This window comes from Paraburkholderia sp. MM5384-R2, assembly GCF_014201025.1.
In the GTDB taxonomy this organism is placed as follows: Bacteria; Pseudomonadota; Gammaproteobacteria; order Burkholderiales; family Burkholderiaceae; genus Paraburkholderia; species Paraburkholderia tuberum.
Window position 1 is genome coordinate 170,228 of sequence record NZ_JACHDI010000003.1, and the last position, 57,671, is coordinate 227,898.

At 65.1% G+C, this 57,671-nt stretch carries 42 protein-coding genes, 1 tRNA gene and 1 pseudogene (1 of these 44 cut by a window edge); 24 read left to right on the forward strand and 20 right to left on the reverse strand.

Translation table 11 applies throughout. From position 1 onward, the window contains the following. Positions 1-1,326: the 3' portion of an autotransporter assembly complex family protein gene (locus HDG37_RS06945; protein WP_184045583.1), read on the forward strand. The gene continues 528 nt to the left of window position 1, outside the view; 1,326 of the gene's 1,854 nt are visible here — the last part of the coding sequence; its start codon lies off the left edge, out of view; the stop codon is at positions 1,324-1,326. Positions 1,327-1,371: 45 nt separating this feature from the next. After that, the gene (locus HDG37_RS06950; RefSeq protein ID WP_184045585.1) at positions 1,372-5,706 is read left to right on the forward strand and encodes a translocation/assembly module TamB domain-containing protein; all 4,335 of its coding nucleotides are present in this window, start codon (positions 1,372-1,374) and stop codon (positions 5,704-5,706) included. Positions 5,707-5,803: 97 nt separating this feature from the next. On the opposite strand, the gene metG is transcribed toward HDG37_RS06950, so the two are convergent. Next, entirely contained in the window at positions 5,804-7,936 is a 2,133-nt protein-coding gene (gene metG / locus HDG37_RS06955) for a methionine--tRNA ligase (protein ID WP_184045587.1), read from the reverse strand. Between the two features lie 351 nt (positions 7,937-8,287). Then, entirely contained in the window at positions 8,288-8,941 is a 654-nt protein-coding gene (locus tag HDG37_RS06960; protein ID WP_184045589.1) for an OmpA family protein, read from the reverse strand. A 340-nt stretch (positions 8,942-9,281) separates the two neighbouring features. Here HDG37_RS06960 and apbC point away from each other — a divergent pair, with 340 nt between their 5' ends. The 5 genes from apbC (at position 9,282) to HDG37_RS06985 (ending at position 14,941) form a co-directional block, all read left to right on the forward strand. Then, entirely contained in the window at positions 9,282-10,370 is a 1,089-nt protein-coding gene (gene apbC / locus HDG37_RS06965; protein WP_184045591.1) for an iron-sulfur cluster carrier protein ApbC, read from the forward strand. A 129-nt stretch (positions 10,371-10,499) separates the two neighbouring features. Further along, positions 10,500-11,036, forward strand: coding sequence for a superoxide dismutase family protein (locus tag HDG37_RS06970; RefSeq protein WP_090803451.1), 537 nt, complete (start codon positions 10,500-10,502; stop codon positions 11,034-11,036). A 210-nt stretch (positions 11,037-11,246) separates the two neighbouring features. Then, positions 11,247-11,816: a dCTP deaminase gene (gene dcd / locus HDG37_RS06975; protein ID WP_184045593.1), complete on the forward strand. Its 570-nt coding sequence runs from the start codon at positions 11,247-11,249 to the stop codon at positions 11,814-11,816. A 90-nt stretch (positions 11,817-11,906) separates the two neighbouring features. Continuing rightward, positions 11,907-14,192, forward strand: a complete 2,286-nt coding sequence (locus tag HDG37_RS06980) for an arginine/lysine/ornithine decarboxylase (protein WP_018419715.1) — start codon at positions 11,907-11,909, stop codon at positions 14,190-14,192. Beyond that, complete coding sequence (locus HDG37_RS06985) at positions 14,177-14,941, forward strand: lysozyme inhibitor LprI family protein (RefSeq protein ID WP_260332785.1); 765 nt, start codon at positions 14,177-14,179, stop codon at positions 14,939-14,941. Before HDG37_RS06980 ends, HDG37_RS06985 begins: the two co-directional genes overlap by 16 nt. Positions 14,942-14,972: 31 nt before the next feature. Here HDG37_RS06985 and HDG37_RS06990 read toward each other — a convergent pair whose 3' ends face one another. The 4 genes from HDG37_RS06990 to zwf all read right to left on the reverse strand — a co-directional run bounded on the left by HDG37_RS06990 (position 14,973) and on the right by zwf (position 20,318). Further along, a complete protein-coding gene (locus HDG37_RS06990; protein ID WP_184045595.1) occupies positions 14,973-15,899 on the reverse strand; it encodes a bestrophin family protein in 927 nt (308 codons plus the stop codon). Between the two features lie 151 nt (positions 15,900-16,050). Next, positions 16,051-17,967, reverse strand: coding sequence for a bifunctional transcriptional regulator/glucokinase (locus HDG37_RS06995; RefSeq protein WP_184045597.1), 1,917 nt, complete (start codon positions 17,965-17,967; stop codon positions 16,051-16,053). Next, the gene (gene pgl / locus HDG37_RS07000; protein WP_184045599.1) at positions 17,945-18,661 is read right to left on the reverse strand and encodes a 6-phosphogluconolactonase; all 717 of its coding nucleotides are present in this window, start codon (positions 18,659-18,661) and stop codon (positions 17,945-17,947) included. Before pgl ends, HDG37_RS06995 begins: the two co-directional genes overlap by 23 nt. Before the next feature lie 193 nt (positions 18,662-18,854). Next, on the reverse strand, positions 18,855-20,318 hold the full coding sequence (gene zwf, locus HDG37_RS07005; RefSeq protein ID WP_184045601.1) for a glucose-6-phosphate dehydrogenase: 1,464 nt from the start codon (positions 20,316-20,318) through the stop codon (positions 18,855-18,857). 599 nt (positions 20,319-20,917) lie between these two features. Between zwf and HDG37_RS07010 the strand changes: the two genes are divergently transcribed. The 4 genes from HDG37_RS07010 to HDG37_RS07025 all read left to right on the forward strand — a co-directional run bounded on the left by HDG37_RS07010 (position 20,918) and on the right by HDG37_RS07025 (position 25,375). Further along, positions 20,918-22,165 carry an ABC transporter substrate-binding protein gene (locus tag HDG37_RS07010; protein WP_184045603.1) on the forward strand — a complete coding sequence of 416 codons (1,248 nt, stop codon included), beginning with the start codon at positions 20,918-20,920 and terminating at the stop codon, positions 22,163-22,165. Between the two features lie 215 nt (positions 22,166-22,380). Beyond that, positions 22,381-23,319, forward strand: a complete 939-nt coding sequence (locus HDG37_RS07015; RefSeq protein WP_184045605.1) for a carbohydrate ABC transporter permease — start codon at positions 22,381-22,383, stop codon at positions 23,317-23,319. Further along, entirely contained in the window at positions 23,309-24,166 is an 858-nt protein-coding gene (locus HDG37_RS07020) for a carbohydrate ABC transporter permease (protein ID WP_184045606.1), read from the forward strand. The genes HDG37_RS07015 and HDG37_RS07020 overlap by 11 nt, the downstream gene beginning before the upstream one ends. A 93-nt stretch (positions 24,167-24,259) precedes the next feature. Continuing rightward, entirely contained in the window at positions 24,260-25,375 is a 1,116-nt protein-coding gene (locus HDG37_RS07025; RefSeq protein ID WP_184045608.1) for an ABC transporter ATP-binding protein, read from the forward strand. A gap of 84 nt (positions 25,376-25,459) precedes the next feature. Here HDG37_RS07025 and HDG37_RS07030 read toward each other — a convergent pair whose 3' ends face one another. The 4 genes from HDG37_RS07030 to trxB all read right to left on the reverse strand — a co-directional run bounded on the left by HDG37_RS07030 (position 25,460) and on the right by trxB (position 29,260). After that, positions 25,460-26,380, reverse strand: coding sequence for a LysR family transcriptional regulator (locus HDG37_RS07030; protein ID WP_184045610.1), 921 nt, complete (start codon positions 26,378-26,380; stop codon positions 25,460-25,462). Between the two features lie 130 nt (positions 26,381-26,510). Continuing rightward, complete coding sequence (locus tag HDG37_RS07035; RefSeq protein ID WP_184021154.1) at positions 26,511-27,170, reverse strand: glutathione S-transferase family protein; 660 nt, start codon at positions 27,168-27,170, stop codon at positions 26,511-26,513. 117 nt (positions 27,171-27,287) lie between these two features. After that, positions 27,288-28,055, reverse strand: a complete 768-nt coding sequence (locus tag HDG37_RS07040) for a Smr/MutS family protein (protein ID WP_184045612.1) — start codon at positions 28,053-28,055, stop codon at positions 27,288-27,290. A 203-nt stretch (positions 28,056-28,258) separates the two neighbouring features. Continuing rightward, on the reverse strand, positions 28,259-29,260 hold the full coding sequence (gene trxB, locus HDG37_RS07045) for a thioredoxin-disulfide reductase (RefSeq protein ID WP_184045614.1): 1,002 nt from the start codon (positions 29,258-29,260) through the stop codon (positions 28,259-28,261). A gap of 391 nt (positions 29,261-29,651) precedes the next feature. On the opposite strand from trxB, the gene HDG37_RS07050 reads away from it, so the two are divergent. Both HDG37_RS07050 and lolA read left to right on the forward strand, forming a co-directional pair. Further along, positions 29,652-31,961, forward strand: coding sequence for a DNA translocase FtsK (locus HDG37_RS07050; RefSeq protein WP_184045616.1), 2,310 nt, complete (start codon positions 29,652-29,654; stop codon positions 31,959-31,961). Between the two features lie 151 nt (positions 31,962-32,112). Beyond that, positions 32,113-32,856: an outer membrane lipoprotein chaperone LolA gene (gene lolA / locus HDG37_RS07055; RefSeq protein WP_184045618.1), complete on the forward strand. Its 744-nt coding sequence runs from the start codon at positions 32,113-32,115 to the stop codon at positions 32,854-32,856. A gap of 358 nt (positions 32,857-33,214) precedes the next feature. On the opposite strand, the gene HDG37_RS40255 is transcribed toward lolA, so the two are convergent. Further along, a complete protein-coding gene (locus HDG37_RS40255; RefSeq protein ID WP_184045620.1) occupies positions 33,215-33,487 on the reverse strand; it encodes a hypothetical protein in 273 nt (90 codons plus the stop codon). Between the two features lie 447 nt (positions 33,488-33,934). Then, positions 33,935-35,251: a putative hydroxymethylpyrimidine transporter CytX gene (gene cytX, locus HDG37_RS07065; protein WP_184045622.1), complete on the reverse strand. Its 1,317-nt coding sequence runs from the start codon at positions 35,249-35,251 to the stop codon at positions 33,935-33,937. A 212-nt stretch (positions 35,252-35,463) separates the two neighbouring features. Here cytX and HDG37_RS07070 point away from each other — a divergent pair, with 212 nt between their 5' ends. From HDG37_RS07070 to HDG37_RS07085, 4 genes are all read left to right on the forward strand, one after another. Further along, entirely contained in the window at positions 35,464-36,777 is a 1,314-nt protein-coding gene (locus tag HDG37_RS07070) for a replication-associated recombination protein A (protein WP_184045624.1), read from the forward strand. Positions 36,778-36,841: 64 nt separating this feature from the next. Next, entirely contained in the window at positions 36,842-38,137 is a 1,296-nt protein-coding gene (gene serS, locus HDG37_RS07075) for a serine--tRNA ligase (protein WP_090803484.1), read from the forward strand. 203 nt (positions 38,138-38,340) lie between these two features. Beyond that, positions 38,341-38,431, forward strand: a tRNA-Ser gene (locus HDG37_RS07080). Between the two features lie 738 nt (positions 38,432-39,169). Further along, positions 39,170-40,561, forward strand: coding sequence for a hypothetical protein (locus HDG37_RS07085; protein WP_184045626.1), 1,392 nt, complete (start codon positions 39,170-39,172; stop codon positions 40,559-40,561). A 134-nt stretch (positions 40,562-40,695) separates the two neighbouring features. Here the strand turns inward: HDG37_RS07085 and HDG37_RS07090 are convergent. Further along, positions 40,696-41,355: pseudogene (locus HDG37_RS07090) on the reverse strand (methyl-accepting chemotaxis protein); the annotation flags it as partial. Positions 41,356-41,840: 485 nt separating this feature from the next. Here HDG37_RS07090 and map point away from each other — a divergent pair. The 5 genes from map (at position 41,841) to minE (ending at position 45,501) form a co-directional block, all read left to right on the forward strand. After that, positions 41,841-42,626 (forward strand): type I methionyl aminopeptidase, encoded by a 786-nt coding sequence (gene map, locus HDG37_RS07095; protein WP_184045630.1) that lies wholly within the window; start codon positions 41,841-41,843, stop codon positions 42,624-42,626. A 91-nt stretch (positions 42,627-42,717) separates the two neighbouring features. After that, positions 42,718-43,251, forward strand: a complete 534-nt coding sequence (locus HDG37_RS07100; RefSeq protein WP_184045632.1) for a GNAT family N-acetyltransferase — start codon at positions 42,718-42,720, stop codon at positions 43,249-43,251. A 210-nt stretch (positions 43,252-43,461) separates the two neighbouring features. After that, positions 43,462-44,310, forward strand: coding sequence for a septum site-determining protein MinC (gene minC, locus HDG37_RS07105; RefSeq protein WP_184045634.1), 849 nt, complete (start codon positions 43,462-43,464; stop codon positions 44,308-44,310). 106 nt (positions 44,311-44,416) lie between these two features. After that, a complete protein-coding gene (minD, locus tag HDG37_RS07110) occupies positions 44,417-45,232 on the forward strand; it encodes a septum site-determining protein MinD (RefSeq protein ID WP_184045636.1) in 816 nt (271 codons plus the stop codon). Positions 45,233-45,246: 14 nt separating this feature from the next. Then, positions 45,247-45,501 (forward strand): cell division topological specificity factor MinE, encoded by a 255-nt coding sequence (gene minE / locus HDG37_RS07115; RefSeq protein WP_008922443.1) that lies wholly within the window; start codon positions 45,247-45,249, stop codon positions 45,499-45,501. A gap of 72 nt (positions 45,502-45,573) precedes the next feature. Here minE and HDG37_RS07120 read toward each other — a convergent pair whose 3' ends face one another. Continuing rightward, positions 45,574-47,010 carry a chloride channel protein gene (locus tag HDG37_RS07120; RefSeq protein WP_260332787.1) on the reverse strand — a complete coding sequence of 479 codons (1,437 nt, stop codon included), beginning with the start codon at positions 47,008-47,010 and terminating at the stop codon, positions 45,574-45,576. Between the two features lie 219 nt (positions 47,011-47,229). On the opposite strand from HDG37_RS07120, the gene waaC reads away from it, so the two are divergent. Then, a complete protein-coding gene (waaC, locus tag HDG37_RS07125) occupies positions 47,230-48,234 on the forward strand; it encodes a lipopolysaccharide heptosyltransferase I (protein WP_184045638.1) in 1,005 nt (334 codons plus the stop codon). 521 nt (positions 48,235-48,755) lie between these two features. Then, entirely contained in the window at positions 48,756-48,890 is a 135-nt protein-coding gene (locus tag HDG37_RS39100; protein ID WP_260321106.1) for a hypothetical protein, read from the forward strand. A gap of 34 nt (positions 48,891-48,924) precedes the next feature. On the opposite strand, the gene HDG37_RS07130 is transcribed toward HDG37_RS39100, so the two are convergent. The 6 genes from HDG37_RS07130 to ppc form a co-directional block, all read right to left on the reverse strand. After that, positions 48,925-49,104, reverse strand: coding sequence for a hypothetical protein (locus HDG37_RS07130; protein ID WP_018419748.1), 180 nt, complete (start codon positions 49,102-49,104; stop codon positions 48,925-48,927). A gap of 220 nt (positions 49,105-49,324) precedes the next feature. Continuing rightward, positions 49,325-50,632 carry an MFS transporter gene (locus HDG37_RS07135; protein WP_184045640.1) on the reverse strand — a complete coding sequence of 436 codons (1,308 nt, stop codon included), beginning with the start codon at positions 50,630-50,632 and terminating at the stop codon, positions 49,325-49,327. A 358-nt stretch (positions 50,633-50,990) separates the two neighbouring features. Continuing rightward, on the reverse strand, positions 50,991-51,524 hold the full coding sequence (locus HDG37_RS07140; protein ID WP_184045642.1) for a TonB C-terminal domain-containing protein: 534 nt from the start codon (positions 51,522-51,524) through the stop codon (positions 50,991-50,993). A gap of 362 nt (positions 51,525-51,886) precedes the next feature. Continuing rightward, complete coding sequence (argH, locus tag HDG37_RS07145; RefSeq protein ID WP_184045644.1) at positions 51,887-53,293, reverse strand: argininosuccinate lyase; 1,407 nt, start codon at positions 53,291-53,293, stop codon at positions 51,887-51,889. Positions 53,294-53,433: 140 nt separating this feature from the next. Continuing rightward, positions 53,434-54,246 (reverse strand): helix-turn-helix transcriptional regulator, encoded by an 813-nt coding sequence (locus HDG37_RS07150; RefSeq protein WP_184045646.1) that lies wholly within the window; start codon positions 54,244-54,246, stop codon positions 53,434-53,436. A 165-nt stretch (positions 54,247-54,411) separates the two neighbouring features. Further along, complete coding sequence (gene ppc / locus HDG37_RS07155) at positions 54,412-57,657, reverse strand: phosphoenolpyruvate carboxylase (RefSeq protein ID WP_184045648.1); 3,246 nt, start codon at positions 57,655-57,657, stop codon at positions 54,412-54,414. Between the last annotated feature and the right edge of the window lie 14 nt (positions 57,658-57,671).

Consider the following 57,671-nt stretch of genomic DNA (forward strand, 5'->3'; position numbering starts at 1 on the left):
CACGAGGGCCAGCCGTTCTCGCAGGGCGCCTGGGACGACGCGAAGAACGCGTCGCTGCACGAGCTGCAATCGCGCCGCTACCTCGCCGCGAAGATCTACCACTCGGAGGCGCTGATCGATCCGCGCACGCACACGGCGAAGCTGTCGGTGATCTACGACAGCGGGCCGACCTTCACGATGGGCCAACTCGACGTGCAGGGCACGAAGCGCTATCCGGAGCGCATCGTCCACAACGTCAATCCGATCTCGCCGGGCGACATCTACGACACGCGCACCGTCGCCGAACTGCAGCGGCAACTGCAGAACACGCCGTACTTCGCGAGCGTCGCGATCGACCTCGACAACGACCCCGCCAAGCCGCTCGACACGCCGGTGCACGTGAAGGTGTCGGAGTTTCCGTATCACAGCTTCCGCGGCGGCGTCGGCTATTCGACCGACAACGGCCCGCTCGTGCAGGGCGGCTACACGTATCTGAACACGTTCGGCGCGGCGTGGCCGTTCACCGTCGAGGGCCGCGCCGACAAGACGCAGCAATACGGGCAGATCCAGCTGTCGATGCCGCCGGGCCAGCACGGATGGACCAATAGCGTGCTCGCGTCGTACACGACCACCGACGTCTCCGACACGCGCATCTACAGCATCCGCGGCGGCGTGCAGCGCTCGCGCACGTCGCAGTTCCTCGACTACAGCTATTCGCTGCTGTTCTACGACGATCAGCTCGACCAGAACGCGGCGCCGCCGAGCCGGGCGCACGCGCTGGTGCCGGGGTGGTCGTGGACGCGGCGCGACACCGACGACCCGCTGTTCCCGCGCCGCGGCAACCTGATCCACGTCGAGGCGGGCTTCGCGGTGAAAGGTCTGCTCGCCGACCAGTCGTTCATCCGCGGCTACGCGCGCGGTCAGCAGTATTTCCCGATCGGCGTCGACGACATCGTGCTGATCCGCGCCGAGCTCGGCGGCGTATTCACGAGCGGCAGCTCGAGGGGCATTCCGGCGTCGCTGCTGTTCCGCGCGGGCGGCTCGAACTCGGTGCGCGGCTACGGCTTCCAGAGCATCGGTAACAACGTCGCCGGCTCGATCCTGCCGACCAAGTACCTGGTGACGGGCGCGGCCGAATACCAGCACTGGTTCTCGCACAACTGGGGCGCGGCCGTGTTCTTCGACATCGGCACCGCGACCGACACCTGGGGCGAAAAAGTTTTCTATCCGGGCGCCGGCGTCGGCGCGCGCTGGCGCAGCCCGGTCGGCCCGGTCAATCTCGATGTCGCTTACGGGATCCGCGATAACCGGGTGCGGCCGTATATCACGCTCGGCATCGCGTTCTGACGTTTTGACGACAACCCACTACCTTATTTGCCACCGTATTCACGCATGACCACCGACGTCATCGCCCCGCCCCCCGCGCAGCCGCCCGGCGCCATGCCGCCAGCACCGCCGGATGGGCAGCAGCCGCCCGACACGCCGCCGAAGCGGCGCTGGGGCCGGCTGCTGCTGAAGTCGGTCGCGGGCACGGTGGTCATGCTGGTACTGCTCGCCGCACTCGCGGTCGGTCTGCTGTACGGGGCGCTGACGACCGAGCGCGGCACCGCGTACGCGTGGCACGCGGCTGTGAAGCTGCTCGGCGGCCGGCTCGCCGGCACGCTCGACGGCGGCACGCTCGCGCGCGGCGTGCAACTGCGCGACGTGCGCTGGCGCAGCCTCGACGGCAGCGGCACCGACATCGAGATCGACCGCGTCGCGGGCAGCTGGGCGCTCGCGCGCGAGCCGTGGCGGTTCACGATCGACTACCTGCACGTCGGCACGATCGAGGCGCGCGTCGGCCCGTCGTCGTCGAGCACCGGCGAGCCGCTGAGCTTGCCGCAGGATCTGCAGCTACCGATGCAGCTGGAGATCCGCGACGTGCAGGTCGAGCGGCTGCTGCTGCACCAGGGCGCGTCGACGACGGAGCTGTCCAGCTTCGCGTTTCATGGGCGCAGCGACGGGCGTCATCACGAGGCCGCGATCGATCGGCTCGATACGCCGTTCGGGGCGCTGACGGCAGCGGCGAAACTCGATGGCGTGCGGCCGTTTCCGCTCACCGGCGAAGTCGGTTATGCGGGCAAGATCAACGATGAAGCGGTGCAGGTGGCCGGCCACCTGAGCGGCACGCTCGAGCAGCTCGTCGCCGAGCTCGATGCGAGCGGCATGAAGCTCGCCGGCCACGCGCGGGTCGAAGCGGCGCCGTTCGCCGCGGTGCCGTTGCAGCGCGCGACGCTGAGCTTCGATCATGTGAATCCGCAGGCTTTCGCGCCGGGTGCGCCGCTGGCCGATCTGGCGGTGCGCGCGGAGCTGCAGCCGGTCGAGCAGGGCGCGGCGACCGCCCCTGGCACAGCCGGCGCGGCGAAACCGTCGGCCGCCAGCCATCCGCACCACATCTTCGGCGACCACCACGCGCCGGCCAAACCGGCGGCGGGTTTCGCCGTCGCCGGCCATGTCTCGATCGTCAACGCGAAACCCGGCGCAATCGACCAGAAACTGCTGCCGCTGATCGATGCGAACGCCGACGTGCGCCTCGACGCCCACACGCAGAGCATCTCGAACCTGAACGTGCGGCTCGTGCGCAACGCGACGCTCACCGGCGGCGGCGCGCTGAGCGGCCGGCACGGCCGGCTCGATCTGAGCGTCGCGCGGCTCGACCTGAACGCGCTGCAGGCGACCGTGCGGCCGACTCAGCTGTCCGGCCCGATCGGCATCCGCCTGAACGACGACATCCAGACCCTGACGCTCGATCTCGCCGACCCCGCCGCCGCGCTGCGCGCCCAGGGGAAGATTACGTTCGACCCCGCACGCATCAGCTTCAACGACGTGCGCGTCACGTCGGGCCGTGGCCGCATCGATCTATCGGGCGCGCTGAAGCACGATGACAACTCGACCTACAACCTGAAGGCGCAACTGACCGATTTCGATCCGCTGTCGCTGACCTCGCAGATGCCCGCCCGCACGCCTGTCACGACATCCGGCGCGTCCGCCGCGAGCGGCGCGCAACGCGAGCGGCAAGCGCAAGCCGCGGCGCTCGTGGGCAGCACCGCCGGCGCGAAGAGCGCGGCGCCCGGCGATCAGGCCGCCGCCATCGCGAAGAACACCGCGCAAGCCGCGGCGCAGACCGAAGTGCTCGAGCGCGGGACGCCAGCGCCCGCGCATCGCGCGGGCCCTGCGCCACGCGCAGCCGCGCATGCAGGTCCGCCAGCGCGGAGGATCGAGGCGCGCGTGAACGCCACGGTCACGGCAGCAGGTGTGCTCGCACCGGTCTTCACGACGCGCGCCGAATTCACGCTCGGTCCGAGCGTCTACAACGACCTGCCGCTCACGGGCGGCGGCATGATCCAGCTGGCCGGCTCGCGAATCCTGCCGAGCCACGCGAATCTTTCGGTGGCGGGCAACCGGGTGAATCTGCAAGGCAGCTTCGGCGCGGCCGGCGACCGGCTGCGCTTCGGCATCGACGCGCCGCAGCTCGATCGGCTCGGCTTCGGCCTCGCGGGCGCGGTCGCCGCGGACGGCGACGTTACCGGCTCGTTCGCGCATCCGAACGTCACGCTGAATTACAAGGCCGACAGCGTCGTGTTCGCGAGCAACCGCATCGGCCATGCGGAAGGCCATGCCGAGTTGCGCGACGGCGCGAACGGCGCCCTCGCGTTCACGACCGACGCGCGCAATGTCAACGCGGGCGGCGTCGACCTCGCCACGCTGACCGCCCGCCTGTCCGGCACACGCGCGAACCACACGCTCGAAGCCGCCGCGACCGGCAAGCTGCAGGGCCGACCGCTCGATCTGACGCTCGCCGCCAACGGCAAGCTGACCGACACGCGCGACGGCTCGCGCTGGGACGGCACCGTCACGCGTCTGCAGAATCGCGGCACGCCGGCGCTCAATCTCGAATCGCCGCTCGCGCTCAGCGCCGGGCCGGGGCACCTCACGCTCGGCGCGACGCGCCTGACGATCGAAGGCTCGGTGCTGACCCTGAAGTCATTCGCGTTCGATCACGGCCGCATCCAGTCGGCCGGCAGCCTGACCGATCTGTCGCTCGCGCACTTGCAGGAGCTGCGTCGCCAGATCACCGGCGAGCCGCCCGCCGTGCGCACCGACCTCGTGTTCGACGGCGACTGGGACTTCTCGCTCGGCGCGACGGCGAGCGGCCACATCGAGCTGCGCCGGCGCAGCGGCGACGTGACGGTCGAGATCGGCCGCGGGCTCTCGTCGATGGGCATTGGCGACATCCGCGCGCGCGCCGAATTCACCGGCGGCAACCGGCTCAACGCGACCGTGCATGCGCAGGCGAGCCGCGTCGGCGTGATCGATGCCGACGCGCACACGCCGCTCGTGCTGCGCGACGGCATGTTGAGCGTCGATCCGCAAAGCGCGCTGTCGGGCAACGTGAACGCGAACGTGCCGTCGCTGCGCACGACGGGCGGCCTGCTCGGCCCCAGCTATCTGCTCGACGGCCATCTCGCGCTGAAGCTCGCGCTCGGCGGCACGGTCGCGAAACCGAACGTGAGCGGCTCGCTGACCGGCGACGGTCTGTCCGCGACGGTCGTGAGCCAGGGCGTGCAACTGAAGGACGGGGTCGTGCGCATCGCGCTGTCGCAGAACATGGTGGACTTCCAGCAGGTCGAGTTCCACGGCGCGAGCGGCACGCTGCGCGCGACCGGCCGCGTGCGTCTCGACAGCTCGGAGCCCGACATGACCGCGAGCATCGTCGCGGACAAGCTCGATGTGTTCGCGTCGCCGGACCGCCATCTGTCGCTGTCGGGCAGTGCGAACGTCTCGAACGGCGGCGTGGAGCGCGGCCCTGTGATCGACGGCAAGTTCGTGGTCGACAGCGCGCGGTTCGATCTGCCCGAGCAGGCCGCGCCGAGCCTCGGCGACGACGTCGTGATCATCCGCCCGGACGGCACGCGCTCGGGCGGCCGGCCGCGTCCGAGCGAAGGCGGCCAGCCGCCGGCGAGCCCGTTCGCGCCACGCGCGAACATCGAGATCGGCCTCGGCAAGGACTTCCGCTTCCGTGGGAAGGGCGCCGATCTCGGCCTCGCCGGCACGATCACCGCGACGAGCGCGCCGAATACGCCGCTGCGCGCGGTCGGCAACGTGCGCGTCACGCCGGGCTCGACCTACACCGAATTCGGCCGCAAGCTCGCGATCGAGAACGGCTTCTTCACGTTCAACGGGCCAGTCACGAATCCGGGCATCAACATTCTCGCGATGCGCCGCAACCAGCAGGTCGAGGCCGGCGTACAGGTGACGGGCACGCTGCAGGCGCCGGTCGCGCGGCTCGTGTCGGAGCCAAGCGTGCCGGACAACGAAAAACTGTCGTGGCTGCTGTTCGGCCACGGCACCGACCAGGGCAATAACCTCGGCCAGCAGAGCACGATGACGACCGCGCTCGCGCTGCTCGGCAGCGCGACGGGTCAGCGGATCGCGCAGACCGTCGGGCTCGACGAGTTTTCGATCGGCCGCAGCGACGTCGGCCTGACCGATCCGCAAGTCGTGATGGTGTCGAAGGCGATCAACGAGCGGCTCGTGATCGGCTACGAGCAGGGGTTGCAGTCGGCGAGCAATGCGATCAAGGCGACGATCAATCTGACGCGATACTGGTCGCTGGTCGTGTATGGCGGCACGTTCTATGGCGCCGACGTGCTGTACACGCGGCGCTTCGACCGGATCTCGTGGTGACGCGGGCAACATAAAAAAACGGCACGCCTGGAAGCGTGCCGTTTTCGTCATACCTGCCTGCGGCGAGGTGGGGCGGGGCGCCCAAAGGCGCCGCGCGTTACTTCACGCGCATGCCGGGCTTCGCGCCGCTATGAGGCTCGAGCACGTAGAGGCCCGGTTCGGCCTTCTCGTCCGCCGCCGATGCCGCCAGCACCATGCCCTCGGACATGCCGAACTTCATCTTGCGCGGCGCCAGGTTCGCGACCATCACGGTCAGCTTGCCGATCAGCTGCTCCGGCTGATACGCGGACTTGATGCCCGAGAACACGTTGCGGGTCTTCTCTTCGCCGACGTCGAGCGTCAGTTGCAGCAGCTTGTCCGAGCCTTCCACCGCCTTGCAGTCGACGATCTTCGCGATGCGCAGATCGACCTTCGCGAAGTCGTCGATCGTGATGATGCCGGCCTCTTCTTCCTTCGCGGCGATGGCCTTGGCGTGGGCCTTCGCCTTCGCCTTCGCGTCGGCCGGCGCCGCTTCCGGCGTGGCCTGCAGCGAGTCGCGATTGGCCGCGAGCAGCGCCTCGATCTGCTTCGGATCGACGCGCGTCATCAGATGCTTGTACGCGTTGATCGGGCGCGCCGAGCTGAGCGGTGCGGTGGCGTCGGCCCACACTAGCGGTTCGATGCCGAGAAAGGCCTCGACCGCTTCGGCGAGCTTCGGCAGCACCGGCTTCAGGGCCAGCGACAGCAGACGGAACGCCTCGATGCTGACGCTGCAGGTTTCGTGCAGCGCGACCGCGTTGGCCGGGTCTTTCGCCTGATCCCACGGCTTCGCGGTATCGACGTAGGCGTTGACCGAGTCGGCGAGCTCCATGGTCTGACGCAGCGCGCGGCTGTACTCGCGCGCCTCGTAGTGCGCGGCGATCTGCGGCAGCGCCGCGCGCAGCGTGCCGAGCAGCGGATGATGCATCGCGCTGTCCTGCACGCGGCCGTCGAAGCGCTTGATCAGGAAGCCGGCCGCGCGGCTCGCGATGTTCACGTACTTGCCGACCAGATCGCTGTTCACGCGCGCCTGGAAGTCGTCGAGATTCAGGTCGAGGTCTTCCATCGTGCTGTTCAGCTTGGCCGCGAAGTAGTAGCGCAGCCATTCCGGATTCAGGCCGGTGTCGATCACGCTTTGCGCGGTGATGAAGGTGCCGCGCGACTTCGACATCTTCGCGCCGTCGACCGTCAAAAAGCCGTGCGCGAACACGTTGGTCGGCGTGCGATGGCCCGAGAACTCGAGCATCGCGGGCCAGAACAGCGTGTGGAAATACAGGATGTCCTTGCCGATGAAGTGGTACTGCTCGGCCGTCGAGCCCTTGCGGACCCACGCGTCGAAGTCGAGGCCGCGCTTTTCGGCGAGGTTCCTGAAGCTCGCGTAGTAGCCGACCGGCGCGTCGAGCCACACGTAGAAATACTTACCGGGCGCGCCCGGAATCTCGAAGCCGAAGTACGGCGCGTCGCGCGAGATGTCCCAGTCGGCGAGCTTGGCTTCGCCGGCGTCGCCGAGCCATTCGCGCATCTTGTTGGTCGCTTCCGGCTGCGCGAGGCCGCCGACCCAGGCGCGCAGGAAGTTCTCGCAGCGCGGATCGGACAGGCGGAAGAAGTAGTGCGTCGAGGTCTTGCGAATCGGCGTCGCGCCCGAGACGACCGAGTACGGATTGACGAGCTCGGTGGGCTGGTAGGTCGAGCCGCAGACCTCGCAGCTGTCGCCGTATTGGTCTTTGGCGCCGCATTTGGGGCACTCGCCCTTGATGAAGCGGTCCGGCAGGAACATTTCCTTGACCGGGTCGTACGCCTGTTCGATCTCGCGCGCGTCGATCAGCCCCGCTTCCTTTAGCGCGAGGTACACGTTTTCGCTGAGCACGCGGTTTTCGTCGGAGTCCGTCGAATAGTAGTTGTCGAACGAAATGCCGAAGCTGTCGAAGTCGCGCTTGTGTTCCAGCCAGACGCGATCGATCAGCTGTTTCGGCGTCAGACCTTCCTGTTCCGCGCGCAGCATCACCGGCGTGCCGTGCGTGTCGTCTGCGCCGACGTAGTAGACCTCGTGGCCGTGCATTCGCAGCGCCCGGACCCAGATGTCCGTCTGGATATATTCGACCAGATGGCCGATATGAATCTGCCCGTTCGCATAAGGAAGGGCCGACGTGACGAGAATCTGACGGCGGCCGGACGGCGCGCCTGCTGGGAGGTCGGTGGCGGGTGCTGACATAAGGATCGGGGGTGCCTGCGGTGGGACGAAACGGTGATTTTAGCAGGGCGCACGCCGCACGCGGACCGGGCGCGGCGGGCTGGACGCGCGGAACAGAGGGGGATGGGGGCGGGCGCCGCGGTGGCGGACCACCAGGAACGATGCCTGGCGAAGCGGGGTGCAAAACCGCGCGGGCAAAAAAAACCGGGGTCGATAAACCCCGGAGCAACAACGACAAGAGGAGAATGGTGACGTGACGGCTTCGCCAGCCACGTACCGTAAAGACAGACCGCGGATTTTCCGCAGAGTTCGAAATTTTTTTCGATCCGTCGACAAGCCGGTCCGGCGGCGCCGTCTCCTTGAGACTTGCCCTTATTGGGTCGCGTGCTGGGCCGTGGCGCGCAGATAGATCTCGACGCGACGGTTGGCCGCACGGCCGGCTTCGGTGTTGTTGTCGGCGATCGGCTGGTTCGGGCCCATGCCGGTGGCCGACAGGCGCTGCGGCGCGATGCCGCGTTGCGCCAGATAGCCGGTCACGCTCTGCGCGCGATTGACCGACAGCGTCTGGTTGTATTGCAGCGAGCCGGTGTTGTCCGTATGGCCGACGACCGACGCGACGACTTCCGGATTCTGCTGCAGCGTCTGTGCGAGCTGGTCGAGCACCGGTGCGAACGACGGCTTGATCGCGTAGCTGCTGGTGTCGAACGTGACCGAACTCGGGATGTTCAGCTTGAGCGAGCCGTCAGGTTGCTCGGTGATCTGCGTGCCGGTGCCCTTGGTCGCGCCCGACATGCGGTTGCGGATGTTGTCCCAGTTGTAGCCGGTGATGCCGCCCACCGCGGCGCCGGTGGCCGCGCCGATTGCCGCGCCCTTGCCGCCGCCGAAGATCGCGCCGATCGCCGCGCCGGCACCAGCGCCCACGCCGGTGCCGACTGCTGTGTTGGTGCCCTGTTGGGTTGCGCAGCCTGCCACCAGCGAGCCGGCCACGGCGAATACGGCCACGCGAGTCATGATTCTTGCATTCATTTTGGTTTCCTTTCGAGTGCGAATGAGCCAGCGGGTAGCGGTCAGTCTATGCAGCGAACATTACGGCAATGCACCGACCACCCAGAAAGTTCGGGAACGATTCCTGCGCCTCGCTTCGCGCGGTCCTACAGCGAAGAAGGGTCTTCGGGCACCGTCTGCCGTCAGACACTACAATAGTGCCTGAAACACACAGCGATGCGACCCTACGGCGTCCCGCGTGCCCCGAAGGGTGCCCGGCACGTTCGATTTCCGCAATGCCGCATAACAATTTCTTGCAAATTCCGCTGCGTGGCCGATCGGTCCATCTCGCCGCGCCGCACCTCTTCCCCACGGAGTATCAATGAGTATCGATCGGGCTTTGGTCGACGCCGCCGTCGCGGCCGTCACTGACCCCAACACGGGCGCGCCGTACGCGGCCGCGAAGAGCATCCGCAACGTGGTTGTGGAGGGCGACGCGGTCAACCTTCAGGTGACGCTCGGCTATCCTGCGAAAAGCCAGTTCGACGCGGTCCGCCAGCGGTTCGCCGACGCGTTGCGCGCGGTGCCCGGCGTCGCGAACGTGCGCGTCGAGGTTTCGCAACAGATTGCCGCACACACCGTGCAGCGCGGCGTGAAACTGCTGCCCGGCGTGAAGAACATCGTCGCGGTTGCCTCGGGCAAGGGCGGCGTCGGCAAGAGCACGACTGCCGTGAATCTCGCGCTCGCGCTCGCGAGCGAGGGCGCGGCGGTCGGCATTCTCGACGCCGACATCTACGGCCCGTCGCTGCCCACCATGCTCGGCATCGAGGGTCGCCCCGAATCGCCCGACGACAAATCGATGAACCCGATGACCGGCCACGGCGTGCAGGCCAGCTCGATAGGTTTCCTGATCGAGGCGGACAACCCGATGGTGTGGCGCGGCCCGATGGCGACTTCGGCGCTCGAACAGCTGCTGCGCCAGACCAACTGGCACGAACTCGACTATCTGATCGTCGACATGCCGCCGGGCACCGGCGACATCCAGCTGACGCTCGCGCAGCGCGTGCCGGTTACGGGCGCCGTGATCGTCACGACGCCGCAGGACATTGCGCTGCTCGACGCGAAGAAGGGCCTCAAGATGTTCGAGAAGGTCGGCATCCCGATTCTCGGCATCGTCGAGAACATGGGCCTGCACATCTGTTCGAATTGCGGGCACGAGGAGCACATCTTCGGCGCCGGCGGCGGCGAGCGCATGGGCAAGGAGTATGGCGTCGACGTGCTCGGCAGCCTGCCGCTCGACATCACGATCCGCGAGCAGGCCGACTCGGGCCGTCCCACGGTCGTCGCGGACCCGAACGGGCGCATTGCGGAGCTCTATCGCTCGATCGCGCGCAAGGTCGCGGTGCATATCGCCGAGCGCGCACGCGACATGAGCTCGAAGTTTCCGAACATCGTCGTGCAGAACACCTGAGCGGCCGTTCGGGCAAGGATTAGGGGCGATCTCGATCCTTATTTTCACGAACTCTCGCGGTATCATGTCGACTTCACGAGTTCGGCTCGGCGGCCGCAGGGGCGGCCGCCAGGCCGACAAGAGGATCGCATGGGAAAACGAATCGACGGGCACGCGGTACACGCGTTCATCGTCCTGACTGCCGGCTGTGTGCTGTTGAGCGGCTGTGGCGTATTCCTGAGACCACAGGAAAAGCGCGCCGACGCGCAACTGCTGCCCACCGTGGGCAATCAGGCGCACGGTCTCGTGACCTTTATCGAGCGCTCGGACGGCGTCCAGGTCACCTACAATCTCACGGGCTTGCCGCCCAATAGCGACCACGCGCTGCAGGTGCACGAGCGCGGCGACTGCAACGCCGCCGACGGCTCCAGCGCCGGTCCGGTGTTTTCGCCGGCGGCCGAACGGCTCAAGGCCGGCGCGCGCGTCGAGGGCGATCTCGGCAACATCCATGCGGACGCGAACGGCGTGGCCACCGGCTTCATCGTTGCGCCGGACGTGTCGCTCGACGGCATCCGCTCGGTGCTGCAGCGCGCGGTACTGCTCCACCGCGATGCGACCGATCCCTACGCGTACCCCCAGCATGGCGCGGGCGCGGCGATCGCCTGCGGCGTGATTCGCCAGCAGTGAAGCGCGAGCGCGCTTTCGCCGCGCCCGTCCCGCAACGGCGTCGTGCCAGTCGGCGGACCCCCTTCATCGGGCGCGTCTCGTGCCATCTGCGGCAGCGTCTCCGTGATCGCGTAAAATAAGCGGCCTTTGCCTGCTGGGCGCCGAAGCGCCGCCGGCCGTTTTCATCTATCTTTCGTCACACCTGATATTCACGTCGAGCAGCTCTCACCTATGACCATCAAATCTGACAAGTGGATCCGGCGCATGGCCGGGTCGCACAAGATGATCGAGCCGTTTGCGCCCGATCAGGTTCGCGTCTCCGAAGACGGCCGGAAGATTGTCAGTTACGGCACCTCGAGCTACGGCTACGACATCCGCTGCGCCGACGAATTCAAGATCTTCACCAACATCAACTCGACGATCGTCGATCCGAAGAACTTCGACGAGAAGTCGTTTGTCGATTTCAAGGGCGACGTCTGCATCATCCCGCCGAACTCGTTCGCGCTCGCGCGCACGGTCGAGTATTTCCGTATTCCGCGCAGCGTGCTGACCGTGTGCCTCGGCAAATCGACGTACGCGCGCTGCGGGATCATCGTCAACGTGACGCCGTTCGAGCCGGAATGGGAAGGCCACGTCACGCTCGAATTCTCGAATACGACACCTTTGCCTGCGAAAATTTACGCGAACGAAGGCGTCGCCCAGGTGCTGTTTTTCGAAAGCGACGAGATTTGTGAAACGTCGTACGCGGATCGCGGCGGCAAGTATCAAGGTCAGCACGGCGTCACGTTGCCGAAAACGTGACGCCGGCAGCGTCTTGACCCACCAGTTATTCGGGTGACCGCTGCGCTTTTTACGTAACGCAGCGGTCGTTTTCTTTTTGGAGAATCGCCCATGAAGTTCCGTTTCCCCGTCGTCATCATCGACGAAGATTTCCGCTCCGAGAACATCTCGGGTTCCGGCATCCGGGCTTTGGCCGAAGCCATCGAGAAAGAAGGCGCGGAAGTGCTCGGGTTGACGAGCTACGGCGATCTGACCTCGTTCGCGCAGCAGTCGAGCCGCGCGTCGTGCTTCATCCTGTCGATCGACGACGACGAGCTGCTGCCGTACGTCGATAACGTGGTCGTCGAAGGCGAGACGCCCGAGCTTGCCGCCGCGATCGTCGCGCTGCGCGCGTTCGTGACCGAAGTGCGCCGCCGCAACGCCGATATTCCGATCTTCCTGTACGGCGAAACGCGCACTTCGCGCCATCTGCCGAACGACATCCTGCGCGAGCTGCACGGCTTCATCCATATGTTCGAGGACACGCCGGAGTTCGTCGCGCGCCATATCATCCGCGAGGCGAAGGTGTATCTCGACTCGCTGGCGCCGCCGTTCTTCAAGGAACTGGTGCAGTACGCGGAAGAAGGTTCGTACTCGTGGCACTGCCCGGGTCACTCGGGCGGCGTCGCGTTCCTGAAGAGCCCGCTCGGCCAGATGTTCCACCAGTTCTTCGGCGAGAACATGCTGCGCGCCGACGTCTGCAACGCGGTCGACGAACTGGGCCAACTGCTCGACCATACCGGTCCGGTCGCGGCCTCGGAGCGCAACGCCGCGCGCATCTTCAGCGCCGACCACGTGTTCTTCGTGACCAACGGCACCTCCACCTCGAACAAGATCGTCTGGCACGGCACGGTGGCGCCGGGCGACATCGTGCTGGTCGACCGCAACTGCCACAAGTCGATCCTGCACGCGATCACGATGACCGGCGCGATACCGGTGTTCCTGACGCCGACCCGCAACAACTTCGGCATCATCGGCCCGATTCCGCGCAGCGAGTTCGAACCGGAGAACATCCGCAAGAAGATCGAGGCGAACCCGTTCGCGCGCGAAGCGCTCGCGAAGAACCCGAACCTGAAGCCGCGCATTCTGACGATCACGCAAAGCACCTACGACGGCGTGATCTACAACGTCGAGATGATCAAGGAGATGTTGGGCGAATGGCTCGACACGCTGCACTTCGACGAAGCGTGGCTGCCGCACGCCGAATTCCACGAGTTCTATCAGGACATGCACGCCATCGGCGCGGGCCGTCCGCGCATCGGCGCGATGGTGTACGCGACGCACTCCACGCACAAGCTGCTCGCCGGCATCTCGCAGGCGTCGCAGATCGTCGTGCAGGATTCGAAGAACAGCCGCTTCGACAAGCATCGCTTCAACGAGGCGTATCTGATGCATACGTCGACGAGCCCCCAGTACGCGATCATCGCGTCGTGCGACGTGGCCGCGGCGATGATGGAAGCGCCGGGCGGCACCGCGCTCGTCGAGGAGTCGATCGCTGAAGCGCTCGACTTCCGCCGCGCGATGACCAAGGTCGACACCGAATACGGCGACGACTGGTTCTTCAAGGTGTGGGGCCCGGACCAGTTCGCCGAGGAAGGCATCGGCTCGCGCGACGACTGGATGCTGCGCCCCAACGACGCGTGGCACGGCTTTGGCCCGCTCGCCGAAGGCTTCAACATGCTCGACCCGATCAAGGCGACGATCGTCACGCCGGGTCTCGACATGGACGGCGGCTTCGGCGAAACCGGTATTCCGGCCGCGATCGTCACGAAGTACCTGGCCGAGCACGGCATCATCGTCGAGAAGACGGGCCTGTACTCGTTCTTCATCATGTTTACGATCGGCATCACGAAGGGCCGCTGGAACTCGATGGTGACCGAGCTGCAGCAGTTCAAGGACGACTACGACAACAACCAGCCGCTGTGGCGTGTGCTGCCCGAGTTCGTGCAGCATCATCCGATGTACGAGCGTGTCGGCCTGCGCGACCTGTGCCAGCAGATCCACAGCGTGTATCGCGCGAACGACATCGCGCGTCTGACGACCGAGATGTATCTGTCGAGCATGGAGCCGGCGATGAAGCCGTCCGACGCGTTCGCGAAGCTCGCGCACCGCGAGATCGATCGGGTACCGATCGACGAGCTCGAAGGCCGTGTCACGTCGATCCTGCTGACGCCGTATCCGCCGGGCATTCCGCTGCTGATTCCGGGCGAGCGTTTCAACAGGACCATCGTCAACTATCTGCGTTTCGCGCGCGAGTTCAACGAGCGCTTCCCGGGCTTCCATACGGATATCCACGGGCTCGTCGGCGAAATGGTCAACGGGCGCATCGAATACTTCGTCGATTGCGTGCGCATCTGACGATGGGGTGGGCGACGTTTCTGCCGGGCCTCGCGGCGATCGGCCGCTGGCGGCGCGGGGCCGGCGTGCTGGCCTTCGCGCTGGCGGCCGGCACGGTGGTGTTCGGCGGCATCGCGAGTCCGGCGGCGCATGCCGAGGTGGCCGCCGCCGATCCGATCGACGCGTCGATGCGCGCATGTCTCGCGCGCGCCGACATGTCGACGACGATGGGGCAGGTGCAGTGCATGGACACTGCGCGCATCGGCTGGAAGGTCGCGGTCGACAACGCGTACCAGCAGTTGCTCGCGAAGCTGCCGCCCGCGCGGCGCAGGCTGTGGGAAAGGAGCCAGTCGAGCTGGCTCGCGTCGCGCGATGCCGAGAAGCAGTTGCTTGCCGCGGTCTTCGCCACGACCCAAGGTTCGACGTACGTGCTTTCCGAAGCCGACATGCAGTTGCAGCCGGTGCGCGACCGCGCGCTCGCGCTGCGCAGCGCGCTCGCCGATGCGAACGGTCCGGCGCCGCGCCGGCCGCGCGCCTGCAACGCCGACGCGCGTTGCGAACACGCGATGTTCGATCTGAGGCGCTACTATCGTGTGCTCGAATCGAAGATGCCGGCGCAATCGCGGCGGACGCTCGTGCACGCGCAACGCGCGTGGAGCGCGTATCTGAGGGCGTCGACGCGGCTCGTCGACGAGCACGGGCGTATCGACATCATCGGCGCGCGCGTCGCGACGATCAAACGGCTCTCCGAAACGGTCGGCAACCACTGACGGCCGCCGACCGGCGCGGCCCACCGCGCATTCAATCCCATTGATAACGGTCTTCGCGCGGCTGCGGCGGCGCGAGCGCCGGCTCGCCGAGCAGATCGCGCATCGCATCCTCGATCATCGCGGACATCGTGTTGAGCGCGAGGTCATTGTCGTCGGTGCCGAACGGTTCTTCGAGCTGCGACGCGATCGCTTCGTGCGCCATGAACGTGTACGCGACGAACACCGCGAACACCGGCGTGAAAATGCCGATGCTATTGACGAGTCCGAATGGCAGCGACGCGCAGAAGAAGTACACGGTGCGGTGGATCATCACCGAATACGCGAACGGCAGTGGCGTCGACGCGATGCGCTCGCACCCGCCGATCACATCCGACAGCCCGCTCAGATTGCGGTCGAACGCGAGCACCGCGATCGGATCGAGCGCCCCCGCGCGTGCCGCGCGCTGCACCCATTCGCCGAGGCACAGCAACAGCGCGGCTGGCTTGTAGCGCGATCCAATCACACGTTCAAACAGTGCGCGGGGCAGCCGCGCGGCAAGGTCGTCGCGCGGTTCGGTCTTGCGCAACTGATGACGCAGCGCATGCGGGAGCGCGCTCAGTATCGCCAGAAACGCGGCGGCTTCTTCTTTGGGCAACTCGCGCGACGGCAGCATCAGCGCCTGGCGCGTCAGCGAGCGCGACTCATTGAGCAACTGCCCCCACAGCTTGCGCGCCTCCCACCAGCGGTCGTAGCTCGCGTTGTTGCGAAAGGCGAGAAACACCGCGAGCGCAATGCCGACCAGCGAGAACGGCGCGATCGAGTTCAGGTTCAGGCTGACGGGCAGCAGATGATCGTGTGCGGCGAGCGCAATGATCGAGATGAAGAAGATCAGCAGGAGCCGCGGCAGCAACTGCGGCAGCACCGAGCCGCGCCACGCGAGCAGCATGTGAAACCAGTGGAGATGCGGGCGGATGATCATGGCAAAGCGCTTCGGCCAGGAGACAGAGCGCCTATTATCGGTCGCATTTCGCGTCCCCAAACAGGAAAACCCGCGGCGGGCGCATCGAAGACGATGCACACGCCGCGGCTTCGTTCACCGCAAGCGCATCGGGACAGCCGTTCATGGAGGCTCAGTCGCGCGCCGACGAAGCCGCGCCGTGACTGAGCCAGTCGAGCACGGCCGTCGCGTCGTCGTCGGCGCCTTCGCGCGCTTTCTCGACCGTCTCGGCGACGTCGTCGCTCGGCATCGCGCGCCGAATCGCCACACCGACCGCGAGAATGTCGATCATCACGAGGTGCAGGATGCGCGAGATCATCGACAGCTGCGACTCGCGAATCTCGATGTGATCGGTTTCCAGCGCGACCGTCGCACGCTTCGCGAGCGGGGTGTTGCTCGACGTGATCGCGATCACCTGCGCGCCGGCCTGCATCGCGACGTCGAGCACGCGCAGCAGCTCGGGCGCGCGCCCCGACTTCGACACCGCGACGATCACGTCGCCCTTGCCGAGCAGCGCGGCCGAGGCCGCCTGCATGTACAGGTCACCGTACGCGATGGTCGGAATGCCGAAGCGGAAGAACTTGTAGTGCGCGTCCTGCGCGACGATGTTCGAATTGCCGAGTCCGTAGAACTCGATGCGCCGCGCGCCGTTCAGCAGGTCGATGGCGCGTTCCACGTGCTCGAAGTTCAGATGCTCGCGCAATTGCAGAATCGCGGACACGGTATTGTCGAGCACCTTCGCGCCGAAATCGGTCGCGGTGTCGCCTAGATGCACCTGGCTGTGGCTGACCGGAATCGTGCCGGTCAAACCGGTCGCGAGCTTGAGCTTGAAGTCCGACAGCCCCTGGCAGCCGAGCGAGCGGCAGAAGCGGATCACGGTCGGCTGACTGACGTCGGCCTTGCGCGCGATGTCGACGATCGGATCGTTGATGATCGAACGCGGGTGGTTCAGCGCGAGATCGGCGACGCGGCGCTCGGCCGGCGTCAGCGCGTCGCGCATCTGGCGAATCCGCTCGAACACTGCCGACGAGCTGCCGCCCGCGCGGTTCGACAGCTGCTCCGCCAGAATCGCCGATACGCCGAGGAACGCCGGGTATTCGGCGGTAATCACATAGGTCGGCACGTTCTGCAGATACGCCTCGAAGCGGCCCTTCGCCTCGAAGCGCTGGCGGAACGACGAACGCGCGAAGAACTCGCCGAGGCGTGGCACGACGCCGCCGCCGATGTAGATGCCGCCGAGCGCGCCGAGCGTCACCGCGATATTGCCGGCGAAGGTGCCGAGAATGCCGCAGAACACGTCGACCGATTCGGCCGCGAGCGGCTCGCCTTCGAGCGCGCGCTTGACCACATCGGCGGTATTGACGCTGGCCGGCACGCGCTTCTTGTCGCGGCCCGCGAGCGCGCGATAGATCACCTCGATGCCGGGACCCGCGGCCACGCGTTCGAACGACACGTGTGACCACTTCTTGCGCGCGTACTGCAGCACGATATCTTCACGCTCGTCGGCGGGCGCGAAGGTGGCGTGGCCGCCTTCGCTGCCGAGCGCGATCCAGCGGTCGTCGGCGGGGATCAGACCCGACACGCCCATGCCGGTGCCGGGGCCGAGCAGGCCGATCACGCTGTTCGGCCGGCGCTGGCCACCGCCCACCTGCACGCGCTGAGCATCGGTGAGGCCGGGCAGCGCCATCGCGAGCGCGGTGAAGTCGTTGACGACGAGCAGCGTGTCGAAGCCGAGCGCGCGGCGCGTCGCTTCGATCGAAAAGGTCCAGTCGTGATTGGTCATGCTGACCTGGTCGCCGTCGACCGGGTTCGCAATCGCGATCGCCGCGTGATTGACGCGGCCGATCTTCGTGTCCTTCAGATACTTCTTGATGACGTCGGCGACACTAGGATAGTCGGCGCAAGGATAGATCTGCACCGAGCCGATTTCGCCGGGGCCCGTCTCGAGCGCGAAACGCGCGTTGGTACCGCCGATGTCGGCCAGCAGCCTCGGTCCATCGGCGTGCTGGACCGCGCCCGGCACAGCTTTAGTTTGCACACCAGTAGACATCGAGTCTCACTCCCTTGTCGTTTGCCAACTGCGAGATGGCATTTTTTTGTAGCGCGGCGGACGCGGCGTTGAGCACGTCCATCTTGCGCGGCCCTGCGATCAGCAGAAACAGATGCTTCACGTCCTTCAGCGCGGACATCGACCAGCTCACGCGCGCGTGCGGCGCCGCGCCCGGATGCACGGCGACGAAACGCTCGGTCGTGTTGATCGCGTGATCCCATTCGGGCGCGTCGGCGAAGATCGACGCGGTGTGGCCGTCTTCGCCCATGCCCAGCACCGCGACGTCGGGCGCCGTGGCGAAGCGCGCGTCCGCGTTCAGCGCGGCGACGTGCGAATGCAGATCCTGGGTGGTGTCGACGAGCGGCCAGAAGGTCGCGTGTTGCGCCGCGTTCTGCAGCAACGTGGCGCGCGCGAGCTGCGCGTTGCTCGCGCTATCGGTCTCCGGCACCCAGCGGTCGTCGACCAGCGTGATCGCGATGCGGGGCCAGTCGAACGTCTGCGTCGACAACGTTTGCAGGAACGGACGCGGGCTGCTGCCGCCGGACACGGCCAGCATGGCCGGGCGCGCGAGCGGGGTTGACGTGCCGGTGCCGGCCGCCTGTGCGGCAAGCGACGCATGTAACGCGTCGCCCACCGCTTTCGCCAGCGCGTCGGATTGGGCGCGCTGGTCGTCGAAAGCGTGAAGCTCGATCACTTCTCCTCCGTGCTGCTTTCTTGTTAGGTCTGCGGAATCAGCCTGACTGCTCTCGCACGATGCCTGCAAGGCGGGTGGCCTGCAAACGCATGACGCGATACCGGCGCGACTCCGTTCAGTTCGTCGGTGGTGTTGCCGGCGCCGCGCGCCGAGGTGTTCATCGCGCGCGGCGCCGTCCATCAATTCATCAAACTCAATTCTCTTCCTCGAGCCAGCAGGTGCCGTGCTGGGCGAGCATCGCGCTCGCCGCGGCCGGTCCCCACGTGCCCGCCGCGTACGGCTTGGGCGGCTTGGTGGAGGCCTTCCACTCGTTCAGGATCGGCTCGACCCAACGCCACGCGGCTTCCTGTTCGTCGCGCCGCACGAACAGCGCGAGGCGCCCGTTGATCACGTCGAGCAGCAGCCGCTGATACGCCTCCATCTGGCCTTCGCGGAAGAACCGGTCGAACGCGAGATCGAGGTACACGCTCGCGAGGTTCATACCCTCGCCGGGCTGCTTCGCGAGACAGTACAGACGGATCGTCTCGTTCGGCTGCAGACGGATCACGAGGCGGTTCGCGCCCGCGCGCAGCGCCGACGCGCCAAGCGCCGAATGCGGCACCGCACGGAAGTTCACGACGATCTCGGCGACGCGATCGGCGAGCCGCTTGCCCGTGCGCAGGAAAAACGGCACGCCGGCCCAGCGCCAGTTCTCGATCTCGACCTTCAGCGCGACGAAGGTCTCGGTCGAGCTATAGGGCTTCACGCCGTGCTCGGTCGCGTAGGCCGGGACCGTGTTGCCACGGATCACGCCCGAATGATACTGGCCGCGCACCGCGACCTTGCCGATTTCCTGCGGCTCGACCGGTTTGAGCGCGCGCAGCACGCGCAGCTTTTCGTCGCGCACCGAGTCGGAATCCATCGAGTGGGGCGGCTCCATCGCGACGATCGACAGCAACTGCAGCAGGTGGTTCTGCACCATGTCGCGCAGCGCGCCGGTATTGTCGTAGAAATCGCCGCGCGCTTCGACGCCGAGTTCCTCGGCGATCGTGATCTGGATGCTTTCGACCCACTCGCGGCGCCACAGCGGCTCGAACAGCGCATTGCCGAAGCGCAGCGCGAGCAGGTTCTGCACCGGCTCCTTGCCGAGGTAATGGTCGATCCGGTAGATCTGTTCTTCCGCGAAGATTTCGCCGACCGCATCATTAATTGCGTTCGACGACTTCAGGTCGTAGCCGAGCGGCTTCTCGAGCACGATGCGCGCGTTGTGGTTCAGGCCCACCGCGGCGAGCGCATGGCAGATCGGCACGAACAGCGACGGACCCGTCGCCAGATAGAACACGCGGCTGCCGGGCATCTCCTGGATCGCGTCGCGCAGTTGCGCGAAGTCATCCGGATTGCCGAGATCGATCTTCACGAACTCGATGCGCGCGAGGAAGCTCGTCCACGCGGCTTCGTCGAGGCCGTTCTTCGACACGTGCGGCTTGACGTGCCCGTCGACCCACTGCAGATACTCGCCGCGATCCTCGACGTGCCGCGCGAGCGCGACGATCTTGCCGCTGTCGGCGAGCATGCCGCCCGCGCGGTGCGCCTCGAACAGCGCGGGCAGGATCTTGCGCATCGACAGATCGCCGGTTCCGCCGAAGAGAACGAAAGTGAAGCTTGAGTCGGTATGCATGAGTCTCCGTCGATGTCCTGAAGGGCCGCCGCGCTGATCGGACACTGCACGCGCAGCGCCCCGGAAGAGCGACCGTAGTCCGATAAAATATTTTTTGACACTGAATTGTAGTTTAACTACAATCCAAATCAAGAGGTAGCATTAATTCGATGAAAAAAGCGTGCGCTGTACTGACGGAATGCACGCTTTTTGCGACTCGGCGGGCGTCCCCGGCACGCTAACGGACAATGGGACAACGCCTTCCGGTACGCGCCAGCAGGGTGCCGGCGGACCTTACGGAAAGCCGGGGAGTCGACGGGCTTGCGGGGTCGTTGCCCGCAGCCGACGTCAGGCTGGCGTCGAGTTGGCGTATGAGGTACCTCGAGTCTGCAGCGCGATGCGGGCAGGCAAAAATCAAAAGAGGAGACAGTCAGTTGCATCCCGAACCACTCACCTCTTGAGCGTCCAGCGGCCGGACATCGGTCCGCCGGCACATGCCCTCGCGCATGCGCCCGACCGTGCTCGATCGCCAGTGTTTTGCCTGTTTGAACCAACCACAGCACCCTGGCGACATCAGGGGCCATTCGTTTTTTTGTTCAGGTGTCTGGAGGAGATAAGCAATGAAATTTCGCGCGATCATGGGCGCTCTGTGCGCTGCGGGTCTGATGTGTGGCGTGTCGGCCGTGCAGGCCGCCGAGTCGATCGAAGTGCTGCACTGGTGGACTTCGGGCGGCGAATCCAAGGCCGTCGGCGTCCTCAAGGACGACATGACGAAGCAGGGCTACACGTGGAAGGACTTCGCGGTCGCGGGCGGCGCTGGCGCGGCTGCCATGACGGCACTGAAGACGCAGGTGATCTCGGGCAACGCACCGAGCGCCGCGCAGATCAAGGGTCCGCTCATCCAGGAATGGGCTTCGCAGGGCGTGCTGGTGCCAATCGACTCGGTCGCGGGCGACTGGAAGAAGAACCTGCCGCCGCAAATCGACAAGATCATCCAGGCGGACGGCCACTACGTCGCCGCGCCTTTCTCGGTGCACCGCGTGAACTGGCTGTACATCAACAAGGCAGCGCTGGACAAGGCAGGCGGCAAGGTGCCGACCACGTGGCCTGAGTTCTTCGCGGTGGCCGACAAGATGAAGGCCGCGGGCATTCAGCCGATCGCAATGGGCGGCCAGCCGTGGCAAGACCTGACGCTGTGGGAAGACGTCGTGCTGTCGGAAGGCGCGGACTTCTACAAGAAGGCGCTCGTCGACCTCGACGAGAAGACGCTGACCTCGGAAAAGATGGTTCAGGTGTTCGACACGGTCCGCAAGATCCAGGGCTACTTCGACGCGGGCCGTACGGGCCGTGACTGGAACCTCGCCACGGCCATGGTCATCAACGGCAAGGCCGGCATGCAGTTCATGGGCGACTGGGCGAAGGGCGAGTTTACCAACGCTGGCAAGAAGTCGGGCACGGACTACATCTGCGCGGTGGTGCCGAACACCGACAAGGCTTATACGTTCAACGTCGACTCGTTCGTGTTCTTCCAGCAGAAGGGCCAGAAGGCCGCGACGCCGGGCCAGCTCGCGCTCGCGAAGACGATCATGTCGCCGGCGTTCCAGGAGCAGTTCAGCCTGTACAAGGGCTCGATCCCTGTGCGTCTCGGCGTGTCGATGGACAAGTTCGACGACTGCGCGAAGAAGTCGTACGCGGATGAGCAGATTGCGATCAAGGCCGGCGGTTATGTGCCGTCGCTCGCTCACGGCATGGCTCAGCCGGATGCCGCGGCAGGCGCGATCTCCGACGTCGTCACGAAGTTCATGAACTCGCAGGAAGATTCGAAGACCGCGGTTCAGGCTCTCGCGAAGGCAGCGAAGACGAAGTAAGCGTAAGTACGAAGTGTTGCGCCCGGCGGCTTGCATCCGAAGCACCGGGCGCGCTCTTCGGGCCGTGTGAGATCGGACCTCGCTGCTTTCGTTCGCAGCGCAGTCTGGCGCCACCCGGCTCACCCTGGTTTCATGGAGTCACACCCAGGCCGTCGCGGTTCCGCGCCATGCGCGCACGGGTATCCCGGCGGTACAGTTTCAGCAGGAGTCGAGTAGTGACTGCTTCCATCAGCGGGAACGGGAAAACGGCCACCGTCACCCGCCGCACGTCGCCCATGGCGGCCCTTGCCGATCGCTATATTCCGAAGCTGGTGCTCGCACCCAGCGTCGTGATCAGCCTGATCTTCGTGTATGGCTTTATCGCAATCACCGGCTATCTGTCGCTGTCTACTTCGCGGCTGATGCCTCGTTGGGAGTTCGCGGGTCTCGACCGCTATCGCGAACTGTTCCAGAACGACGTGTTCTGGACTTCGGCCGCGAACCTCGGCTGGTTCGGCATTCCGTTCATCGGTATCTGCATCGGTCTGGGTCTGTTGCTCGCGATCCTGCTCGATCAGCAGATCCGCAACGAAGGCGCGCTGCGCGCCGTGTTCCTGTATCCGATGGCGCTGTCGTTCATCGTGACCGGGACCGCGTGGCAATGGATTCTGACGCCGAGCATCGGCATCGAGAAGGTGTTTCACGACTGGGGCTGGACGAGCTTCTCGTTCAACTGGCTCGGCGACCCGGACAGGGCGATCTTCTGTATCGTGATCGCGGCGGTCTGGCAGTCCACCGGCTTCGTGATGGCGCTGTTCCTCGCCGGCTTGCGCGGCGTCGACAGCGAGATCTTCAAGGCCGCGCAGATGGACGGCGCGAACCTGCCGACCATCTACCGCAAGATCGTGATACCGAGCATGCGGCCGGTGTTCTTCTCCGTGCTGCTGATCCTTTGTCACATCACCATCAAGACGTTCGACCTGGTCGTCGCGCTGACCGCCGGCGGTCCGGGTACGTCGACGTCGCTGCCGGCCATCTTCATGTACACGTTTTCGTTCAACCGTGGGCAGCTCGGCGTCGGCGCGGCATCGTCGATCATGATGCTCGCTACCGTAGTGGCCGTGCTCGTGCCGCTGATGTATCTGGAATCGAGGAGCACCCGCAATGCAGCCTAAGATGACGATTAGCCGTGCCGTCATTTACGCGGCCCTGGTTCTGTTCGCGCTGTACTTCCTGTTCCCGCTGTATGTGATGCTGTCGACATCGTTCAAGGACATCGACCAGCTGCGCACCGGCAACCTGCTGACGCCGCCGACGAGCTGGAGCTTCGCGCCGTGGCTCAAGGCGTGGAGCGGCGCGTGTACGGGGGTGCGTTGCGACGGCATGCAGCCGTTCTTCATGAACTCGGTGCGCATGGTGATTCCGGCCGTGCTGATCTCGTCGATCATCGGCGCGTTCAACGGCTACGTGCTCACGCACTGGCGTTTCCGCGGCGCCGATTCGATCTTCACGATGCTGCTGGTCGGCTGCTTCATTCCGTTCCAGGCGATCCTGCTGCCGATGGCCCGCCTCGAAGGCATCCTCGGCCTGGCGAACACGGTGAGCGGCCTCGTGCTCGTGCACGTGATCTACGGTATCGCGTTCACGACGATGTTCTTCCGCAACTTCTACGTGAGCGTGCCGGCTGAACTCGTGAAGGCCGCGCGGATCGACGGTGCGGGTTTCTTCACGATCTTCACGAAGATCCTGCTGCCGGTGTCGCTGCCGATCTTCATGGTGTGCCTGATCTGGCAATTCACGCAGATCTGGAACGACTTCCTGTTCGGTATCGTGTTCTCCGGCGTCGATTCGATGCCGATCACCGTGGCGCTGAACAACCTCGTCAACACCTCGACCGGCGTGAAGGAATACAACGTGGACATGGCCGGCGCGATCATCGCGGCGCTGCCCACGCTGCTCGTCTATATCATCGCCGGACGTTACTTCGTGCGCGGCCTGACCGCGGGCGCGGTGAAGGGCTAAATCACCCTGGAGCGACGGCGTTTCACCGAACGCGTGCCGTCGTCGCCTGACAAGACGTTTTCAAGCAGTACCAGAGACTAGAGGATTCACAGCATGGCAAGCCTTTCCATCCGTGACGTGTACAAGACCTACCCGAACGGGGTGCCGGTTCTGAAGGGTGTCAATATCGACATCGAAGACGGCCAGTTCCTGATTCTGGTCGGCGGCTCAGGCTGCGGTAAGTCGACGCTGCTCAACATGATTGCCGGTCTCGAAACCGTGACCAAGGGCGAGATCCAGATCGACGGCAAGACGGTCAACAACCTGTCGCCGAAAGATCGCGACATCGCGATGGTGTTCCAGTCGTACGCGCTGTATCCGTCGATGACGGTGCGCGACAACATCTCGTTCGGCCTGAACATCCGCAAGGTGCCGAAGCAGGAGCAGACGCAGATTGTCGAGCGGGTGTCGAACACGCTGCAGATCAAGCATCTGCTCGATCGCAAGCCGGGTCAGCTGTCGGGCGGCCAGCGTCAGCGCGTCGCGATGGGCCGCGCGCTCGCGCGCGATCCGGTGATGTTCCTGTTCGACGAGCCGCTGTCGAACCTCGACGCGAAGCTGCGCATCGAGATGCGCTCGGAAATCAAGCTGCTGCATCAACGCCTCGGCACGACGATCGTCTACGTGACGCACGACCAGATCGAAGCGATGACGCTCGGCGACCGCATCGCGGTGATGAAGGACGGCATCGTTCAGCAGTTCGGCGCGCCGCAGGAAATCTACGACTCGCCATCGAACCTGTTCGTCGCGGGCTTCATCGGCGCACCGCCGATGAACTTCATCGAAGGCAAGCTGGTGGAGCAGGGCTCGGGCGTCGGCATCGAACTCGATACGGGCGTCGCGCGCAAGGTGCTGGTGCTGCCGTTCGATTCGGCGAAGGTGCGCTCGCACGTCGGCAACAACGTGATTCTCGGCCTGCGTCCGGAACGCATCACCGATGCGCGCGGCGCGCACGGCGACGACTCGAAGCTGCAGCCGGTCGAAGTGAAGGTCGACGTGATCGAGCCGACCGGTCCGGACACGCTGGTGTTCGCGCAGATCAACGGCAAGCGCGTGGTGAGCCGCGTGCACCCGGCGTCGAACCCGCAACCGGAGAACAATGCGACGCTGCTGTTCGATACGTCGAAGGCGGTGTTGTTCGATCCGGCGAATGAAGAGCGGATCGCGTAAGTCGTCGCCTAAGCGCTGAATCCGTCGCTACGGAAAAGCCCCATGCGTTGAATTGCGCATGGGGCTTCTGTTCTTTTGCAGCCGTTACGCCGCCTCGGGCAAACGCAAGTCCGGATTGTTGCGCGCGAGCTCGCTGACCCAGTCGATAAACGCGCGCAGCCGCGAACTCAGATTGCGGCGATGCGCATACAGAATCGACAGCGGTGTACCGGGGCTCGTGTAGTTGCCGAGAATCTCCGTGAGCGCGCCTTGCTCGATCAGCTCGGCGACCATGAAGCGCGACGGCTGGATGATGCCGTGGCCCAACACAGCCGCCGTGATGTACACCGAGCCGTCGTTGACGGCGAGCGTGCTATCCATCGCGACGCGCTCGATTTCGCCGTCAACTTCGTATTCGAACGGGAAGGTCCTGCCGCTGCGCGCGGACACGTAGTTGACCGCACGATGCTCGCCGAGCTCCGCCAGTGTGGTCGGCGTGCCGAACTTGCGCAGATACGCGGGCGATGCGCACGTGACGATGCGCGCAAGCCCGATGCGCTTCGCAACGAGGCTCGATTCTTCGGGCGTGCCCATGCGGATCACGCAATCGACGGCGTCCTGGATCAGATCGATGTTGCGGTCCGCGAGACCGAGGCGCACGTCGATCGCGGGGTAGTGCGCGTAGAAGTCGTCGAGCGCGGGCAGCAGCAACGAGCGCGCGAGCGTGCCGGAGGTGTCGACGCGGATCGTCCCGGCCGGATTCTCGCGCTTGCTCGACAGCGACGACTCGGCATCGGCGACGTCGGCGAGAATGCGCACGCAGCGCTCGTAGAACGATGCGCCGTCTTCGGTCACGCTGACCTGGCGGGTCGAGCGGTTCAGGAGCCGCACGCCGACGTGTTCCTCGAGCGCCTGGATCGTGCGGCTGACCTTCGCGCGCGGCAGATCGAGCGATTCCGAAACCTTGGTGAAGCTGTTCGCTTCGACCACGCGCGTGAAGATCTCCATCGCTTCGAAACGGTCCATGGTGTGCCTTGTGGGTGGTGAGCCAGAAGAAGGGCGGGGCAGGTTTGCGACACGACAGGAAGTCTACAGCCAGCAAAACTGGTTGTCTGCCGCGTCTCGTTCGCGCGCAACTGCCGCCGCCGCTCGTGGCTCAATCCCGCTCCGGCGCGCCCAACGGAAATAGCGGCCGGTAGGGCCGCGCCTCGTCGACCGCGCGTGCGAACGAGGGCCGCGCGAGCAGCCGCTGCCGGTACGCGCGCACGTGCGCGAACGCGGGGTCGATCGGGTGCGTCCAGTCGGCGTAGAACAGGAACGGGGCGGCGCCGCAGTCGGCGAGGCTGAAGCTGTCGCCGGCGGCCCATTCGCGCTCGGCCATGTGACGGTCGAGCCATGCGTACGAAGTGTCGAGCAGCGCGCGCGCATCGGCGACGCCACGCCGGTCGCGCTCGGCTTCGGGACGCAGGCTATCGAACACGACCTTTTGCTGTGGAGTCGAAATGTAGTTGTCGAAGAAGCGGTCCATCGTGCGCACCTCGAGCGCGGCGCGCGGATCGGCGGGCAACAGCGTGACAGGCCCCGGATAATGCAGGCCCAGATATTCGATGATGATGCTCGCCTCGACCACCGTGCGCCCGCCGTCGACGAGCACCGGGAAGCGCCTGATCGGCCACAGCGCGGCCAATTCGGCCATGACCTTCGGGTCGTCATGCGCGAGCACGCGCATCTCGAACGGCGTACCGTTTTCGTACAGCGCGGTCAGGGCCTTCTGGCAGTAGGACGAGAACGGATGGGCATAGAGCAGCACGGGCATCGCGATTCACCTTTGACGGTTGCACAGCACAAGTACGCGGTGACGACGAGAGCCTCACCGCGCGACGGCCAGGCTGGCCGTTTACCCCACGACGAACGACGGCTGAAAAAATCGACCTCAGACCTTCGCGCTCGCCCCATGCGGCGGCAACGACCCCGGCTGCAACAGCACGACCACCGCACCGGCGCCGCCGTCATGCGGGCGCGCCTGACAGAACGCGATCACTTCGGATTTCTGCACGAGCCAGGCGCGCACCTTGCCCTTCAGCACCGGCTCCTTGCCGATCGACCCCAGACCCTTGCCGTGAATCACGCGCAGGCAGCGCAGGCCGCGTTTGGCCGATTCGCGGATGAATTCCGCGAGCGCTTCGCGTGCCTCTTCGCGCCGCATGCCGTGCAGGTCGATCTGCGCCTGCACGATCCAGTCGCCGCGCCGCAGCTTGCGCACTACGTCGCGGCTCAAGCCGGGGCGGCAATACGACAGCGTTTCGTCGGTTTCGAGCAGCACTTCGGGGTCGAATTCGTCGGAGATCGCTTCGTGCAGCACCGCGTCCTCGTCGAGCAGCGTCTGCACCGGCAGCGGCGGCGGGGGATTGCGCGTGAGCGTCGCGCGCGGCGCAATCGCGAGCGGCGCGACTTCGCCGATCTCGCGGCGGAACAGATCGGCGTCGGCGGCCGCTTCGCGCTGCGCCGCTCGCGTCGCCGCCTGTTCGCGCTCGCGCCGCTCGGCTTCGCCCTTCAACGCCTCACGCAACGCACCGAGTCCGGCGAGCCCCGATGCGCGATCGAGCTTCGGTGCGACGGCGGGCGCAGCCGTTGCGGGCGCGGGACGCGTGGCGGCTTGCGGGCGTTTCGGTTCGTTCGGATGGGGCTGATTCTTCGGCATGTCGGCAATACAGGCGGAAAGGTCGGTCGGTGGTGCTGCCAACGCGCTCGACGCACATTGACAAGACGGCAAAAACGACAAAGGCCGCCGGCATTTCAGCCGCGGCCTTCGTGAGCCAATGACAGCAGCGCTGCGCCACCGTCATTTTACTGTCGCGCCCGTGTGTCGGGACTTCGTCTCGACATACGGCAGCGCGGCGCGGATCAGCGGTCCGCTTCCGCGCTCATCGCGTGCTCGCCGGCCATCTCGTTGATGGTCTCGAGATAGCGCTGCGCGTCGAGCGCGGCCATACAGCCGGTGCCCGCGCTGGTGATCGCCTGGCGATAGATGTGGTCCTGCACGTCGCCCGCGGCGAACACGCCCGGCACGCTGGTCGCGGTCGCGAAACCGTTCAGGCCGCCCTTCGTGATGATGTAGCCGTTCTTCATCTCGAGCTGGCCTTCGAAGATGTCCGTGTTCGGCTTGTGGCCGATCGCGACGAACAGGCCCTGCAGCGCGATGTCGGTGGTCTCGCCACTCTGCGTCTGCTTGATGCGCAGGCCGGTCACGCCGGAGTTGTCGCCGGTTACTTCTTCGAGCACGTGGTTCCACTTGATCTCGACGACGCCTTCCTTCTCCTTCGCGAGCAGACGGTCGATCAGGATCGGCTCGGCGCGGAACTTGTCGCGGCGATGGATCACGGTGACCTTCTTCGCGATGCCGGCGAGGTACAGCGCCTCTTCGACGGCCGTATTGCCGCCGCCGATCACGGCGACGTGCTGCTGCTTGTAGAAGAAGCCGTCGCAGGTCGCGCACGCCGACACGCCCTTGCCCATGAACGCCTCTTCCGACGGCAGGCCGAGATACTGCGCCGATGCGCCCGTCGAGATGATCAGCGAATCGCACGTGTACTCGCCCGAATCGCCGATCAGGCGAATCGGCTTCTCATCGAGCTTCGCCGTGTGGATGTGGTCGAAGATGATCTCGGTATTGAAGCGCTCGGCGTGCTCGAGGAAGCGCGCCATCAGTTCCGGGCCTTGCACGCCGTTGGCGTCGGCGGGCCAGTTTTCGACGTCGGTCGTGGTCATCAGCTGGCCGCCTTGCGCGATGCCGGTGACGAGCACCGGCGCGAGGTTGGCGCGCGCCGCGTAAACCGCCGCCGTGTAGCCGGCGGGACCGGAACCGAGAATCAGAACCTTGGCGTGTTTCGTTGCAGTTGCGGGCATGATCGAATCCTTGTACGGCGCGCGGCTCGCCGCTGCGTAGCCGTGCGTTTTTGAGCTGAAACTGTAGATGGGTATCAGTCGGGCATTATAAAGGGCGGGGCGTGCCGCTGCGCCATCAAGCTTTCTGATCGCCGCGATAGCATGGCGGCGTGGGCGCTCGGGGCGAGCCCGCGGCGAGATACAGCGAATTCAGCGCGCCTCGCGCATGCGTCTGTGGTCAAACAGCCAGGTTACCGTCATTTACAGCCTCGCGCGGGACACAGCGTTTACAATAGCCCGGATCGAAGTTTCCGGTAGCCGGGATCGGGCCCGAAGCCGTGCGCGGCGAGGCTCGGGCCGCGTTCCCGGCGGCAGTTTCAGCCTGAACCGGCTACCCCAGGCAACAGGATCAATGGCAAAAGCTCCCTATACCGCGAGCGCGCAGGCATTGCCGCACCGCATGTCGCGCCTCTTCACCGAAATCCGCTGGATTCTGCAGGTGGCCGTCGGCGTGTTCCTGCTGATGTCGCTCGTCAGCTACAGCAGGCACGACCCGAGCTGGACCCATGCCGCGCAGGTCGACCATATCTCGAACTGGGCGGGCCGCGTCGGCGCGTGGACTTCCGACATCCTGCTGCTGCTGTTCGGCCTGTCCGCCTACTGGTGGATCGTGCTGCTCGGCCGCCACATCTCCGCGAACTACAAGCGCATCAGCCGCAACGAAGAGCCGCAGGACGACGACGCGCCGCGCGGCGTCAGCTGGCTCGCGGACGCGTTCGCGTTCATGCTCGTGCTGCTGTCGTGCAACGGCCTCGAGGCGCTGCGCATGTGGTCGCTGAAGGTGCAGTTGCCGCGCGCGCCTGGCGGCGTGATCGGCGAGGCTGTCGCGCGCGGCATCTCGCATGCGCTCGGCTTCACCGGTGGCACGCTCGCGCTGCTGCTCGGTCTCGGGATCGGGCTGTCGCTGTACTTCCGTTTTTCGTGGTTGTCGGTCGCGGAGAAGGTCGGCGAATCGATCATTTCCGCGGTGACGTTCGCGAAGCTGCGCCGCGAGGCCGGGCTCGATCGCAAGCTCGGCGAAGCGGCCGCCGTGAAGCGCGAAGGCAAGGTCGAGAAGGGCCGCGTGCGCATCGAGGAGCACGAGCCCGTAGTGATCGTGCCGCCGCTCGCCACGCCGGCGAAGTCGGAGCGTGTCGAGAAGGAACGCCAGGTGCCGCTCTTTACCGATCTGCCCGGCGACTCCACGCTGCCGCCCATCGCGCTGCTCGATCCCGCGCCAGCCGCGCAGGAAACCATTTCCGCGGACACGCTCGAATTCACGTCGCGCCTGATCGAGAAGAAGCTGAAGGACTTCGGTGTCGACGTGAGCGTGGTCGCCGCCTATCCGGGGCCCGTCGTCACGCGCTATGAAATCGAGCCGGCCACGGGCGTGAAGGGCAGTCAGATCGTTAATCTCGCGAAGGATCTCGCGCGCTCGCTGTCGCTCGTGTCGATTCGCGTCGTCGAAACGATTCCGGGCAAGAACTACATGGCGTTGGAACTGCCGAACCAGCGCCGTCAGACCGTGAGCCTGTCCGAAATTCTCGGCTCGGCCGTGTATGCGGATGCCGCGTCGCCGCTCACGATGGGTCTCGGCAAGGACATCGGCGGCAAGCCCGTGTGCGCGGATCTCGCGAAGATGCCGCATTTGCTCGTCGCCGGCACGACTGGGTCGGGCAAGTCCGTGGGTATCAACGCGATGATCCTGTCGCTGCTGTACAAGGCGAGCGCCGAGCAGGTGCGCATGATCCTGATCGATCCGAAGATGCTTGAAATGAGCGTCTACGAAGGCATTCCGCACCTGCTGTGTCCGGTCGTCACCGACATGCGCCAGGCGGGCCACGCGCTGAACTGGGCGGTCGCCGAAATGGAGCGCCGCTACAAGCTGATGAGCAAGGTCGGCGTGCGTAACCTCGCCGGCTACAACAACAAGATCGACGAAGCGGCCAAGCGCGAAGAGAAGCTGCCGAATCCGTTCAGCCTGACGCCGGACGATCCGGAACCGCTGACGCGTTTGCCGAACATCGTGATCGTCATCGACGAACTGGCCGACCTGATGATGGTCGTCGGCAAGAAGGTCGAAGACCTGATCGCGCGGATCGCGCAGAAGGCGCGCGCGGCCGGCATCCATCTGATTCTCGCTACGCAGCGTCCGTCGGTCGACGTGATCACCGGCCTGATCAAGGCCAACGTGCCGACCCGTATGGCGTTCCAGGTGTCGTCGAAGATCGACTCGCGCACGATTCTCGACCAGCAGGGCGCCGAGTCGCTGCTCGGCATGGGCGACATGCTCTATCTGCCGCCAGGCAGCGGTTTGCCGGTGCGCGTGCACGGCGCGTTCGTGTCGGACGATGAAGTGCATCGCGTCGTCGACAAGCTCAAGGAGCAGGGCGAGCCGAACTATATCGAGGGCATTCTCGAAGGCGGCGTGAGCGGCGAGGGCGACGAAGGCTCGGCGGGAACCGCGTCCACCGAAGGCGAGTCGGACCCGTTATACGATCAGGCGGTCGACGTCGTGCTGAAAAATCGCCGCGCGTCGATTTCACTCGTGCAGCGGCATCTGCGCATCGGCTACAACCGGGCGGCGCGTCTACTCGAACAGATGGAGAATTCGGGCGTGGTGTCGGCGATGTCGTCGAACGGCAATCGCGAGATCCTGGCGCCGGCGCGCGAGGCGGAATAGCCGCAACGAGCCATTGCGGCCATCGCGAGCGCCGCCGCGTGCACCGTCCAGTGCGCCATTGCGGCTCGACGCCGGGCCAGTCACCCTGTGTTCAGCGAGTGCATCGAGCCGGCGCAGCCCATCACCGAATTCATTCAAGGGAGAAAAACCTATGCAAGCAATCGCGCAGCAGGATGCCCGACAGCGTCGAGCGGGCCGCCTCGGTGAGCGCGTGTCCCGCGGCATGCGCAAGATCGCGCGCGCCGTGGGCAGTGTCGCGATCGGTGCGTCGCTGCTCGTCGCCTCGCACGCGTTCGCGAGCGGCACCGAGCAACTGAAGGCATTCATCGCGCAGGTCCATTCGGCGCGCGGCGCCTTCGTGCAGCAGGAAGTGCGCGCGCCGAGCAAGGCGCAGGGCGCGAGCGGCGCGCTGTCCACCGCGAACCCGGCCAGGCCGACCACGTCGAGCGGCACGTTCATGTTCGCGCGGCCCGGCAAGTTCATCTGGCAATACGAGAAGCCCTACTCGCAATTGCTGCAGGCGGACGGCGACAAGCTCTACGTCTACGACAAGGATCTGAACCAGGTGACGGTGCGCCCGCTCGGCAACGCGCTCGGCGCAAGCCCGGCGGCGATCCTGTTCGGCAGCAACGATCTGGACAAGAACTTCTCGCTGCGCGACGCGGGCGTGAAGGCCGGCATCGACTGGCTCGAACTGACGCCGAAGGCGAAGGACACGCAGTTCGAGCGCGTCGGCGTCGGTTTCAAGGACGGCAATCTCGAAGCGATGGAATTGCACGACGTGTTCGGTAACGTGACGCTGCTCACGTTCTCGAACATCCAGAAAAATCCGCAACTGCCGCCCGATGCATTCAAGTTCACGGTGCCGAAGGGCGCGGATGTGATCAACGGATAAACCGCGCGGTAGGCGCCGACACTAGCGCCTTTGCAAACGCCCGCGAAGCCGCGCTTGTCGAGCGCGGCTTTTTATTGTGCGCGATGCGTGGATCGTTTACGGATGCGCCCCCGGCGCTGCGACGAACATTAAATCGTCGTACCGGCAGACGTAATGATTTAGTGCGAGACTGGAAAGACCGGCATTGCTCATGGGCTGGAGTTGGCGCGTCCGATCATTTTCCAGTATCGGGTGCGCAATCTCTAACAATTTTTTTGCTGCAACGCAACAAAATAACGCCTAAACTGATCGAATCTGGTTGTCGCTTCAGATGTCTGGAAAGGTGAGGCATGTCATGAGATTGTCTTCTTCACACGATTCACGCTTGTCCCCGTCCCTCCATGTGTTCCAGCAGGAGGGCGGGTGGCATTGGGGAATAACCGTTCCGCGCTCGGCCGGAAGTGGTTTCAAGGTCGTTGCATATAGTGAAAAAACCTTCATGGATGAGGCCGAAGCCCATCGGGAAGGCAATCGCGCGCTTGAGCGTTTCGCCGATACGCCGGCGGTTCGGCTTGAACGGCAGTAGGGCAGTCAGATTATTTAACGTGTCCGGCAGCCCGTTATTTGGGTTTTCAAGCGGAGAACGCAACAATTACCATCGGTAATATTTCAATATGCAACCAATTGCATATTTTTTTGACTTCCGAAAAATCGTAGCGATAATGTCTCGTTTCGAGATATCGCTTTTATTTTGACTTTCGCGGAATATGAAACCACCCACGCGCTAAGTGTGGAACTGGACGGCGTAAACTATGCCGGAACTTATCGCGTAATGACGGGCACCGTCGTCGTCCATTTCGCGAACGAGAGCAAATTCGCCTCGTATGCGCCGAATCGGCCGGAGACCGTCGCCCGTTGGCTGCTCACGGATCTGTGTCGCAAGGCCGAATCGCGTCGGCGCAAAGCGGCGAAAAAATAGCCCGCCGCGCGCACTGTGATTGGCCGTTCGACGGTCACAAAAAAAGACCTGCATGTGGATTGCAGGTCTTTTTTATTTTGTGACAGCTACGTCTAATGCAACGCGCTGAGGGTGACGCGCTCACGCATACGCGGTCTTGCGCGCCGATACGAACGCGTAATAGCACACCGCGCCGATCGCAAGCGACGGCAGCGTCGCGCCGACATTCGGTAGCCATTGATTGATCACCTGGTACGAGGCGATGCCGATCGCCCAAGCGACGAACGCGCTCAGGTGCCAGCCGCCCGAGAAGCCGTAGCGGCCGCGCACATCGGCGAGCACCGCGGCGTCGACGCGACGCTTGCGCACGATGAAGTGATCCATCAGCACGACGCCGAACAGCGGCGCGAATACCGAGCCGATCAGCAGCAGGAAGTTCTGGTACTTCGCCATCGGCACGAGCAGCGCGATCAGCGTGCACAGCGCACCGAACGCGGCCGACAGCAACGGTACGCTCGCGCGCGTCCAGAACGTGCCGGTCGACACCGCGGCCGAGTGGATGTCGGCGAACGCATTGTCGATTTCGTCGATCAGAATCAGCAGCAGCGCAAACCCGCCGCCCGCTTGCGCGAGCGCGCCGGTCAGCAATGCATCGCCGCCGCCGGCAGCGAGCCCGTAGACCGCGCCGAGCGCATAGAACCAGATGTTCGCGATGCCATAGCCGTACAGCGTGCCGCGGAACGTCTCGCCGGCGCGGCGGCCGAAGCGCGTGTAGTCGGCGATCAGCGGCAGCCATGACAGCGGCATCGCGACCACGAGGTCGACCGCGCCGCCGAACGACATCTCGCCGGTGCCGGGACGACGCATCAGGTCCGCGAGATTATGGCGCGCGAGCAGGTTCCACGTGAGCCACGCGGCGCCCGCGAGCAGCAGCCAGATCCCCCACTTGCGCAGAAAGCGCCGCACGAACGACAGCGGGCCGCTGATCGCGAGCAGCGTCGCGAGCACGCCGAAGATCACGGTCCACACGAGCGGCATCGACAGGCCGAACGCCTGTTTCGCGAGCGCATCGGCAGAATCGCGCATCACGATCACCTCGAACGAGCCCCAGCCGACCAGTTGCACCATGTTCAGCACGGCCGGCACCGACGCGCCGCGCACGCCGAGCGTCGGACGCAGCGACGACATCGCCGCGAGCCCGGTGTCGGTGCCGATCACGCCCACGAGCGCGAGCAGCACGACGCCGATCACGCTGCCGAGCACGATCGCGACGAGCGCGTGCGGCAGCGACAGCCCCGGCACCAGCAGCGCGCCCGCCTGGGCGACGAGCAGGCCGATGCCGAGCGAGAACCATAGCGCGAACGCGTCGCCGGTGCGAAACGCCCGGCGCGCGTCGGGCACCGGCGTGAGCGGCGCGTAGGTGGAGCCGGCGTCGCCGGCGACGGAATCTTGAGCCATTTGATGTTCGTTCCTGTTGGTGGTGCTGTGATTCTTTGCGTTGCCGGCGCCCCGGGTCGGCCATCGCCTGGCCGCCGTCACTGTCATAATGCAGGACGTTGCCCGCGTTCGTGCCTGTGTTTCCGGCCGGACGCGGGCTTTGCGCCTGTCCCGCGAGGCGCTGCTCCGAAGCGGTGCGTGCCCCGGAAAGCCGAGATTATCCCCAAAACGTCATGTTTGAAGAAACCCGTGCCAATGTTCCGCTCGCCGAACGCCTGCGGCCACGCAATATCGACGAAGTGATCGGCCAGTCGCATCTGCTCGGTCCGAACAAGCCGCTCAGGGTCGCGTTCGAATCGGGCGAGGCCCATTCGATGATCCTGTGGGGCCCGCCGGGCGTCGGCAAGACCACGCTCGCGCGGCTGATGGCCGATGCGTTTCACGCGCAGTTCATCGCGTTGTCGGCGGTGCTGTCGGGCGTGAAGGATATCCGCGAGGCGGTCGAAACCGCGCAGATCCATCGCGCGAACGGCCATCAGACGCTGGTGTTCGTCGACGAAGTGCATCGCTTCAACAAGAGCCAGCAAGACGCGTTCTTGCCGCACGTCGAGTCGGGCCTGTTCGTGTTCGTCGGCGCGACGACCGAGAATCCGTCGTTCGAGGTCAATAGCGCGTTGCTGTCGCGCGCCGCCGTCTACGTGCTGAAGAGCCTGACCGACGACGAACAGCGCGAGCTGCTCGAGCGCGCGCAAAAGGAACTCGGCGGCCTTACGTTCACCGACGAAGCGCGCGACGCGCTGATCGGATCCGCCGACGGCGACGGCCGCAAGCTGCTGAATAACCTCGAGATCGTCGCGCGCGCGGCCGCCCGGCAGAAGACCACCGAAATCGACGGCGCGTTATTGGGCAGCGCGCTCGCGGAGAATCTGCGCCGCTTCGACAAGGGCGGCGACGCCTTCTACGACCAGATCAGCGCGCTGCATAAATCCGTGCGCGGCAGCAACCCGGACGGCGCGCTGTACTGGTTCTGCCGCATGCTCGACGGCGGCGCGGACCCGCGCTATCTCGCGCGTCGTATCGTGCGCATGGCGTGGGAAGACATCGGCCTCGCGGACCCGCGCGCCGCGCGCATCACGCTCGACGCCGCCGAAACCTACGAGCGTCTCGGTTCGCCCGAAGGTGAGCTCGCGCTTGCGCAGGCGATCATCTATCTGGCGGTCGCGCCGAAATCGAATGCCGGGTACAACGCGTACAACGAGGCGCGGCGCTTCGTCGGCAAGGACCAGTCGCGCGCGGTGCCGGTGCATCTGCGCAACGCGCCGACGAAGCTGATGAAGGAACTCGGCTACGGCCACGACTACCGCTACGCGCACGACGAACCCGATGCGTACGCGGCCGGCCAAACCTATCTGCCCGACGGCATGCGCGAGCCGCATTGGTACGAGCCGACACCGCGTGGTCTCGAAGGCAAGATCGGCGAGAAGCTCGCGCGCCTTGGCGAGCTCGATGCGCGGTGGCGCGCCGAGAACAAGCCGAAGAAGGCTTGAGGCGTTTCACCTTTGCCGGTGCGTTAAAATCGCGTTTTCATACAACGAACATCCGTCCCATCCCATGCTCGACATCCAGCTGCTGCGCAAAGACCTCGACGGCGTCGCAAAGCGCCTCGCCGACCGCGGCTATACCCTCGACGTCGCGGCCTTCACCGCGCTGGAAGCGGAACGCCGCGATACCCAGACCCGTACCGAAGAACTGCAGGCGCGCCGCAACAGCCTGTCCAAGCAGATCGGCGCGATGAAAGGACGCGGCGAAGACACGTCGGCGGTGATGGCCGAAGTCGGCGGCATCGGCGACGAGATGAAGGCGTCGGCGGTCAAGCTCGAAGACATCCAGAAGCGTCTGTCCGATCTGCTGCTCGACGTGCCGAATCTCGCGCACGAAAGCGTGCCGGTTGGCAACGACGAAGCCGGCAACGTCGAAGTGCGCCGCTGGGGCACGCCGCGCCAGTTCGACTTCGAGGTCAAGGATCACGTTGACGTCGGCACGCCGCTCGGCCTCGACTTCGAGACCGGCGCGAAGCTGTCGGGCGCGCGCTTCACGATGCTGCGCGGCCAGATTGCGCGGCTGCATCGCGCGCTCGCGCAGTTCATGATCGACACGCACACGCAGCAGCACGGCTATACCGAGATCTACACGCCGTACATCGTCAATCCCGACATCCTGTACGGCACGGGCCAGCTGCCGAAGTTCGCGGACGATATGTTCCGCGTCGAAAAGGGCGGCGGTGAACACACGGTCACGCAGTACCTGATCTCGACCTCGGAGATTTCGCTGACGAACACGGTGCGTGAAAGCATCGTCGAAGCGGACGCGCTGCCGATCAGGCTGACCGCGCACTCGCCGTGCTTCCGCTCGGAAGCGGGCTCGTATGGCCGCGACACGCGTGGCATGATCCGCCAGCATCAGTTCGACAAAGTCGAGATGGTGCAGGTCGTAGCGCCAGGCGCATCGTACGACGCGCTCGAGCAGATGGTCGGCCATGCGGAGGCGATTCTGCAAAAGCTCGAACTGCCGTATCGCGTGATCACGCTGTGCACCGGCGACATGGGCTTTTCCGCAGCGAAGACCTACGACCTGGAAGTGTGGCTGCCCGCGCAGAACACCTATCGTGAGATTTCGAGTTGCTCGAATACCGAGTCGTTCCAGGCGCGACGCATGCAGGCACGCTTTCGCAACGCGCAGGGCAAGCCGGAGCTCGTGCATACGCTCAACGGCTCGGGTCTCGCGGTGGGCCGCACGCTCGTCGCGGTGCTCGAGAACTTCCAGAACGCCGATGGCTCGGTGACGGTGCCCACGGCACTGCGGCCTTACCTCGGCGGCGTCGAGCGGCTGCAAGTGCCGGCGGCCTGAGCATCGCCGATGGCGCGCGCAGGCGCGGTGTCGTCGCGTGTCTGACGATGGATGCCGCGAATGGCATCGAGGTCCCGCGGAAATTTTTTAGAAATTTTTTCGACGAGGGGGCTTGGAAAACTAATTCGAGCTGTTCTATAATCTTTTTCTCCCAAGCAACGGCCCGCTTGGATCCGACGATGCAGTAGCGAGTTGGGATACCCGGAAAGGTGGCAGAGTGGTCGAATGTACCTGACTCGAAATCAGGCGTACGGTTTCCCCGTACCGTGGGTTCGAATCCCACCCTTTCCGCCAAATTCTGGAACCCCTTGATTTCACCGAGATCAAGGGGTTTTTTGCTTTGAGTTCTCGAATGGCTTTGCCAAGGCAATTCGAAATTATTCAAGCATCATTTCTATTTTGGCGGAATCCTTTGTTTCAATTTTTTACATAAGTCATTCGTTGCTCGTGGTCTTTTTCATCTCATTTCCATACACATATCTTAAGTCATCCGTGTTGCACTGTCCCCTAATTAATATACCGAACATATTCGGGCGTGGCTATTGCACGCTATAAGGGGTCGAAGTCAGAAAATTTGCGGGCGACCCGCCCCCCGATCGACTTCTGAAAGTGCGAATCTTCGCCGACCCCACAGATCTCCGCAAGATCTGCCCTTTTTTACAAATAAATACGATTTTTGGTTGGGCTCGGTCATTCGTTCAGGGTACGATTTACGCCGTCAGAAGCTTTTACAGGAAGAATTTTCCTGAAAATGAAAGCTTCGGCAATTAATCAGTAAAACGTTTGCACCGCAAACGTTTGCGAATCAACGCGCACCCAGCCCTGTCAATCTGAACCACCGCGAGGAGCACCGTCGCGCGCCTCGGTTCAATCGCACAACAAGACGTGCGTTCAAAGCACTTCGGGACAATAGTCTTTAAGGCCTGCAAATTCATTTGCATCGAATCCTTATTCATTGTCCGTCGAATCACAGCGAATCCACCTTTTGGTCTTTTTATCGGGAATTTTCCCGACATTTGGAATTACTCCGCGATGATAAAACGACGTCAATTCATTGGGGGCTTGACGGCCCTGAGCGCAAGTTATCTTTTGGCCGCGTGTGGTGGTGGCAGTGGGTCATCGAACGCGACTGGCAAGGCAGCCGCTGCGACCGGTGCTTCCGGTGCCGCGGCAGCTTCGGGTGCGTCAGCTGCCTCGAGCACTACGGGCAATACGTCGCCGGTCGCGAAGTCGAGTGTCTCGAACTTGTCGCCCGATGGCACCTCACTGCCTTCCGCGCCATACATCATCGACCAGTTCGGCGCGACGTGGACGCTCTCCAACGGCGTCATCTACCGCATGGGCGCGACGGTCGGCGATACGTACAACGTGTCGCTCGTGCTGTTCTACGGCGGCAAGATCTGGCATTGCGGGACGGGTGGCGAGTTCTACGTCAATGCGGACGTCCCCAACCTCTGGCTGCATTGCAACGATCCGCGCATCGCGATCACGCCGCAGGCCGGCATGTTCTATGGCATGAACGGCCACTTCGACTACACGTACACGCCCCAGCAGATCGTCTCGATCCTGAAGGGCATGGGCTGCACGAGCTATCGCGTCGGCGTCACCAACAATGCGACCCAGCTGAACGCGGCGATCGGGCTCGCACAGGCTTTCCAGGCGGCGGGCATGACGTTGGTCGTGCTGATCGACCAGGGCGTCTACGACTCCAACGGCAACCTGCTGGCTGGCGAGAATGCAGCTTACAGCCAGGGTTACGCGGTAGCGCAGTCGGTCGCGAACGCACTGAAACCGTATGGCGTGACCATTTATGAATGCGGCAACGAGTTGACGCGCACGAACGCCACCGTGCTCGACTTCAACGCTGCGGGCACGAAGGCAGCGGACTTCAACAACGCGAACTGGCCGGTGATGCGCGGCGTGATGCGCGGGATGATCGACGGCGTGAAAGCGGTTCAGTCGAACGCGAAGTGCGGCATCAATTTCTGCGTGAACGATGTCGGCGCGGCGGACGCGCTGTGGGACGGTAATCAGCCAGATGGCAGCGGCGGTCACCCGACCGTGCGCTGGGACATCACCACGTGGCACAACTACGAGGTGTATGGCGATGTGTTCTCCCTCGGTGCGGACGGCGCCCAACCTGGTTTCGATCTGCCGATCTATTGCAAGGCCCGGTATGGCGTGCCGTTCATCATCACCGAGTGGAACACCGGACCGGAGCAAAATGAGTCCTATCGTGGAAACTACATCACGACGAAGCTCGGCGAGTTCTATCAGAACCGCAAGACGCACAATATCCAGGCCGTCATGTATTACGTGCTCGACAGCGGCGACCAGAGCTTCGGCATCGTGATGAACGGCTCGCCGTTGAATCCGTCGTACACTGCGTTCCAAAGCTTCACGGCGGCCCATCCCGACAACTAAGCCGCGGATATCGACGTAAGCAGGCCTGCGCGTCTGTGGTCGATGCTGCCCGGTGTCAAGGGCAGCACGTCGCCGGGCCTGACTGCGGCGCCCAACCCTTGCCTTCAGCGTATCGAGGCCGGGGGACGGGCGTCTCATCCCACCCGAAACCCTTCCATCATCTCCCTCAACGCCCGCGCCTGTTCCGCGAGCGACGCGGCGGCCGCCGCGCTTTCCTCGACGAGCGCCGCATGCTGCTGCGTGACCTCGGCCATCTGCGTGATCGCGATGCCCACCTGCTGAATCCCATCGCTCTGCTCACGCGACGCCTGCGCAATGTCACCGACGATGCTGGTCACGCGCGCGATCGCCGCTTCGATCTGCCGCATCGTGCCGCCCGCGTCTTCGACGAGTCCCGCGCCGCGTTCGACGCTTGACGCCGAATCGGCGATCAGCGCGCCAATCTCGCGCGCGGCTGCGGCCGCGCGTTGCGCGAGGCTGCGCACCTCGCCGGCGACGACCGCGAAGCCGCGACCCTCGTCGCCGGCACGCGCGGCTTCGACCGCTGTGTTGAGCGCGAGGATGTTGGTTTGAAATGCGATGATGCTCTCGATCGCGCTGATGATGCCCGTCATCTGCGCCGAGCCCGTGTGGATCGCGCGCATCGTTTCGATCATGCTGCCGACCGCGTCGCGGCCATGCGCGGCGAGGCTCGACGCGTCGCGCGCGAGTTCGCTCGCCTGTTCGGCATTGCTCGCATTGAGCTGCACGGTCGCGGTCAGCTGCTCCATCGCGGAGGCCGTCTCGCCGAGCGCGACGACCGACGCATAGTGCACCGCTGCGTCGGAGAAGGCATTCATTCGCGCGTTCCGGCGCTGGTCGGCAATGGCGCCGAAGCAGTACGCCCGCAATCAGCGTGATCCGTACGATATGGCGAAGGGCGGAACGCAGCGGGCGGCATGACGGGACGCCCGAATTTTAGTTCGGCAAACTGAACGATCACGATGTCCCGCTCGATGATCGTTCGAGTCCCTTTGCCGCCAGTCCATCTGAACGAGCAGGCCCGCAAGCTGGCCGAGCAGAAGCCCGTCATTATGATTCGGGCGCGCGCCACGGCATAGCTCCAATAGCGCCACCGCCCCCTCCCGCGCACCGCTTCAGCCGATTTGCGCGGGGTCCATCCGCGATCCTCTGTACAATTGCCCGAAATCGCCCAATCGAGTGGCGGTTGCGGGCCGCCGGGCTTTCGGGCGCGGCGGGTCATCCCGCGCTTGACCCGCGACTCACATCGACTGAATTCATGGCCATTACCTACAAGACTCCCGACGATATCGCGAAGCTGCGCATTGCGGGCCGCCTCGCGGCCGATGTGCTGGCAATGATCGGCGAGCACGTCAAGGCAGGCGTCTCCACCGACGACCTCGACGCGCTGTGCAACGACTACATCGTCCACACGCAGAAAGCGATTCCGGCCAATGTCGGCTATCTGGGCTTTCCGAAGACCGTCTGCACGTCGGTCAATCATGTCGTGTGTCACGGCATCCCGAATCGCAACGAGATCCTGAAGGACGGCGACATCATCAACATAGACGTCGCGATCATCAAGGACGGCTATTTCGGCGACACGAGCCGCATGTACTGCGTCGGCCAGTCGAGCACGGTCGCGCGTGCGCTAATCGACACGACCTACGAGGCGATGGTGGCCGGCATCCGCGAGGTGAAGCCGGGCGCGACGCTCGGCGACGTCGGCCACGCGATCCAGAAGGTCGCGCAGCGCGAGGGCTTCTCGATCGTGCGCGACTACTGCGGGCACGGCATCGGCAAGGTCTATCATGAGGACCCGCAGGTGCTGCACTATGGGCAGCCGGGGCAGGGGGTGCGCCTGAAGCCGGGCATGGTCTTCACGATCGAGCCGATGATCAACGCGGGCCGCGCCGGCACGTCGGTACAGCGCGACGGCTGGACCGTGATCACGAAGGACCGCTCGCTGTCGGCGCAGTGGGAGCACATGGTCGCCGTGACCGACGACGGCTATGAACTGCTGACGCCGTGGCCGGACGGCACGGGCGACTACGACGCGCCGTGAGCGGGACCGCATATTCTGGTCAATAATAAATTTGACTCGCCGGCCGGTTCGGTTAAAGCTACGCGTTAGGGTTTCCAGGGGTTTCGTCTGCATGAGTCCGTCATTGACCGTTCGCCGCATCACTGCTGATCAGGGCGCCGTTTTTCGCGAACTCCGCACGGCCTCGCTGCGGGAGGCGCCGTACGCCTTCGGCGCGACGCTCGAGGACGCGTTGTCGGCCGATGCCGCCAGTTTCGACGCGACCGCGGCGAATCACGCGGTTTCGCAGTCCGTCGGTGCATTCCTGCTCTATACCGAGGGTCATCCGGCTGGGCTGATCGAGGCGCATTTCGACGACACCGCGGCGCGTCGCGCGTTCGTCTGCGAGTTGTGGGTGGCGCCGGCCGTGCGCCATCTGCGCGGCGGCGAGCTGCTCGTCGATACCGCGAGCAGCTGGCTCGCGAATGCGGGCGCCACGGAAATCTACGCGTGGGTCGCCGACGCGAACCGCAACGCGATGCGCTTTTATGAAGCGCTCGGCTTTGGCCCGACCGGCGAGCACCGGCGCATCGAGCGCGCACCCGAGCAGGTCGAAAGTCTGCTGGTGCGGCACGTGCCGACTACTTCGCAGGTGTTACAGCAGTGATCGCCCAAGCGGCGCGTCGCGCGCGCCGCTCGTCTTCGCCGTCCCTTCATCACGGTCTTTTTTCCGCCAGCGTTTCTTTCGCACCGTCGCGCGTCGATCGCATCGACGACACGCGTTGCGCTCGCGCGCGCGAGCACCGATTCTCCCGGGAAAAATAGTGGCCGCGCGCTTGTACGCCTGTAAAATACGCAAAATTTTTCGCCGAACGCTATGTCGCCCAAGAAATCGCCCTTTTTCGAACTGCGCAGCGGCTCTGTCGACACGCTGATGTTCGTGGTCAAAACGACCGACCTCGATGCGATGCGTGCCGAGCTGACGCGACGCTTCGAGGCGACCCCTGAATTCTTCGCTAACGACGTCGTCGCGATCGACGTGCGGCGTCTCGCCGGCAACGAACGCGTGCCGCTCGCCGACATCGCGCAACTGCTCGACAGCGTGCGCATGCGTCCGGTCGGCGTGGTCGCGAATGCGGAGCAACAGTGGGCGACGGAGTCGGGATTGCCGTTGCTCGAAGCGCGCGATCGCCGCGGCGCGCCGGCGAAGCAGGCCGATGAGGACAGCACGGCGAGCGCGGCAAACGCGGCGGCAGGCACCGAGGCAAGCGCGGGCACGAGCGCGTCCGCCAGCTCTGCATCCGCAACCGCCAGCGCGGCCACGGGCACGGCCGCTGCCGCCGCCGTCGAGCCCACGCCCGCCGCCGAGCCGGTGCGTCTTGCCACGTCGCCGCAAACGATGGTGGTCGACAAGCCGTTGCGCTCGGGTCAGCGTATTTACGCAAAAGGCGATCTGGTCGTGCTCGGTCTGGTCAGCTACGGCGCCGAGGTGATCGCGGAAGGCAACATCCACATTTACGCGCCGCTGCGCGGCCGGGCATTGGCCGGCGTGCAGGGCAATCACGACGCGCGCATCTTCTGCACGTGTCTCGAACCGGAACTGATTTCGATCGCGGGCATCTATCGAACGACCGAGAACCCGCTGCCGGCCGACGTGCTCGGCAAGCCGGTGCAGATCTGGCTCGAAGAAGAAAAACTGATGATCGAACCGCTGCGGCTCACGTAAAGCGCCGCGAAACGCGCGCCGCCCCGAGCGATTGCGGCACGCGGCGTTTCACGGCGAGGCGGGCCGCGCACCAATTGACGCATTTGACGAACACAAGGTAAGGGTAATGGCAAAAATCATTGTGGTGACTTCGGGCAAGGGTGGCGTGGGCAAGACGACCACGAGCGCGAGCTTTGCGTCGGCCCTCGCGTTGCGCGGCAGCAAGACCGCCGTGATCGACTTCGACGTCGGCCTGCGCAACCTCGATCTCATCATGGGCTGCGAGCGCCGCGTCGTGTACGACCTGATCAACGTGATCCAGGGCGAAGCGAATCTGAACCAGGCGCTGATCAAAGACAAGAAATGCGAGAACCTGTTCATCCTGCCGGCCTCGCAGACGCGCGATAAAGACGCGCTGACGATGGAAGGCGTCGAGAAGGTCATCAACGATCTGATCAAGATGGACTTCGAATACATCGTCTGCGATTCGCCGGCCGGTATCGAGTCGGGCGCGCTGCTTGCGATGCACTTCGCCGACGAAGCGCTGATCGTGACGAACCCGGAAGTGTCGTCGGTGCGCGACTCCGATCGCATTCTCGGCATCCTGTCGTCGAAGACCAAGCGCGCGATCGAAAGCAAGGAGCCGATCAAGGAGCACCTGCTGATCACCCGCTACAACCCGAAGCGCGTCAGCGAAGGCGAAATGCTGTCGCTCACCGACATCCAGGAAATTCTGCGCATCGATCTGATCGGCGTGATTCCGGAATCGGAAGCGGTGCTGCACGCGTCGAACCAGGGTCTGCCGGCCGTGCATCTGGACGGCACTGATGTGGCCGAAGCCTATAAGGACGTCGTGTCGCGTTTCCTCGGCGAGCAGAAATCGCTTCGCTTTGTCGATTACCAGAAGCCCGGGCTGCTGCAGCGCCTCTTCGGCACCAAGTAAGGGGAGCGCACGTCATGTCGATTCTTTCGTTTTTGCTGGGCGAGAAAAAGAAGTCCGCGTCGGTAGCGAAGGAACGCCTGCAGTTGATCATCGCGCACGAGCGCGCCGGCGGCCATGCGCCCGCCGATTATCTGCCTGCGTTGCAACGCGAACTGGTGGCCGTGATCTCGAAGTACGTGAAGATTTCCGACGACGACATACGCGTGAGTCTCGAGCGTCAGGACGATCTCGAAGTGCTCGAAGTCAAGATCGAAATACCCCAGGCCTGAGCTTCGGATGGACCGCGGTCCGTCTCGCATCATGTGCAGGACGTCGCATGGCGTCGCGTCGTCCTCGCGCATCTACTGACGCGGCGAGTCGGCGGTATCCGTCGTGATGTCGTCTGCGGCATCGTCGGCGCTCGGCTCGCCGTTTTCGCTTTCCGCTTCCGGCACCTCGACCTCGGGCACTTCCGGCACTGGCGCAGGCGTGGGCTGCGGCAGCGGCGCCACGTAGCGCTCGGCGAGCGACTCATAGAGCGGCGGCGCGAACAGGCGGGACACTCGGCTCGCGATCAACGCGGTGGCCATCAGCGAAATCACGAGCGCGTGGCCGTCGATCATCTCCATCACGATCACGAACGAAGTGATCGGCGACTGCGTGACCGCGGCCAGATAGCCGACCATCGCGAGCGCGATCAGCATCGGCAATTGCATCGAATCGAACACCATGTGCAGCAGATTGCCGAAGCCCGCGCCGATCGACAGCGACGGCGCGAAGATGCCGCCCGGAATGCCCGGCAGGTATGAGCCGACCATCGCGATCATCTTCAGGAACGGATAGAACACCGACAACTGCTCGTGTCCCTCGAGCAGGCCGCGCGCTTCCGTATAGCCGCTGCCGAACGTCGTGCCGCCCGAGATCACGCCGACCACCGCGATCGCGAAGCCGCACAGCGCGGCGAACACAACCGGCCGCTCGCCGTGCAACTGACGCAGCGGCTCCGGAATCCAGCGCGCGGTATTGAGCAGCAGCCAGCAGAAGATACCGCCTGCGATTCCCGTGACGATCGCGGTGAGCACCACCGCGACGGCGAGCAGATCAGGGAAATGCGCGCCGATCTGGATCGTGCCGAAATACGTGTAGTTGCCGTTCAGGCCCAGTGCCACGACACCCGCAATGATGATCGCCGTGATCAGCACGCCACTCGTGCGCGCCTCGAAGCTGCGCGTCAATTCCTCGATTGCGAATACGACGCCCGCGAGCGGTGTATTGAACGCCGCCGACAAACCCGCTGCCGCGCCCGCCAACGCGAGCTGCCGTTCGATCTGCGCATTCGAGCGCGGATAGAACCGGCGCAGATTGAACATCAGCGCGGCGCCGACCTGCACGGTCGGTCCTTCACGGCCGATCGTAAAGCCGCCGAGAATCGCGAGAAACGACACGCCGATTTTGCCGAGCAGAATTCGCAGCGACAGCAGCCGCGTGCCGTATCCGCGCTGTTTCGTGTGCAGCGTTGCGATCACCTGCGGGATGCCGCTGCCCTCGGAGCCGCGAAAGAACTTGCGCGTGAGCCAGACCGCGAGTGCGGCAACCGCGGGCGTGATCACGAGCGGCGCCCACACATACCGCTGCCGGACATCGAGAAACGCGTCATAGCCCCAGTCGATCAGACGCGCGTACAGCACCGCGACCAGGCCGACGGCGATTGCACCGAGCCAGAAGATGCCGTATTGCCGCCACAGGCGTTTTGCGCGACGCATGACAGCGGGCGAACGGGAAGGGAAGGGCCGGGACATGAATTAGATTCGTGCAAAGGGCCAAGTATAAAGCGTGCGGGACCGGCCAGAATACGTGAAAGATGTTTGAAATAATGAAGTGAAGTGAATCATCAGGCGGATATTTTTTTGCTGTAACGTGCCGTATTGAGAATCGGACCGTGCGCAACGGCCGTTTGGCGGGATCGGTAAAAACGTCAGCTAGAATAGTTTCAACTTCGAATAACGAACAGACCCTCAATGAAGCGAATACTTATCGTCAAGGTCACGTCACTAGGCGATATCGTGCAGGCGTTGCCAGTCGTCGCCGACATCAAACGCGCATTTCCTGGCGTTCAGGTGGATTGGGCGGCGGACGAAGCATTCGCGCAAGTCGTGCATTGGAGCCAGGGCGTCGATCGCGTGCTGTGCGCGCCGCTGCGCCGCTTCAAGAAGGCGCGTCGCTGGAGTGATCTGAAGGCGATCTGGGCATCCATCGCCGAGCTGCGCGCGCATCGCTACGACTACATCATCGACATTCACGGCGTCTACAAGAGCGCGATCATCGCCTTCCTCGCGCGCTCGTCGCGGCGCATCGGCTATCAATCCGTGGATCTGGGCGAGCGTGGCGCCGCGTTCGCCTACACCGGGCGTTTCGGCCCACGTCCGCAAGGCAGCGCGTGGCACGGCATGCGCATCAGCGCCAGCGAGGCGCTCGGCTACGAAGTGGAAGGGCCGCCCATCTACGATCTGCAGCTACCCGAAACCGTCCCGCAGCCGTTCGCGACGCAAGACGCGCCTGTCGCGGCGCTCTTTCACGCCACCTCGAAAGCCGACAAGAAATGGCCGCTCACGCACTGGGCGGCGCTTGGACGCGAGTTGAGCGAGCGCGGTTTTCGTGTGGTGCTGCCGTGGGGTTCGGACGGTGAGCTTGCCGAAGCCGGGCAGATCGCCGCGCAGGTGCCCGGCGCGACCGTGCTGCCGCCATTGAGTGTGACCGAAGTTGCGCAGATGATCGGCGCGTGCGCGCTCGTGGTTGGTACCGATACGGGTTTCGTGCACCTCGCGCATGCGCTGCAGAAGCGCACCGTGATGATCTTCGTCGCGACGTCGCCATCGCATTGCGGCGTCGAGGCGCCGTATCGCTCGACCTCGATCGGCGACGGCCACTCGGTGCCGCCCATCAGCGCGGCGCTCGAAGCGATCGACTACGTGTACGCGGCAGAGCCGGTGCTCGCGATGCAGCAAGGATCAGCCGCCGCCTGAGTTCGTCCGCGCGCTCGCGCAATCGTTTGCGCAAAAGAAAAGAGGCGCGACGTGTAGTCCACCCTTGCTGGCGGGGACAGCATCGTCGCGCCTCAAAGAACGCCCGTGTCGGGGAACAGCGGGCGGAGAGGAATCGATTACACGTCTGTTAAAACTGTCGCTTTTCGTTGGACGCCGAAGCGTCCGATGCGCGGACGCCAGGGCGGCAAGCTGATACGCCGCGGTGCGTCGAGGCTCGCACGGCGCGCGTCGAACCGCTCGATTGCGGCGACGCTGGCGCGGCCAGCAAGGTTTCTATCGCGACAGTGCGCTCAACCGGAGTATAGGCGGTGTTTCCCGCCATGGTGGCGCGATCTGGCGGCAGCGGGGCGGTCGATCGAACGCGCCGATCCAGTGCGCCGGTCCTGTAACAGCTCGGTGATGTTCCCTTACAAATGGCAACGTTCGCTGCGGCGCGCATCGTGTCCAATCGGGTCATTCGGGGTTTGCGCTCGAATCAATCTGACTCGATGGAGAACAACATGAAACGCTTGATCCTGACTCTCGTGGCCGGCACGCTGCTCGCATCGGCACTCGGCGGCTGCGTTATCGCGCCGGCGCCGGGCTATTACTACGGCGGCGGTGGCTACTACCATCACGGCTACTACTACCGCTAAGCCGCGCGCCGTGCTCAGGCCCGGAGCACCAGCCTCAGGCGACCAGCATTTCGAACGCGACCACCGCGGCAATGGCCGCGGCGTTCGCGGCCAGCGCCTCGACGACGATGGATTTCCATGTCGTCGGACGGAAGCGCAGCGCGAGCAGCAGCGAGCCGAGCAAGGCCAGCGCGATGATCGTCACGATATCGGCATTGTGAAGATGGACGTTCATGCGGATCTCCCCGTTTTTTATAGGGTTATGTCAGAGAGTATAGGCAAGTCAAAAGGACGCGCAAGGCGGGGGTTTTACCCGGGCCGGGCCGCGCAAACAGCGAGCAAATAATGCTCTCTGCATGCTGCCGCAGACGCGTAAAAACTGCGCGGGTGCAGCATCGATCGAACCTCGGCAAACGCGCATCGACGAAAGCGTTGTTCCGTCGATGCGCGTTGCATCATTTCATCAAACTCTCATCACGCGTCTCGCGCATGCACAGCACGCCGACAAGGCTCACGGCCGCGGCGACCGACACGTACGCGCCGACCCACGCCAAGCCGCCGTGCGCGGCGAGCACCTGCGCGATATACGGTGCGACCGACGCGCCGAGAATCCCGCCGAGGTTGTACGCGACGCCGGCGCCCGTATAGCGCACGTTGGTCGGAAACAGCTCCGGCAGCAGCGCGCCCATCGGCGCGAAGGTCACGCCCATCAGGAACAGCTGGATCACGAGAAACAGCAGCACGAGCAACGGCTCGCCGCTGCCGAGCAGCGGCGCCATCGTGAAGCCCGACAGGATCGCCGCGATGATGCCGGCGATCAGCACCGGCTTACGCCCGAAGCGATCGCTCGCACGGGCCGACAGCGGCGTCGCGATTGCCATGAACACGACCGCGATGCACAGCAGGCCGAGGAACGTCTGCCGCGGAATATGCAGCGACCCGACGCCGTACGACAGCGAGAACGTCGTCGCGTTGTAGAACAGCGTGTAGCAGACCACCATCGCGAGCGCGCCGAGCACGGTCGGCCGCCAGTGCTGCGAGAACAGCGTCGCGATCGGCACGCGCACGCGCTCCTTGCGCTCGATCGCTACCTGGAACGCGGGCGTTTCGGCAATCTTCAGCCGCACGTACAGCCCGAGCGCGACGAGCACCGAGCTGACGATGAACGGCACGCGCCAGCCCCAGCTGCGGAACTGCTCGTCGGAGAGCGACATTGCGAGCGCGAAGAACAGGCCGTTGGACGCGAGAAAGCCGATCGAGGGCCCGAGCTGCGGGAACATGCCGAACCAGCCGCGTTTGCCGGCCGGCGCGTTTTCGGTGGCGAGCAGCGCGGCGCCGCCCCATTCGCCGCCGAGGCCGATACCCTGGCCGAAACGCAGCACGCACAGCAGGATCGGCGCGAGGCTGCCGATCGCGTCGTAGCCCGGCACGAAGCCGATCAGCGTGGTCGACAGGCCCATCACGAGCAGCGACGCAACCAGAGTCGATTTGCGGCCGATGCGGTCGCCGAAGTGGCCGAACAGGAACGAGCCGATCGGTCGCGCGACGAACGCGATGCCAAACGTGACGAACGCCGACAGCGCCTGCGCGGTGGCCGAGCCATGCGGGAAGAATACCGGTCCGATCACGAGCGCCGCGGCGGTCGCGTAGACATAGAAATCGTAGAACTCGATCGCGGTGCCGATGAAGCTCGCGAAGATGATCCGTGCGGTATTGTTTTGCCCGCTTGCGGGCTGAGCGGCGGAAATCGGCGAAGTGGACATGCAGGGTCTCCAATTGTCGTGAGGCCGCGGCGCGCTGAGCCGTGCTTCGCAGACAGGCGGCGCGCAACGGCGGCATCCTCGTTGAGGTATAGGTTTGGGCGCCGCACGCGGGGTGGCGGCGCGGCACTGCAGTCGGCTCATGCGCCGCGCCGGCGGGTATGCGGACGGCGTGAGCCAAGCCGGAAGGCTCCGGCGCGGGGAATCGGAAAATTATAGCGAGCGCGCTCGTCGCGCAGCAATGGCGGAGTAAGTTTGTGCGGCAACGAGGGGGGCTTTATGAGTTATGCGCGATGACTCGAGTAGCTCGCGCATGGCCGACCCGTGCGCGGATGCGTGTCAGCGCACGCGCCAACCGCGCTCAGTCGTACGTTTCCGCTTGCGGCGAGGCGAGCTCGCGCAGCTGGAATTTGCCGTTGTCGTTGAACAGCCAGTCTTCGAACAGCTCGAGCTGGCCGCGGCCGTTCAGCAACTTGCCGGGCGGTAGCGGCAGCGGCGCCGAGCGGCGCAGCGTCGCGAGCGCGGTGCTTTCGGCTTCGTCGTCGCCGTTCGTGCGATACACCGACGACTCGACGATGTGTCCATAACGATCGACCGTGAACGACACCACCACCAGCGAGCGCAGCATCGGCTGAGGCCTGCCCTGGAGCACATACGACGGATTGCGCTCGACGATCTGCCGTGCGACGGCGTCGCGATATTGATCGAGCGTCGCGCTGTTGATCGCGGCCACCGGTGTGCTGACGGTTTCGCGCGGCGTCAGCGGTGTGATCGTGCAACCGGCCACGGCGACAACACCGAGCGCGGCGAGAGATAGCCGATGCATGCGAGCGGCCGTGAAGGAGCGCAGAGCCACACGGTGAGAAACAGGAGGGGGAGAAGTGCGAGAGAGCATCGTCGACGAACCGCGAGGAGAACCTGATTGAATGGTAGTCAAAAAGCGCCGGGATTCAATTGGCGTTCGCCCGCCGGATGTCATCGTGCGTGCCCCGCTGAGGTGCTTTGCTTTCCGCTGTAATGGCCGGAAATGTGCGCGCATTGGTCGGCGAGCGAAACCCGCCTACACTCTGATGGCCTCTTGCTGAGGCATCGGTGGAAGTCTTTTCAGCCCGCTTCTGGCGGGCTTTCTTTTTCCTTCGATTCGCCATTCACACGCGGCAATAAAAAAGGCGAACCCGCCAAACGGGTCCGCCTTTTCGATCCCGGTTCAACCAGCCACGCCGCAAGCTTAGGTTCACGGCGCTGCCCAGGCTTCGATTACCTCAACGTCGCACGCGCCGCTTTCACCGCGGCCAGCACCTGCTCGGGCGCGGTGCCGCCCGGATGATTGCGGCTCGCCACCGAGCCCTCGAGCGTCAGATACGAGAACACGTCGTCGCCGATCAGATGCGCGACGTTCGGCAGTTCGCCGCGCATTTCGTCGAGCGTCAGGTCCGCGAGATCGCAGCCGCGATCGGCGCACACGCGCACCGCGAGCGCGACTGCTTCGTGCGCGTCGCGGAACGGCAGGCCGCGCTTGACGAGATAGTCGGCGAGGTCCGTCGCGGTCGAGAAGCCTTGCAGCGCGGCGTCGCGCATCGCCTGCGGCTTGACCGTGATGCCGGCGACCATTTCGGCGAAGATGCGCAGCGTGTCGGCGACCGTATCGACGGTGTCGAACAGCGGCTCCTTGTCTTCCTGGTTGTCCTTGTTGTACGCGAGCGGTTGGCCCTTCATCAGCGTGAGCAGCGCCATCAGATGGCCGTTCACGCGGCCGGTCTTGCCGCGCGCGAGTTCGGGCACGTCCGGGTTCTTCTTCTGCGGCATGATCGACGAGCCGGTGCAGAAACGGTCGGCCAGATCGATGAAGCCGACGCGCGGGCTCATCCACAGCACCAGTTCTTCGGAGAAGCGCGACACGTGCGTCATGACGAGCGCGGAGGCGGCCGTGAATTCGATCGCGAAGTCGCGGTCGGAGACTGCGTCGAGCGAGTTCGCACAGATGCCGTCGAAGCCGAGGGTCTTCGCCACGGCGTGACGGTCGATCGGATAGCTGGTGCCGGCGAGCGCGGCCGCGCCGAGCGGCAGACGGTTCACGCGCTTGCGGCAGTCGATCATGCGCTCGGCGTCGCGCGAGAACATTTCGACGTACGCGAGCAGATGGTGGCCGAACGTGACGGGCTGCGCGACCTGCAGGTGCGTGAAGCCCGGCATGATGGTCGCGGTGTTCTTCTCCGCGATCTCGAGCAGCGCCACGCGCAGTTCGGTGAGCAGCTCGCCGATGCGGTCGATCTCGCCGCGCAGCCACAGGCGGATGTCGGTCGCAACCTGGTCGTTGCGTGAGCGGCCGGTGTGCAGGCGCTTGCCGGCGTCGCCGATCAGCGCGGTCAGGCGCGCTTCGATGTTCAGGTGCACGTCTTCGAGATCGAGTTGCCATTCGAACTCGCCGCGCTCGATTTCACCTTTGATCTGCGCCATGCCGCGCTGGATCGCGGTGAGGTCGTCGGCGGAAATGATCTTCTGCGCGGCGAGCATCGACGCGTGCGCGAGCGACCCCTCGATGTCGACGAACGCCAGACGCTTGTCGAAGAAAACCGACGACGTGTAGCGTTTGACGAGTTCCGACATCGGCTCTGAGAAGCGAGCCGACCAGGCTTCGCCTTTTTTGTGCAGTTGGGACGTCATGGTGTTGGGCGGTAAAAACGAGCGGTGAAGAGGCTGGCAACGCGAGTGCGCGAATCGTGCAAAAGCGCCGCCGCAGCGAAGAAAGACGAAGATTTTAACACCGGGTGAGGGCGGCCAAAGCGCTGCCGCCCATCGCGGGCCTATTCGCGCACCAGCACCACGAGCTTCAGATCCTCGCGATGCGCGGGCTTGAACGTGATCTGGTCACAAACGATGCGCCCGTCGCGCGGATGGTTGAACTCGCGCCTGCCGCCTTCGCGCCCGCCGACGTCCTGGGAGGCCCAGTAGCGTGCGAACTCGTCGCTCGCGGCCGACAGCGAATCGATCAGCCCACGGGTGGGCGCATCGTTCAGATGGCGGATCGAGTCGGCGCGGAATTCGGCGGCGAGCCGCCGCGCGCGCGTTTCCCAATCGACGATCAACGCGCGCGCGGCCGGCTCGGTGAACGTGTAGCGCAGCAGGTTGCGGTCGTGCGCGCCGTCGAGCCAGCCGACGAACAGATCGGCCGCGCGCTCGTTCCACGCAAGCGCATTCCACTGCCGGTCGAGCACGTAGGCGGGCGTGTCGATGAGCTGCACGGTTTGCAGCAGCGTGGCGGGCGCATCGGCGGCGGCGGGGTCGGGCTCGGCTGGATCGCGTTGCGCGGCCAGCTCGAACAGATACGCGCGCTCGGCGCGCGATAGCTGCAACGCGACCGCGATGCGCGCGAGCGCATCGGCGGAAGCGGACACTGGCCGGCCCTGCTCGATCCACGTGTACCAGGTCGGGCTCACGCCGCACAGCTGCGCGACTTCCTCGCGCCGCAGACCGGGGGTGCGGCGACGCGGCCCCGGCGGCAGCCCGACCGCCTGCGGCGACAGCCGCTCGCGATGGGCGCGGATGAAGTCGCCGAGCGCGCGGGCCGGGGTGGCGTCGAGCGGCGGCGGGTGAGCGGCGGAAGACGGCGTCGTCATGCTATCGGCTGCGCGTGGAGGGGGTAATAGAGATACCAGAATAATTGCCGAACTTGTACTGGTACATGGCGGGCTCTATTGTAGCGGCTGGATTCGCGCAATGAGAAAAGCCGGGTGTGGCCTGCGTCGGCCACACCCGGCTTTTTGTCCGCCAATGCGGCAACCTCAACCGGTATTGCGCAACCCCGCCGCGATTCCGTTGATGCTCAAATGAATGCCGCGCCGCACGCGCGCATTCGTGTCGCCCGCGCGATAGCGTTTGAGCAGTTCGACCTGCAGGTGATTGAGCGGATCGAGGTACGGGAAGCGATTCTTGATCGAGCGCGCGAGCAGCGGATTCTCGGCGAGCCGGTCGCTCTTGCCGGTGATCTCCGACAACACCTTCGACGTGCGCTCCCACTCGGCGACGATGCGCTCGAACACATGCTTGCGCAGCTTCTTGTCGGTCACGAGCGCGGCATAACGCGACGCGACCGCGAGGTCGGTCTTCGCGATGACCATGTCCATGTTCGACATCAGGTTCGAAAAGAACGGCCAGCTCTTGTGCATCTTCTGCAGCAACGCGAGACGGCGCGCGCGTTCGGCGGCGGACGGCGCGCTGCCGAGGTGCTCGGCGACTGCGCTGCCGAAGCCGTACCAGCCGGTCAGCAGCAGCCGGCATTGACCCCACGAGAAGCCCCACGGAATCGCGCGCAGATCCTCGATCTTGCGTTGCTTCGGATCCTGCAGCTTGCGCGACGCGGGGCGGCTGCCGATGTTCAGCTCGGCGATCTCCGCGATCGGTGTGGACTCGAAGAAATACTCCTTGAAGCCCGGCGTTTCGTAGACGAGCGCGCGATACGCGGCCATCGCCGTATCGGACAGCTGCTGCATCGTTTCCTCGTACACCGGCAGCTCGGCCAACGTGTGGTCGTGCGGCAGCAGCGACGCTTCGAGCGTCGCGGCCACGACGGTTTCCAGATTGCGCCGGCCGATTTCCGGATTCGCGAACTTGCTCGCGATCACTTCGCCCTGCTCGGTCAAACGGATCTGACCGTCGACGGTGCCCGGCGGCTGCGACAGGATCGCCTGGTAGGTCGGGCCGCCGCCGCGCCCGACGGTGCCGCCGCGCCCATGGAACAGACGAAGCGTCACGCCGCGTTCATTGAACAGCGACACGAGCGCAAGCTCCGCGCGATACAGCTCCCAGTTCGACGTCAGGAAGCCGCCGTCCTTGTTGCTGTCCGAGTAGCCGAGCATCACTTCCTGCTCGTTGCCCTGATGTTCGATCAGCGCGCTAATGCCCGGCAGCGCGATCAGATCGCGCATGATGTGCGGCGCGTTGCGCAGGTCGGGGATCGTCTCGAACAGCGGGATCACCATCAGGCCGGCGCGCGCGGGGTCGCGCTCGTGGCCGAGGCGTCCGCGCAACAGGCCGGTTTCCTTCTGCAGCAGCATCACCTCGACCAGATCGGTAACGGTCTCCGTGTGCGAAATGATGTAGTTGCGCACCGCGCGCGCGCCGAACTTCTCGCGCGTGATGCGCGCTTCCTCGAGCACCGCGAGTTCGCTTTTCACGAGCTCGGAGTAGTCGGCGGAGGGCACGCGCAGCGCGCGCGGCTGCGCGAGCTCGGCGAGCAGCACGGTCAGCTTGTCGGCTTCCGGCAACGCCGCGTAATCGTCCTCGACACCGGCGCGCTTGAGCAGTTCGGCGATCACCGCTTCGTGGATGTCGGAGCTTTGCCGCAGATCGATGCTCGCGAGATGGAAGCCGAACACTTCGGCCGCGCGCGCGAGCGGCGCGAGACGCGGCGCGGCGAGCGGCGCGCCGTGATGCTCGGCGAGCGAATCCATCAACACGTGGAGGTCGCGCACGAAGTCGGCGGCGTCGTCGTAGGGGATCGCGCGGACCGGCGCGACGCCGCGGCCGGCGCTGCGCAGCGGCACGCTGCCTTCGCCGAGGCGCACGCGCGCGCTTGCCGCGAGCCGCGTGTAGATGCCGATCAGCGCGCGACGATACGGCTCGTCGGTGCGATGCGGCGAATGGTCGGGCGAGATGGCCGCGAGCTCATTCAGCGCATCGCTCGCGCCGACGAGCACATTCGACATCGATAGCTCCTCGCCGAGCTTGTGCACCTGCTCCAGGTAGTGCTCGAAGATCACCGCGGCCTGACGCGTGATCGCATTTTCGAGCGTTTCGGCGGTGACGTTCGGATTGCCGTCGCGATCGCCGCCGATCCAGCTGCCCATCTGGAAGAACGGCGGCAGGCGCGCTTCGAGGCCATGCTCCTTCAGCGCCTCCTCGATGTCGGCGTACAGCGCCGGCAGTTCTTCGAGGAAGGTGCTGCGGTAGTACGACAACGCGTTTTCGATTTCGTCGGCGACCGTCAGACGCGAGTCGCGCAGCATGCGCGTTTGCCACAGCGACGTGACGCGCGCGCGCAGCATCGCTTCGTTGTGCGCGCGCTCGCGGTTCGTCAGCGGCTGGTCGCGCTCGGCGAGCAGCCGCGCGATGTCGTGCTGCGCGTCGAGAATGCTCTTGCGCTGCACTTCGGTCGGGTGCGCGGTCAGCACCGGCATGATCAGCGCGTCGTCGAAAAACCGCTGCAGCACCGGTGTCGCGGCGGCACCAGCCGCGGCGAGCCGCTCGAGCGCATGGGCGATCGTGCCCGGCTGCGAGGCCGAGCCCGCGAGCGCGTGAATTCGGTGACGGCGGTTGCGGTGACGGTCCTCGGCGATGTTCGCGAGATGCGAAAAGTAGCTGAACGCGCGCACGACGCTGACGGTCTGCTCGGGCGTCAGCGTGCGCAGCTTCTTGTCGAGCGTCTGCGCGGCGGCGCTGTCGTCCTCGCGACGGAAACGCACTGCCGTCTGCCGGATCGTCTCGACGATGTCGAACACCGCCTCGCCTTCCTGCTCGCGCAGCACGTCGCCGAGCAGACGCCCGAGATAGCGGATGTCCTGGAACAGCGGGTGGTCCTTGTCCTCGCGCGTGCGGCCGCCGCTCTTCGCGGTGGTCGCGGCGGCGGACTCAGCTGGCGGCAGGTCCTTCGGTTTCGACGGTTTCGCGGCGCGCGGGAGTGTTGCGTCGCCATCGACCTTGGCCTTGGTCTTGGCCGGCTTGCGCGCGGTGGCCGACGTGGCGGCCTGTTCAGCCTTGCTGGCCTTGCCGGCTTTCGACGCCTTTTGCGCCTTGTCCTGCTTGACGGGCATCGAGGTCTGCGCGGCCTTCGGGGCTTTGGTGGCGCGAGCGGCGAGGGCGCGGCGGCTGGCGCGCTGGTCGGCGCGCGTGTCGCCATGTTGACCGACGCTCGACGATATGGCGTGCGCGGCAACGTCCGACAGGGCGTCAGGCGCCGCGGCGTCGGCCGGGCGAGCGGGGGGCGAGGCAGTGTTGCGGCGGGCGGGGCGCGCCGATCCGGAAGACGTCACGATGAGTTTCCTCG

Coding starts and splice junctions, on each gene's coding strand:
- HDG37_RS06950 (WP_184045585.1), top strand. CDS start 1,372: ATGACCACCGACGTCATCGCCCCGCCCCCCGCGCAGCCGCCCGGCGCC.
- metG (WP_184045587.1), bottom strand. CDS start 7,936: ATGTCAGCACCCGCCACCGACCTCCCAGCAGGCGCGCCGTCCGGCCGC.
- HDG37_RS06960 (WP_184045589.1), bottom strand. CDS start 8,941: ATGAATGCAAGAATCATGACTCGCGTGGCCGTATTCGCCGTGGCCGGC.
- apbC (WP_184045591.1), top strand. CDS start 9,282: ATGAGTATCGATCGGGCTTTGGTCGACGCCGCCGTCGCGGCCGTCACT.
- HDG37_RS06970 (WP_090803451.1), top strand. CDS start 10,500: ATGGGAAAACGAATCGACGGGCACGCGGTACACGCGTTCATCGTCCTG.
- dcd (WP_184045593.1), top strand. CDS start 11,247: ATGACCATCAAATCTGACAAGTGGATCCGGCGCATGGCCGGGTCGCAC.
- HDG37_RS06980 (WP_018419715.1), top strand. CDS start 11,907: ATGAAGTTCCGTTTCCCCGTCGTCATCATCGACGAAGATTTCCGCTCC.
- HDG37_RS06990 (WP_184045595.1), bottom strand. CDS start 15,899: ATGATCATCCGCCCGCATCTCCACTGGTTTCACATGCTGCTCGCGTGG.
- HDG37_RS06995 (WP_184045597.1), bottom strand. CDS start 17,967: ATGTCTACTGGTGTGCAAACTAAAGCTGTGCCGGGCGCGGTCCAGCAC.
- zwf (WP_184045601.1), bottom strand. CDS start 20,318: ATGCATACCGACTCAAGCTTCACTTTCGTTCTCTTCGGCGGAACCGGC.
- HDG37_RS07010 (WP_184045603.1), top strand. CDS start 20,918: ATGAAATTTCGCGCGATCATGGGCGCTCTGTGCGCTGCGGGTCTGATG.
- HDG37_RS07020 (WP_184045606.1), top strand. CDS start 23,309: ATGCAGCCTAAGATGACGATTAGCCGTGCCGTCATTTACGCGGCCCTG.
- HDG37_RS07025 (WP_184045608.1), top strand. CDS start 24,260: ATGGCAAGCCTTTCCATCCGTGACGTGTACAAGACCTACCCGAACGGG.
- HDG37_RS07030 (WP_184045610.1), bottom strand. CDS start 26,380: ATGGACCGTTTCGAAGCGATGGAGATCTTCACGCGCGTGGTCGAAGCG.
- HDG37_RS07035 (WP_184021154.1), bottom strand. CDS start 27,170: ATGCCCGTGCTGCTCTATGCCCATCCGTTCTCGTCCTACTGCCAGAAG.
- HDG37_RS07040 (WP_184045612.1), bottom strand. CDS start 28,055: ATGCCGAAGAATCAGCCCCATCCGAACGAACCGAAACGCCCGCAAGCC.
- trxB (WP_184045614.1), bottom strand. CDS start 29,260: ATGCCCGCAACTGCAACGAAACACGCCAAGGTTCTGATTCTCGGTTCC.
- HDG37_RS07050 (WP_184045616.1), top strand. CDS start 29,652: ATGGCAAAAGCTCCCTATACCGCGAGCGCGCAGGCATTGCCGCACCGC.
- lolA (WP_184045618.1), top strand. CDS start 32,113: ATGCAAGCAATCGCGCAGCAGGATGCCCGACAGCGTCGAGCGGGCCGC.
- cytX (WP_184045622.1), bottom strand. CDS start 35,251: ATGGCTCAAGATTCCGTCGCCGGCGACGCCGGCTCCACCTACGCGCCG.
- HDG37_RS07070 (WP_184045624.1), top strand. CDS start 35,464: ATGTTTGAAGAAACCCGTGCCAATGTTCCGCTCGCCGAACGCCTGCGG.
- serS (WP_090803484.1), top strand. CDS start 36,842: ATGCTCGACATCCAGCTGCTGCGCAAAGACCTCGACGGCGTCGCAAAG.
- HDG37_RS07085 (WP_184045626.1), top strand. CDS start 39,170: ATGATAAAACGACGTCAATTCATTGGGGGCTTGACGGCCCTGAGCGCA.
- map (WP_184045630.1), top strand. CDS start 41,841: ATGGCCATTACCTACAAGACTCCCGACGATATCGCGAAGCTGCGCATT.
- HDG37_RS07100 (WP_184045632.1), top strand. CDS start 42,718: ATGAGTCCGTCATTGACCGTTCGCCGCATCACTGCTGATCAGGGCGCC.
- minC (WP_184045634.1), top strand. CDS start 43,462: ATGTCGCCCAAGAAATCGCCCTTTTTCGAACTGCGCAGCGGCTCTGTC.
- minD (WP_184045636.1), top strand. CDS start 44,417: ATGGCAAAAATCATTGTGGTGACTTCGGGCAAGGGTGGCGTGGGCAAG.
- minE (WP_008922443.1), top strand. CDS start 45,247: ATGTCGATTCTTTCGTTTTTGCTGGGCGAGAAAAAGAAGTCCGCGTCG.
- HDG37_RS07120 (WP_260332787.1), bottom strand. CDS start 47,010: ATGTCCCGGCCCTTCCCTTCCCGTTCGCCCGCTGTCATGCGTCGCGCA.
- waaC (WP_184045638.1), top strand. CDS start 47,230: ATGAAGCGAATACTTATCGTCAAGGTCACGTCACTAGGCGATATCGTG.
- HDG37_RS39100 (WP_260321106.1), top strand. CDS start 48,756: ATGAAACGCTTGATCCTGACTCTCGTGGCCGGCACGCTGCTCGCATCG.
- HDG37_RS07130 (WP_018419748.1), bottom strand. CDS start 49,104: ATGAACGTCCATCTTCACAATGCCGATATCGTGACGATCATCGCGCTG.
- HDG37_RS07135 (WP_184045640.1), bottom strand. CDS start 50,632: ATGTCCACTTCGCCGATTTCCGCCGCTCAGCCCGCAAGCGGGCAAAAC.
- HDG37_RS07140 (WP_184045642.1), bottom strand. CDS start 51,524: ATGCTCTCTCGCACTTCTCCCCCTCCTGTTTCTCACCGTGTGGCTCTG.
- argH (WP_184045644.1), bottom strand. CDS start 53,293: ATGACGTCCCAACTGCACAAAAAAGGCGAAGCCTGGTCGGCTCGCTTC.
- HDG37_RS07150 (WP_184045646.1), bottom strand. CDS start 54,246: ATGACGACGCCGTCTTCCGCCGCTCACCCGCCGCCGCTCGACGCCACC.